This window comes from Ferruginibacter sp. (assembly GCF_014377975.1).
Lineage (GTDB): Bacteria > Bacteroidota > Bacteroidia > Chitinophagales > Chitinophagaceae > Ferruginibacter.
Window position 1 is genome coordinate 1 of the sequence record NZ_JACMOO010000149.1, and the last position, 41,564, is coordinate 41,564.

The window sequence follows — 41,564 nt, forward strand, 5'->3', positions numbered from 1 at the left end:
TGCATTTGCAATATCAATATTATATTTTTCCGCAAGGAGGTTAAGATTTTTTTGTAAAAATTGTTTTTCGGCTTCGGGTAGGGTTAAGCGTATTGTATCTTGGGCCTGCACAATTGTAATGGAAAAGAAAGGCAAAAGCAATAGGCAGTTTAGCCCATGGTTTTTTAAATTCATTTTATATGGATTATTAAGGGTTTTGAAACAGTTATCATGTAGTAACACTACAAATACTTTACGGATTATTCGGTGCGTATAAATAATGACTGTAAAATTATAGAAAAAGATGCAAATGTTAAGCGAAGCTGCCAATAACCATGGCGGAGGAGTAATGATATCAAGTGAAGCTATTTTAAATTCAGACGTATTGGTTTGATAAAAAGGAACCTGAGATATCGTAACAAATTTTTTCCTTATTATTTACAGTTGCCTTTTGGTAATTGTAAATAATATTTGCGAGCAATTAAAAAATTCAACTATTGTTATCATTAAAGCTACCCGGAAAATATTCTTTTAAGCTGTAAATATCATTTACTGGTTTTACATTAGATTCTTCAACATCTTCTGCTAATACCTTGTGCTAAAACATTGATCAGTCAATATTATAGACTCGTAATTTGAATTCAATTATTTTTTCCTTGCAAATATAAATCTATTGCAAATGTGCTGAGAAAATTGTTTTCCAAATGTTAATCAATCAAGAAATCAGCACTATAATAAATTTATTTTTTACTCTGAAATGGTAAAAGAAGGAAATAAGCTACGCATTGTAATACAATTACCTTAAAAACGATATGCAGCAAAATATTACCTGATAATAGGCATTGAAGTCGCATCTAAAAAATGCCTTCAACTTTTTGACTAAAATACTATAAAACACAATATTTATGGGATGGATGTGTACGAAATTTTAAAATCTAAAAGAGGTAATCTTTAATTATGATTATTACAACAACTTTCTCCAAATTTATTTTTATTTCGAGGCTGCTGGTTTTAACTGATCCAGTTAAATTCATATTCCAGCGGAGCCTTAATACCACGGCCAGCTACTTTTCTGAATCTTTCAGGAAGGGCCATTAGATAATCTCTTGCTTTTTCTCCTTTCTCGTTCAAATCGCTCATACTACCAATGTTCCATTCAACTAACAGTGAGTCCAGAATGTTGGTATAGTCCCAGCTGGTATAAACGCCCAGGCGTTGGGCAGCATCGCTGAAATGAGAAAAAGTAGAACCTATTTCCTCACCCGCCTGGCGAAGAAAATGCGCCGGCATTACAATTTTTTTGCGCATCATGTCTTCAAATGCAATCATCATTTCACTGGTATCAATTTCAAAAATTTTTGCTACAAAACTTTTATAGGCTTTGGCATGTCTTGCTTCGTCAGAGGCAATTACACCGCAAATTTTTGAAAGTTGAATACTGCCATGTTTTTTTGCCAGCGAAGCTGTACGGCGGTGAGATATATTGGTGGCCATTTCCTGGAAAGAAGTATACACAAAGTTTTTGTACGGATCGGTACCAGTGCCAATATCAAAACCATCGGCAATTAAATATTGTGTACTTATTTCCATTTGGCGCATATTGACACGGCCTGATAAGTAAAGGTATTTGTTCAACAGATCACCATGACGATTTTCTTCAGCAGTCCACATTCTAATCCATTTTGCCCAGCCCTGCGGATCACTTTTAGTAATGCCTTCCACATCCATCAGCCAGCTTTCGTATGTTGGTAATGCTTCTTCAGTAATTACATCTCCCACCAATACCGCCAGATAATCGTACGGTAATTCTTTACATTGTTCCTGCAAATCTTTTAATTGTGCTGTAAAATTTTCAGAAGAACTGTCTGGTAAAAAATCTGATGGCTGCCAGTTGGTATCTATTTTCTTTAAAAATTCATCAATAATACTATCAATTTTTTTCGCCAAAAAATTCATTACCTCAATTTTACTTTGCTTATTTTTAATCATGATGAGTTATAACAGTTCTTATACTAAATGGTTGTGGTTGTATTAGACAAAACTGGCACTAAAGGTACGTTTTTTTTGGCTGACAGATTTGATGTTATCAATTTTATAGTGTTATCGAAAAAAATATCCAGGCATATTATTGCTAAAAAGGATACCACTCCCGTTTGTTAGTAAACTAAATACCATATTTTCTTTTAATATTCCTGTCGGTTTCTCTTTCTTTAATCGTTTCTCTTTTATCGTATATCTTTTTGCCTTTACCGAGGCCAATCTCCATTTTAAAAAAACCTTTATCGGTTAAAAATATTTTCAATGGTATGATGGAATAGCCTTTTTCTTTTGTTTTGGCTTCCCATTTGCGAAGTTCTCGTTTGTTGAGCAGCAGTTTACGTTCCTGTAACGGGGGATGATTATTATAAGTGCCAAAACTATATTCTGAAATATGCAGACTTTTTACGTACAATTCTCCTTTATCGAAATAACAATAACTATCATTAAAACTGGCTTTGCCACTGCGCAGGCTTTTTATTTCTGTACCTGCAAGCACCAGCCCTGCAATATATTTATCTTCAAAAAAATATTCGTGATATGCCTTACGGTTACTGATTTCCAATCGTTTTTTTGTAAAAATACTGATTAAAGCAGATATCGGAACTGCTAACTTAACAGCAGTTTAAAAAAATAAATTAAATATTTATCGGTGAATAGAGTTACAAACACAATCCTGCAAAGGTTTACGTGCATCCTGGTAACCTATTTGAAAAATATTCAAACAACATGCTTTGGTAAACCTGCATTTCTGATTTACATTCCGTGTAACTTGCCTCTTTTCTAATTGTAAAATATTATCGTCATGATACCGAAGAGTTTTACTAAAATACTACTGCTGGTTTTATTCTTTTATTTGCCTCTCAATTCAATGGCCTGGGGTATGTTGGGGCATCGTATAGTTGGACAAATTGCGGATAGTTACCTCACCCCAAAAGCAAAAATGGCAATTAGCAAAATATTGGGTGATGAAACCATTGGTATGGCAAGTACCTGGGCTGATTTTATAAAAAGTGATTCAAATTTTGCTTATGTTTCTCCATGGCATTATATAAATATTGATAGCGGTTTATCAAGGCAGGCCGTGTTGAAATTTCTTGATAAGGATACAGCCGTTGACGCCTATACCAAGATTAATTTTTTAGTAAAACAGTTAAAAAATAAAAAGTTACCTCATGCGGATAAAGTTTTTTATTTAAGATTACTCATTCATATTGTTGGCGATGTTCATCAACCGCTTCATGTGGGAAGGCTGGAGGACCTGGGAGGTAATAAAATAAAAGTATCCTGGTTTTTTGCATCCTCCAACCTTCACCGGGTATGGGACGAACAGCTAATTAATTTTCAACAACTTAGTTATACTGAATATGCAACAGCTATTAATCACACAACTGCGCTTGAAAGACAGGAATTGCAAAAGCAAAATATTCAATTATGGATTTACGATTCGTACAAAACAGTGGAAAAAATATATGCGGATGCAAAGTCCGATGACAAATTTGATTACCGCTACAACTTTAAATTTATTGATACGGTAAATAAGCAGTTACTGAAAGGAGGTGTTCATTTAGCTGGATTGTTAAATCAAATATTTGGCTGATAATTCAATAAAATTTAGAACTGTCAATTCAAAAAATTGGCAGTTTTTTTATGCAAAAAAGATCCCCGTTGAATATGAGCAGGCCATATTTTCGGACATATAATTTTAAAACTACGCTATAGCCGCAGGTGCTTCCATGTGGTGTAATTATTATGATACAATATCAATACTGTATGGAAATCTTCGTTTAATCAGCTTTTTGTACAAATAAGTGACACATGTTAATTAATATTTGTTTGTATTTCTAAAACGCTCTTTTCGATCCTTTAATTTGTGTCGTTCATCCATCTATTTTACCACTTATAACAATTTATAAAAAGTAGATTTATGAAAAATATATATAAGTAATTGATTTTTAGTAATATAAATTAATACACACTATTAATCACAAACTATTACTATAAAATAAATGGTACTTTATATTGCATAGTACTAAAATAGTTTTTATCTTTGTTCTATCAAATCAAACTAAAAACAATTAAAAATTAAGTTATGAAAAAATTCATCTTTGCAATGTGCGCAACAGCATTAATTTTAATGATCCCTGCAATATTTATTGGCTATTTATATAGCGATAATATTACCACTGACAATACAAAAAATGCCGACGCTAACCAGGCCAAAATTCAGTCAGCCAGCGGTAACCAGGAAACTGGTTACAAACCAGAATTAATTTTTATTTTAAAAGGAGTTTAATCTTTAGCGGCAAACCTATATTGGTTTTTTCCGCTGGCTTAGAATATAAAAACGAGCGGCTTTTTTTAAAGTTAAATGCGTTTTTGAAACAAAGTAACCTGTTAAACATTTTATTAAAAGCTTTGTATTTCTTTTTTCTTTTAAAGTTAATCAAGGAGTTTCAAAATCATGTTTCCCAAACATACTTCTACCCAAAACAGTTTCATTATTAATAGTCAGGCAGGGTGTCATTTGCTTTCCATAAATATTCTATGTTACTTTTGTTTTAAATTCAATTTAAACAAAAGTAAAATTCATCAGCATTATGATTGTATTAGAATATTTTGGGCGCAATGATTTTGATCAATTGATGAAATGGATAGAAGATGATGAATTACTAATGAACTGGTCCGGTTCATTGTTCAGTTACCCTTTAACCTTAAAAAGTTTGGAATGGTATATTGATGATGTAAATGACATCAACAATTCCGATGCTTTTATTTATAAAGCTGTTGATGTAGTTTCCGGTAAAACAGTGGGGCATATTTCATTGGGTAGTATCAGCAAAAAAAATAAATCCGGAAGAATCAGCAGGGTACTTGTGGGTGGAAATGATAACAGGGGCAGGGGTTGTTGCCAGCAAATGGTAAAAGCGGTTTTGAAAATTGGTTTTGAAGAATTGCAATTGCATCGCATCAGTCTTGGTGTGTACGATTTTAATACCGCAGCAATTAATTGTTACAAAAAGTCAGGTTTAATTGTTGAAGGAATTACCAGGGATGTGTTAAATTTTAAAGGTAATTGGTGGAGCCTTGTCGAAATGAGCATTTTGGAGAAAGAATGGAATAACCGGGTTTAATAAACTTACTGAATTATGTATTTAAAGTTTCTTATTTTATATTCATGGCGTGCCTAAAAATAAAAAAGGGCCAGGATAAAAATCCAGCCCTGTTTAAATCCAATATCCTATGAAAAACCGTTACAAATATAAATACGAAATGGCATAAAAAAAATACCCGGAAGTGAGTATTTTTATCAATTGCCCGGTATATGAAATTATTATTCTGAACGCCATTTTTACTTTTATCAGCAATAATATTTTCACTTTTATCGATACTTAACAGTACAGACAAAATGTATCCCGTTTGTTGGAAAAGATTAATTTAAAAAGACTGCCTACTGTTCAATCTTTATAAAACATATAACAGGCATTTCTACTTTTTTAAAATCATTTGTAAGGACATCAAAATAACGAAGCAATACCACACCATCTGCTCCAATACCGGTAATTACTAATTGAATATTTTTATTAGCTTTAAATGCTACTACGTCACCAATTTCAAAAGGATTGTTCATGATAATTTTTTGGAACTAAGGTAACTAATTTTACGATAAATATTTATACCTGCTGTTAAGTTGGCTGATTTTGTGAAGATAGAAGGATGTATTTTTTCTTTACAAAAAAGTTATTAAATAAATTTTACTCAAAAAACTTGTCTGTATGACCTGGTTCAAGACCTGCTTTGGTATAGCTGCGAAAATATTCATCGGCAGATATGAATCCGCTACCCTTTACTGCAAATAACACTGCCAATAGTAAAACGACTAAAGATAATAACAACTCTGTATTGGAAAAACTCATACCCAGTCTGCTGTTCACAAAAAAAATCGCCCCTATTATAATTACTATTTGAATGATACACATCCACCTGGTGAAAAGGCCAATTATTATAAAAAAGCCACCCAGTAAATTGAAGTAGGTAATGATGAAAGCCAATACCTGGCTATTTTTACCAAAAATTTCCAGGCCGCCTGTTTTCAACATTGTTTCTAGCACAACGGTATCTTTAAAAAATAAAAAGCCTTTCCATAAAATAATTAAACCGAGCATAACCCTGAAAATTGTGAGCCATGTAGGCTGGGGAGCATTTTCTTTTTGAAATAGGATATCAGTTTGCATGCTTGATAATTTTAATGATAATAAAATAAATTCATTTACAAAAATTATAGATGGTTAGAACTCAGAAATTTTATTACAAATATAATTTTTTTTTACAGATAGTGCGTTATGAGTGCCAACCGAAAAAGGCAACCGTGGCACTGACTTATTTTTATTGCCCAACAAATGATATTTTGAAACAACCGTTGTTTTCGGTCTGCTTGCAAACAGGTAGTTTTTATCATGCACACAATTTGTTTTAACAAGATAGAGATAGATGAAAATTTCCGGGGGCAGATAATGCAATAATTATCTCAATTTTTATTTCGTCAAAATAATGTTTTATCACAACTTGCAATTACCTTTTGTCTAGTTCAATTTATTCTGTAAATCCGGATGTAGATACTACCCTTATTTCGTTAAAACAAGTTAGTTCGGTAATACAAAGGTTGTTCACGATTTTATCAATATATTTATAGCCGCATATTAACAATGCCTTTTAATATTTATTTACTTCTTCCATAAAAAATCTAGAAAAAATGACACTTACCAGAAGAAAATTTTTAGTAAAAAGTTCACTCTCACTTGCAGGAACTATGTTTTTATCCAACCAGATTTTTGCTACCCGAACTGCAGGATCAACAACGCTGGGCATTCAGTTATATTCAGTTCGGGATGATATGAAAACAGACCCGTTGGGAACTTTGAAGCAACTATCTGCAATGGGATACAAAAACCTAGAACATGCCAACTATGGGGACCGGAAATTTTATGGCTATTCTGCTGCTGAATTTAAAAAAGTGTTGAACGATCTTGGATTAAAAATGCCGAGTGGTCATACTGTAATGACTGGTAAACATTGGGATAAAAACGCCAATGACTTTACGGATGGCTGGAAACAAACGGTGGAAGATGCTGCTATTGCCGGACAGCGCTATGTTATAAGCCCCTGGCTGGATGACAGCCTTCGCAAAAATTATGATGATTTGCTGGGCATGCTGGATATTTTTAATAAATCTGGTGAACTTTGCCAGAAATCAGGAATGAAATTCGGCTATCATAATCATGATTTTGAATTTAAAGAATCTTTAAATGGTAAGAAGGTGTATGATATCATACTGGAACATACTGATCCAAAATTAGTAATACAACAAATTGACATTGGCAATATGTATGGCGCAGGCGGAAGAGCACTGGAAATTTTGAAAAAATATCCGGGCCGTTTCGAAAGTATGCATGTAAAAGATGAAATAAAATCAACAGCAAAAGGAGAGATGGATGATGAATATGACAGCACCGTTTTAGGAAAGGGAATTTTACCCGTTAAAAAAATAGTTGATCTTTTCAAAAAGTCCGGCGGTACTACAGAGTTTATAATTGAACAGGAGAGTTACCAGGGTAAAACACCCCTGGAATGTTCAGAAGAAGACTTAAAAGTTATGAAGAGTTGGGGCTATTAATTTGATAATCTTCTAAAATATTATATTATTTTTTTTACACCCCGGCAATTGCCGGGGCTATTTTTTTAAAAGCCTTTTAAGTAATTATTATTTTCGCTGCATTTTTATTAACGTGGTTTTACCTTTTTTTAAAACTAAAGTATTACCGGTAACCAGGTATTTATCTACCTCATTTAAGGCATTTAAAAAAGTGGTTTCAAAAGGCATATCCGGGCAGGCTGCTAACTGGTAAACCTGTGCGGTAAATTTAATTTTGCCATTGTTAATAGTATAGGTTCCATTTATGGGATTGCAGCCACCAAAACCGCGGTAATTTTTTGCAGCAGTTTCAAAAACCAGGTGTGCATCTTTATTCGTGTTTCCGCTTTGCTTTACCGGTACTTCCTTTAACTCAATGAGTGTCCATTTGCCGATGGACCAGTTATTATCGGGGGGTAATTTAGAGCTGCAGGACAATAGTAAAAATATAACTGATACCAGAATGCGGCTAATTTTCATAACAATTATTTTTTGAGTAAGTTAACAAATTACCTTCTTATTATACAGGTTATAAAGCATTTGGACAAGTTTAAAAAACAGGATAATTCTTATTTTTAATTGGTGAAAGAACAAAGTAATTATCTCAAAGGGAGGGCAGCACTTAATTTTACAAAACTTACATATACGCATTTAACAATCCTTGCTAATATTCTTTATCACAAGTAAGCTAATGTTATGGAAATAAAATGAAACCAACATTCAACAATTTACATACTGATTTTATTTTTTCAATGTTACGCGGCACGGCTGCTATCAATGAAAAAAAAGGAAGTTGATATAACTGTCAGGGAAAAATACCTTACTGCTGTATTTCAAACACACTATCAATTTGCGCAATTAAACCGAACCTAAGCCTATATAAGGCTTTAAAAGATCTTAACAGTTATGATGTGCATTATCCAGAAGTTGATGCAAAACAGAATAACAGAAATGACAGGTTCGGTGTGCTATTAAAAATATAATTTTTGTTGTAATGCGTTATTGAGCCACCAGACTCAACAGAGCGGTTAACCAGATATACAAGCTGGTAGAGAGTTTCAGCGAAATTGAAGAACAGAAAATTGATAATAAAACGGATTTGTTTCCGCTGGTTGCCCAATCAGTAATTGAAACAAGACAGACAAAATAAGAATCTGTAATACTTCCGTTATACCATTGGGCAATATGTGTGGAGTACTTAAAGAAAAAATAAAACAATCATCCTTTAAAAATCTTTCAAAACAAAAATAAAGGAATAAATTAATTGGCATGTAACTGAATCGTTGTTGCATGCTGTTATTAAATTGGCTGTTTTTTAGTCAGAAAATATTTTTTATTTTTCAGCAAATTTAGAAACTGGCTGTTAATGTTTTAAAATTTTAGATATTATATCAAAGAGGTGTTTATTTTTGCACCGTGAATAATGTTACAAGTTATACCTATGATAAAAGCTACGGTTGGAGTAAGGCCTGTCAAAACAAGCTATTTCGTACAAAACTAATTAGCGGATTGCTGATGTTTTTAAGCCTGTTAATTTTTCTGCCTTATTTTTTTTCCTATATAGAAAAAAGGGATGGAGCTGTGTTGACCGACTGGCTATTACAATATATACCTGCCATTGATTTTTCTGTACTTATTTTTATCATAATCTGGTCGGTGTTTTTACTGGCCATTGTTCGAAGTGTGCAGGAACCGGCTATTTTTTTACGCATGCTGATTTGTTCCGTAGCGTTGCTGCTGCTAAGAATGATAACCATTTACCTGTTTGCACTTAACCCTCCTGAAGGACTGATTGTTTTACGGGATCCAATCACCAGCCTTACTTATGGTGGTAGAGGAATATTTATTACCAAAGACCTTTTTTTCTCTGGCCATACCAGTAATTTATTTATGGTGTATTTATGTCTTCCGAAAAGGAAAGATAAAATCTTTGTGTTACTCGGTTCAATTTCAGTAGGGTTACTCGTTTTGGTGCAGCATGTTCATTATTCCATGGATGTTATCAGCGCATTTATCATTACATTTTTTTTAGTAAAGGGAACAAGAAAACTTTTTTCAGTTTAACTAAAATTTCTGTTTTTTTATTTTCTGCTTACATAAAACTCCAATGCTGCTCGGCGTTGTAATAATGAATATTTGTTTCAGGCCAATGCTCTTTATCAAACCCAGGCGCTTTTGAAAGCTCTTCTTTTGTTTGATCAATAATAAATAACTGGTTAACAGGATCAACGGTAAGAAGCCTGAAAGGAATAGCAAAGAACTTTTCTCCTATACCTAAAAACCCACCAAATTCTATTATAAAATATTCAATCTGTCCGGTGTTTACATTCACCATAATATCTTTTATGCTGCCCAAATGTTCAGCTAGTTTATTATGCACTTTATCTCCGATTATAGAAGTAGCGGTGAGACATTTTAAAGGAAGGTTAGGGTAAAGACCTTCTTCATTTTTACCTGTAATATTATCATTTAATATTTCTTCCATGTTTATTTGTTTTAATGAGTAATCGTAAAATAACTTCAAAAGTAAATTTCATGCCACAAACGCGTAATTAAGCGATTGTTCTGTCAAAGGCATTACAACACTACTTTATTCAGATTGTCCATCTAACGCAGTCAGGATTGTAGAATTAAATACCCGTTTCAAATAAAAAAATAAAGTGATTAAAAAGACAAAAGATGATATCAGTGCGATAGTTAGCTGCTTTTAAATATAATTGTATTAAAAGTAGATTGATGATTTAAATAATTGCTCTCTAAATTTGTTTTTAAATGATTATTTTCAAAGGCTTCCATAATTTTATTAAACTATTTATATGCAAATGATTAAAAAAAATATTTTGTTTATGTTGGCAGGATCTTTAGTAATGATGAAAACACTGAACGCACAAATACAATATCCCGAAACAAAAAAAGTGAACCAGACAGATGATTACTTTGGTATCAAAGTATCCGACCCATACCGCTGGCTCGAAGATGATAAAAGCGACTCAACCAAACAATGGGTAAAGGTACAAAATGCGGTTACGCAACAGTACCTCGATGCAATTCCTTACCGCAAAAACTTTAGGGAAGCTATTGAAAAAGTATACAATTATCCTAAATTTTCGGCTCCTTTCAAAAAGGGCGGCTGGTTTTATTTTTATAAAAATGAGGGCCTGCAAAATCAAAGCGTATTGTACCGCCAGCAAGGCTTGAATGGTAAACCGGAACTGGTAATTGATCCAAATAAACTAAGTTTAGATGGCACTACCCGGTTACAATTATTTTCATTAAGTAAAGATGGGCATTACGCTGCTATTGGACTTAGCAAGGGGGGCAGCGACTGGCAAACATACTATGTGAGGGATATGAAAACCGGAAAGGATCTGAGCGATGAATTGAGCTGGGTAAAATTTAGTTCTGCTGCCTGGAAAGGGAATGGCTTTTACTACAGCCGTTACCCGGCACCACAAAAAGGCAGCAGCGATCTAACTGCTAAAAACGAAAACCACCAGGTATATTTTCATAAAGCAGGTACCCCGCAAATAGAAGATAAACTCGTTTACGAAAATAAAGAAAATCCGCAACGCTTTATCACTGCATCCACGAGCGAAGATGAACACTATTTATTTTTAAACATCAGCGACAGAGGAAAAGGCCTGGATGGAAATGCCCTTTATTTTAAAAACTTAAATCAAACATCTGACACCAGTTTTATACCTATTGTTAAAGAAATTACTAATAATGATTATCATTTGATAGATAATACAAAAGACCGGTTTATTTTAAAAACCAATGAAGGCGCACCCAACAGCAAAGTGATTGCTGTAAGCATTGCTCATCCCGATATTTTAGGTGCTGAAATTATTGTATCCGAAAAAAAAGAACCATTGCTAAGTGCCAACACAGGAGGCGGTAAATTATTTCTTGATTATTTAAAAGATGTAAGCACGCGTACTTATGTGTACAATTTTACAGGTAAGTTTTTAAACGAAATTAAATACCCCGGACTAGGCAATAGTGGCGGATTAGGCGGTAACAAAGATGACAAGTTTCTGTTTTATGTGTACACTTCTTTCACCGTGCCCCCAACTATTTATAAATATGATATTGCCACCACTGCCAGTACTATATTCCGTCAGCCGGAAGTGAGCTTTAACCCTGCCGATTATGAAACCAAACAGGTTTTTTACCCGTCTAAGGACGGAACAAAAATCCCTATGTTTATTGTTAGCAAAAAAGGGATACAGTTAGATGGTAACAACGTTACCTTGTTATATGGATATGGTGGTTTTAATATAAACCTAGAGCCAGGGTTTAGCGCAACCCTACTGCCTTTTTTAAATGCAGGCGGCATTTATGCACAAGCCAATTTGCGGGGTGGCGGAGAGTATGGTGAAAAATGGCACCAGGCAGGAATGTTATTAAACAAGCAAAATGTATTTGACGATTTTATTGCCGCAGGGGAATATTTAATTGCCCAAAAATATACCAGCAGTCAAAAGCTGGCCATCAGGGGTGGCAGTAATGGCGGTCTGTTAGTGGGTGCTGTCATCAACCAGCGGCCCGATCTTTTTAAAGTGGCGATTGCCCAGGTAGGCGTTATGGATATGCTGCGCTTTCATAAATTTACTATTGGGTGGAACTGGATTGCTGACTATGGCAGCAGTGAAAAAGATGTAGTGAATTTTAAGAACCTTTATTCTTTTTCGCCATTGCATAATATTAAATCCAACCTGAATTATCCTGCTGTACTGGTAACAACAGCCGATCATGACGACAGGGTAGTACCGGCACATTCTTTTAAATATATTGCTACACTGCAGGAAAAATACAAAGGCAGTAACCCTGTACTGATTCGCATTGATACCAATAGCGGGCATGGTGCAAGCAATACCAAAAAAAATATTGAAACAATTGCAGATATATATTCTTTCATTTTTTACAATATGGGTGTAACGCCACAACTACAATGAAAATTTTAATTACAGGAGCCAACGGCTTATTGGGACAACATCTTGTAAAATTAATACTGAACAGCACTGATCATGAAGTGCTGGCTACCAGCAAAACAGAACCAAGCCAGGTGATACCCAATAGCCACATTCATTATTATTCGCTCGATATTACCGATGGCATGGCGGTTAATTCGATGATGGAGAAATTAGCGCCCGATATTATTATTCATTGCGCCGCATTAACGCAGGTAGATGAATGTGAGCAGCAACCTATTAAAGCGTGGGAGATAAACGTAACAGCTACCCGTTTTTTAGTGGATGCAGCAAAAATGATAAATGCCTTTGTGATTTTTATAAGTACCGATTTTGTATTTGATGGCATACACGGGCCATATAAAGAAACAGATGAACTGAACCCGGTAAGTTATTATGGCAGTACAAAAGTTGCCGCCGAAAAGGCCGTGGCAGAAAGCGGTTTGCCCTATGCCATTGTAAGAACTTGCTTGCTGTATGGTAATATTTTATTTGGTACACGCAGCAATATTGTAAGCTGGGTAAAAGAAAACCTGGAGGCAGGCAAAAAAATAAAAGTAGTAAGCGATCAGTGGCGCACGCCCACCTACATTGAAGACCTGGCTAAAGGGATTTTATTGATAGCAGAAAAGAAAGTAACCGGCCTCTTTCATATTTCAGGAAAAGATTTTTTAAGCCCTTACGATATGGCGATGGCAACAGCGGACTACCTGCACCTCGATAAATTGCTGATTGAAAAAGTAGATGCCTCCGTTTTTACACAACCAGCCAAAAGGCCTGCCACCACGGGGTTTATCATTGATAAGGCGAAAGAACAATTGGGGTATGAACCTATAAGTTTTAAAGAAGGATTGCAAAAAATGTTAGGGTGACAGACACGCTGACGACGATGATTGGAACTGATTTTTACGAATTGCCGAGGTTAAAAAAATGGGTTTATCCGTATTAATCCGTCCAATCCGTGTATCTGTCATCAGCCATGTTCTACATTCGTTCAGGCACACGTATTCCTAACAATTCCATTCCGCTTTTCAACGCATTGGCAGTCATAACAGCCAACTGTAAACGAAGCTGTTTTTTGTCCGCATTTTCCGCGTTAGAAATAGAATGCTCAACATAAAATGAGTTGAATGTTTTTGCCAGGTTAAAAACATACATGGCTATCACAGATGGATTGTGTTCAAAGCAGGCTTGCTCAATGGCACCAGGATATTGTTCCAGCAGTACAATTACTTCTTTCTCTAATTTTAAAAAATTGATTTCGCCTAAAAGCTCCTGCCTAACTAACGGTTCTTTGCGTAAAATGCTTTTTATTCTTGCATGCGTGTATTGCACAAAAGGACCGGTAAATCCATGAAAGTCGATGCTTTCTTCCGGGTTAAACACCATCGTTTTTTTAGGATCAACCCGTAGCAAATAAAATTTCATGGCACCCAGGCCAATGGTATCATACAGGTCTGTCAATTCTACTTCTGTAAAGTCTTTCACCTTGCCCAGCTCTTCGGTATGCCTTTGTGATGTGGCAATCATTTCGTCTATTAAATCATCTGCATCTACTACCGTTCCTTCCCGGCTTTTCATTTTTCCGGTTGTTAATTCCACCATGCCGTAACTTAAATGAACAATATTATCTGCATTGGGCATACCCAGTTTTTTACAGATCAACTGTAACACTTTCATGTGATAGTTTTGCTCGTTGCCAATTACATAAATGCTAGTGTCAATTTTAAATTCTTCGTATTTCTGTAAGGCAAGGCCAATATCCTGCGTAATATAAACAGATGTTCCATCCTTGCGTTGTACCAGTTTTTCATCCAGTCCGTCAGCAGTTAAATCTATCCAGATGCTGCCATCATCTTTTTTAAAAAATACTTTTTTATCAAGCCCTTGTTGTACAATGTATTTGCCCAACAGGTAAGTATTGCTTTCATAATAAATTTTATCAAAGTCGCTGCCAATGCGCTTGTAAGTAATATCAAAGCCTTCGTATACCCAGCCATTCATTTTTTTCCACAGTTCAATTACCTCTGGTTTTCCTTGTTCCCATTCCAGCAACATTTGTTTGGCTTCGGCAATTACCTGGGTATTGTTACGGGCTACTTCTTTTATTTCATCATGCAGTTTTGCAATTTTCTCTTCATCTTTTATTTCGTCGAGTTTGGTTAATGCAACCAGTAATTTATCTAATTTCTCCAGTGCTGGACCGCTAAAATCTGTTAGGTCGGCAAGGTTAATTTTATTGATTAAAAGCTGGCTTTCAGCTTTAAGATCGTTTTCAAAACGTACATAGTAATCACCCACCAGATGATCGCCTTTTATGCCGGTAGATTGAGGCGTAGCACCATTGGCATATTTTTGCCAGGCAATCATGCTCTTGCAGATGTGAATACCCCGGTCGTTTACAATGCAGCTTTTTATAACTTCATATCCACTGGCTTTATAAATTTTAGCCACACTCCACCCCAAAAAATTATTTCTTAAATGGCCCAGGTGTAAAGGTTTGTTGGTGTTGGGAGAAGAATATTCAACCATCACCTTTTTACCATTTTTTTCTATTTTACCATAGTCTGCATCCGCATAATTTTTTTGCAGCAGCCTGCTCCAAAAAGTATCAGGTATGGAGAGATTTAGAAAGCCTTTGATGATATTAAAATCAGCAAACAATGCTGGATGATTTTGAACGAGATAACCTCCCAGCGCATCGCCAATCACCTCCGGCGATGTCTTCAGGGATTTTACAAGCGAAAACATTACGATGGTATAATCTCCCTCAAACTCCGGTTTAGTCTGGTTGATCTGGAAATCTTTTTCTGTATAAGGATGATTGTACAATGCAGATAACGCTGCTGTTACGGTTAGTTTTATGGTATTTACAATTGACATGCTGCAAAAATAATGAAATGAGGTTAGATCGTTTTGATAGATCCAATGAAGATTGAAAAATGAAATCTATTTTGATAGAAACGCTGATGACGCTGCTGGGAACTGATTTTACGGATTTTAAAAAGTAATATCCGTTTTATCCGTATTAATCCGCTTAATCAGCTTGATCAGCGTTTCTATCAATGGCTGTTGTTTATTAAAACAGATTTAGCGGAATAAAAAACAAAATCCGTTTAATCCGTATCAATCCGCACAATCCGCGTCTCTATCAATAATTATTCATTATCCACTATCTTTGCGCCCATTTTAAAATTATGATAAGTGTAAATAATGTAACCCTCGCCTATGGCAAAAGGGTTTTGTTTGATGAAGTAAATATCTCTTTTGTAAAAGGGAATTGCTATGGGGTTATCGGTGCCAATGGCGCAGGAAAATCTACTTTTATTAAAATATTGAGTGGCGAAATTGAGCCCAATAAAGGAACCGTAAGTATTACGCCCGGTGAACGCATGGCCGTGCTAAGGCAGGATCATTTTGGTTTTGACGACACCTCTGTACTGCATACCGTTATGATGGGCCATAAAAAGATGTGGAATCTAATGATAGAAAAAGATGCCATTTATTTAAAGGAAGATTTTACGGAAGCCGATGGTATGAAGGCAGGCGAACTGGAGCATGAATTTGGCGAAATGGGTGGCTATACCGCAGAAAGTGATGCGGCACAATTTTTAAATGAACTGGGCGTAAAAGAAGAAATGCACCAGATGCTGATGAAGGATATTGGCGGTAATATTAAAGTAAGGGTATTGCTTGCCCAGGCGCTTTTTGGTAACCCCGACATATTATTACTGGATGAACCTACCAACAACCTGGATGTGGAAACCATCAGTTGGCTGGAAAACTTTTTGGCTGATTACCAGAACATAGTTTTAGTCGTAAGCCATGACCGTCACTTTTTAGATGCCGTTTGTACCCATGTGGCGGATGTGGATAAACAGAAAATTAAAATTTATACAGGCAACTATACGTTTTGGTACGAAAGCTCTCAGTTGGCTGCAAGACAGGCAAGTGATAAAAATAAAAAACAGGAAGAAAAGAAAAAAGACCTGCTGGAATTTATTGCCCGTTTTAGTGCCAATGCTTCCAAAAGTAAACAGGCCACCAGCCGCAAAAAGGCATTGGATAAGCTGGTGTTTGAAGATATTACGCCCAGCAACAGAAAGTATCCTGGTATTATTTTTAAACCGGAAAGAGAGGTAGGTAATCAGATTTTAAATGTAGAGAAATTGTCTAAAGCTGTTGATGGAAGGGCACTGTTCAGCAACATAACATTTGATATTACTAAGGGTCAAAAAATTGCCTTTTTAAGTCGCAACCATGTGGCCCTTACATCTTTTTTTGAAATCATCAATGGTAAAATGAAGGCCGATCATGGTAAGTACGAGTGGGGAACCACGATTACGTCGGCTTATTTGCCTAATGATAATACAGAATTTTTTACGGGTAATCTAAACCTGATGGATTGGTTGCGCCAGTTTGTGCCACCCAATACAAAAGATGTGGATGAAGATTTTATCCGTGGCTTTTTGGGTAAAATGTTATTTAGCGGCGATGAGATTTTAAAGAAAACAAATGTTTTGAGCGGAGGAGAAAAGGTTCGTTGTATGACCAGTAAAATGATGTTGCAAAATCCCAATGTGGTTGTTTTAGATGAACCAACCAACCATCTTGACCTGGAAAGTATAACAGCTTTTAACGATGGTATGCTAACGTTTCCGGGCGTAGTATTGCTAACAACGCATGATCATCAGTTTATGGATACAGTAGCTAACAGGATCATTGAAATTACCCCCAAAGGAATGATTGACCGCCTGATGACGTACGATGAATATTTGGCAGATGACAGGGTGAAAGCTTTGAAAGAAGAATTTTATAGTTAAGCTTTTACAGATATAAACAAGTTTATTTACAAGGCTTTGGCATGATTTTTTACCGGGGGTGAATTAAATATCAAAAAATATATGAAAAAAATTATTTTATTAAGCGTAATTGTTTTGTTGTTAGCAGGTACAAATGTTACAGCGCAAAAAAGCAGCTCTTTTAATTCTTCCAGTTACACAACAGCACTAGGTATTAAGCTTTATCCCGGATCTGGAGGCGCTGCTGTTACCTTAAAATATTTCGTGAAAAAAAATACAGCACTGGAAGCGTTGGGTTTTGCATGGGAAAGAGGTGGAAGAATAACGGGACTTTATGAATTTCATTGGGATATTCCCAATGCTCCTGGTTTAAAGTGGTATGCAGGTCCCGGAGCTCATATCGGATTTTACAATGACAAGTACTATAATGATATCAGAGATGGCAAAGGAAGTTATGCATCTATAGGTTTAGATGGGGTAATAGGTTTGGATTATAAATTTAAAAACATTCCCCTTAACCTTTCTGCAGACTGGCAACCATCTTTTGATTTTGGGAATGAAAGGTATCGTGGGTTTGGTGGGAATTTTGGGGGAATTGCTGCCCGATATACATTTTAATTAACGGCACGTTGAAAATATTATTAAACCCAGATTTAGCAGTAGATTATTTTATGCCAGTCTGTCGTAAATTTGAGTATGAGTATGGGACACGAATACAGCGATAATTTGGTAACGCCCTGGGGAGGTATGAAGGAAATGAAAATGTTGATAGACAAGACGGGGATTAGTAAAAAATTAATTGAGTTGGGTTTGCCACAGGGCAAGAGCAACAACAGTATAGATTCTATAAGTATTATTGAAAGTTTTTGGGTGAGTATCTGGATCGGATGTTTTAGATTCAGCCACACAGCAGTTGTACGTTTAGACGAGGTTTTACGGCAGATTTTTGGTTGGAAACGAGTCGCATTTGGTACTACTTTTGGAATTCTTTAAAAAATTCACTCCTTCACTTAATCATTCTGTATTCATAGAATTAAACAGTTGGTTCTTTGATCAGTTACAGTTTGATAATTATACATTGGATGTAGATAGCAGTGTAATCACCCGTTACGGCCAACAACAAGGAAGTAAAAGGGGGTATAATTCCACCAAACGGGGGCGCAACAGCCATCATCCATTATTGCTTTTATAAACGATATTAGAATGGTAGCCAATTGTTGGAACCGAAGTGGCAACAACGGCAGCAGTAGCAATTATATTCATTTTTTAGAAGAAACATTTGGCATTCTTAAAAATAAAAAAGTAGGCTTATTTAGAGCGGATAGTGGTTTTTGCAGCGAAACAATTATAAAATTTATAGAAGATAAACAAATAGCTTGTGTGATGTCTTGTAAACTTTATGCCAGGCTTCAAAAGACTATTTATGGTATTAAAAATTGGCAGGCCATCGGCATGGGAATTTGGATTACCGAAATAGAATTTAAACAAGGCAATTGGAGTAAACCCAGAAGAGTAGTTATTATCAAACAACAGGAGGAGATCTGTAAAAAGACAATAGGTAAAAGACTAACCAGCCTTTTTAAGTTAGAAGATATTGATATAGATAAAGTTTTTTAAACCCGTTATCATGCTTTTGTTTGCAATCAAACATTACCTGCAACCGAAATTTCGGAACAATATAAACGTAGAGGGGATGCAGAAAACAGGATAAAGGAACTAAAAGAAGATTTTGGAGTTCAGGGATTTTGTATGGATGATTTTTGTGCCACAGAAACAGCCATGGCTTTGTAATGGTCGCCTATAATTTGATGAGTTTATTCCGCCAGGTAACATTGCAAAAGTAGCCCAGTCCTACACTTGCCACATTAAGATTCAACTGCTTTGCAGTTGGTTCCTGGATAAAGGGGAATGTGCTAAAAATGTCTGTACCCCTCAAAAGAAGGCAATGGTATAACAGTCTCTTCTCTTTTATTGTAAACTCAAACCTGCCATTAAATCTTACAGGATAACTCTACTGCAAAATATGGGTTAAAAAAATATCCTGCTTATTTGCGGGATATTTTTTTGACTTTTTTAAAACAGAAAATAATTTATCTTCACGGCCATTTTTTATGTGTATGATTAAAAAGGGTATTTTATCACTCATCAGTTTTTTTTATCCTCCCTTTAGTAAAATAATGCCTTTGCAAACTTTTCGGTATGCAGCCTGTGGTGGCAGCAATGCAGTGATGGGATTTTTTATTTTTGTAACCTGCCATAAATATGTATTTAACGAAGAGCAGTTCGACATCGGGTTGTATGCATTTAAATCCTACAACGCTGCGTTATTTGTTTCAACCTGTTTTAGCTTTGTAATGGGCTTCACCCTTAATAAATATATTGTTTTTACTACTTCAAATTTAAAGGGTCATATACAGCTATTCAGATACTCTCTGTCTTTGCTGCTTAACCTTGCCATCAATTATTTTTTGCTCAATTTTTTTGTTCAGTACCTTAACCTGGATGCAGTTTTGGCACAGATAATTACCACCATCCTCATTATTGGCATAAGTTATATCAGCCAGAGTTACTTTACTTTTAAAGTAAAAAAAACACCGGATCACCATGTTCTTTGATGGCGCCATTTAGTAAAATAATCTAGATCCTCATTTTTGTTTAACCCCATAAATTATTCATCTGCCATTTTTTCACCCAAAACCATGTGGCACAATCATTGAATACCAATACTGAACAAAAAAATAATCAATCATGGGTAAGATAATAGGAATAGATTTAGGAACTACCAACAGTTGCGTTTCTGTGATGGAAGGCAACGAACCGGTAGTTATTGCGAACGATGAAGGTCGCCGCACCACACCTTCTATTGTGGCTTTTCTTAAAAATGGCGAGCGTAAAGTAGGTGATCCCGCAAAGCGTCAGGCCATTACTAATCCGCACAACACTATTATGAGTGTAAAGCGTTTTATGGGACATAAGTGGAATGAAGTTACCAGTGATATCAGCCACAATAGTTATAAAGTAGTAAAAGGTGACAATGATACCGTTCGTATAGATATAGATGGCAGAATGTATACGCCGCAGGAAATTAGCGCCATGATTTTGCAGAAGATGAAAAAAACTGCTGAAGATTACCTGGGTACAGAAGTTACGGAAGCGGTTATTACCGTACCTGCTTACTTTAACGATGCTCAGCGCCAGGCAACAAAGGAAGCTGGTGAAATTGCCGGCCTTACTGTTAGAAGAATCATCAACGAACCTACTGCTGCAGCACTTGCTTATGGCCTTGATAAAAAGCACCAGGATCAGAAGATTGCGGTGTTCGATTTAGGGGGAGGTACATTTGATATATCAATTCTTGAATTGGGCGAAGGTGTTTTTGAAGTAAAAAGTACCAATGGTGATACACATTTAGGTGGTGATGATTTTGATAAAGTGATTATGGATTGGCTGGCTGAAGAATTTAAAAAAGATGAAGCCATCGACCTGCGTAAAGATCCAATGGCATGGCAGCGTTTAAAAGAGGCTGCTGAAAAAGCCAAGGTAGAACTATCTTCTTCTTCAGAAACAGAAATCAACCTGCCTTATGTTACAGCAGTTGATGGAGTGCCGAAGCATTTGGTGAAAAAATTCACGCGTGCACAGTTTGAAAAATTATCGGATGAATTGTTTTCGAGGTGTTTAAAACCATGTGAACTTGCATTGAAAGATGCCAATTTATCCATCACCGATATTGATGAAGTTATTTTAGTTGGTGGCAGTACCCGTATACCCAAAGTACAGGAAATTGTAGAAAAATTCTTTGGCAAAAAAGCCAACCGCAGCGTTAATCCTGATGAGGTAGTTGCTATCGGAGCTTCTATTCAGGGTGGTGTTTTATCTGGTGATGTAAAAGATGTTTTGTTGCTGGATGTTACTCCGTTAAGTTTGGGTATTGAAACCATGGGTGGTGTTATGACAAGGTTGATTGAAAGCAATACAACTATCCCAACAAAAAAATCAGAAACCTTTAGTACCGCCAGCGACAATCAGCCTGGTGTTGAAATTCATGTATTGCAGGGTGAGAGGCCATTAGCCAGCCAGAATAAAAGCTTGGGTAAATTTAATTTAGTGGATATACCTCCGGCACAACGCGGCGTTCCTCAGATTGAAGTAACTTTTGACATAGATGCCAACGGTATTTTACATGTTACTGCAAAAGATAAGGGAACAGGAAAAAGTCATAATATTCGGATTGAAGCAGGTAGCGGTTTAAGCAAGGAAGACATTGAAAAAATGAAGAATGAAGCTAAAGCGAATGAAGCAACTGACAAAGCGGAAAAAGAAAAGATAGAAAAAATTAACCAGGCAGATAGCTTAATATTTCAGACAGAAAAACAATTGAAGGAATATGGCGATAAGATTAGTGCGGATAAAAAAGCACCCATCGAAACTGCTTTGGCTAAGTTAAAAGAAGCGCATAAAGTACAGGATTTGGCAACCATTGATACAGCTATTGCTGAAATGAATGCAGCGTGGACAGCCGCAAGTGAAGAAATGTACAAGGCTACACAGGATGGTGCAGGTGCTCAGCAACCGCAAGGCAACGCAGGCGCACAGCAGGGGCAGGCAGATGGAAACGCAAATGCTGAAAACGTTACAGACGCAGAGTTTGAAGAAGTGAAGTAATTATTTTTTTATAAATAAATTTTAAAAACCGTAACAGTGATGTTGCGGTTTTTTTGTTTCAAAAATTTACTAAAAACCATTGTGTTTTTAACCGCAACAATTCTAAGTATGTCTTAAAACTGCCATTTGCGTAAATTTTTGTTTTTGCGGAACAACGAAGATTAGTATCAAGATATAAATATTTAATGTATGTTATTGAGCGAATACATCTAAACGAGCAACACAGGTGGACGCTTACGTCCAAGAGGGAATACGAGTTGCACAGTAGTGTAAGTTATACAAATAATTACCTTTTTACCGGACGGTTACTCAGGCTTTAATTAAAACAATTTTTTAAAATAAAAAAGTATCGGCATAGTCTGGTAAAATATCATTTTTCCAGCCGATAGCAAGCTGTTTAAAATTTAACTGCTTCTATTAAATTCCGTTGCACCTGTAATCTAAATCATCATAAAAGTGTTCATCAAACGTGCGACTGGAAGGATGGCCGTCTTTTAATATTTTATAAACCATCCATAAAAATAAAACCTGCAAAAGGATATACAAGGCTATGATGATATTAACCGAAAAGCAGGGTAAAACTGTTGATGGTTTAAAGACCAATTAAGCAGAAACAATGGGGAGGAACTACTTAATTTTTTGTATAAAAAATTCTTTTTCAATGGGTTTAAAAATAGAGTGAGTTTAATACTTTACAAACATCCTGGATGTATATTTTTTTAAAAAAGACTAAAATTCGGTTACAGAAATCTTTTATTTAATAAAGTGCAGTAGTGTATTGCCTATTTTTTAAATTAATAAACAATTTATATATCAATATATATGCCGCTGTTAACCCTTTCCTAAAAATGGTTCATTGTGTATTGAAAAATATCACTTTGTGGTTATCTTGCCCCAAATAAACCCAGGCGCATGAAGCAATTTTCCCTTGTAATAAATATTTTATTATTTGTAGCAGTAGCAGTATTATTTTACCTGCATTTTAGCGAAAATAATAAATCAGTTTCAGCGGAAAAACATACCAGCAACTACTGGTTAAAAGATAGCTGCGGAGATAATATTCCCGTTGTGGCTTATGTGGAGCTTGATTCTTTAAACAATAATGTATCTTTTATAAAAGTTCGCAAAAAAGAACTGGAGGCAGAACAAAAAAACATTACTCAGGAATATGAACATGCTTATCGTTCATTAACCGCCGAAAAAGATGAGTTTCTTAAAAGAGGAAATGCCATTACACAGCAGGAGGCCGAAATTTTTCAGAATAAATTAGGCCAAAAACAACAGGAAATTGAGAGCAGCCGCCAGGCAAAGGCACAACGTCTGGCAGAAAAAGGAGCTAAAATAATGGAAGATATGCAAACCAGGGTAAGGGCTTTTATGAAGGAATATAATAAAACTAAAAACTACAGTTACATTTTAGCCACCGGAACCGGGCTCGATTATTTATTTTTTAAAGACTCTACTTTAAACATTACCGCTGATGTTATTAAAGGATTGAACGAACAAATGAAAGAACCGGGTAAACGATAATTTCAATCAATTTATATATCTTCATTCCCGTTACCAAATAACGGGATTTTTTATAAGTAAATTTTTCAATTCTTTACCGGGTAAATGCTTATTATGACTGAGACGACAACCACTTTTAAACCTTCGCTGAGTTTGTTTGATGCTACCATGATTGTGGCAGGGTCAATGATAGGGTCGGGAATTTTTATTGTAAGTGCAGATATGCTGAAAGAAATGGGCAGCGCCGGCTGGCTGCTGGCTGCATGGGTAATTACCGGTTTTATGACGTTGACAGCAGCACTTAGTTATGGCGAATTAAGTGCCATGTTTCCAAAAGCAGGAGGTCAATATGTTTACCTGAAAGAATCCTATAATCCGCTAATAGGTTTTTTATACGGATGGAGTTTTTTTGCTGTAATACAAACAGGTACCATTGCGGCGGTAGCAGTAGGCTTTGCAAAATTTGCAGGCTATTTTATTCCGGCACTGGCGTGGGACGATGTAAATACTTTTAGTCTGTTGAGTTTAAAAGTTCATTACGCACAATTAGTTGCGATAGCACTTATCGTTCTTTTAACGCTTATAAATACTAGAGGGATAGAAACCGGTAAAATCATTCAGAGCATTTTTACTTCTACCAAACTGCTTTCCTTATTTGGATTAATTATAGCAGGTTTTATTGCCTTTAACTGGAACGTGTGGCACGCTAACTGGCAAAACGCATGGGTAATGCAAAAACTTACTAAAACAACTAATGGTATTGATTTTACACCACTAATGATGGGAGCAGCCTTAGGTGCAATGGCGAGTGCAATGGTGGGTAGTATTTTCAGCAGTGACGCCTGGAATAACGTAACTTTTATTGCAGGTGAAATAAAAAATCCCCGACGAAATATTGGTCTTAGTTTGATGCTTGGCACGTTGGTAGTAACCATTATTTATATTTTACTGAATGTAGTTTACCTGGCAACGGTTCCTTTAAATGAGCTTGCATTTGCAAGAGATAACCGGGTAGCCTTGAGTGCATCAGATGCTATTTTTGGCAGCAGTGGTACTATTATCATTGCAATCATGATCATGATTTCCACCTTTGGCTGCAATAACGGTTTAATACTCGCTGGTGCAAGGGTATATAATACGATGGCAAAAGACGGGTTATTTTTTAAACAGGCAGGAGCGCTCAACAAAAATGCCGTGCCTGAATTTGCATTATGGATACAATGCCTGGTGGCGGCGCTGTTGTGTTTAAGCGGCAAATATGGCGACCTACTGGATATGATCTCTTTTGTGGTAGTGATGTTTTATGCATTTACAATTGCCGGTATCTTTATTTTAAGAAAGAAAATGCCGGATGCAGACCGGCCTTATAAAGCTTTTGGTTACCCGGTACTACCAGCTATTTATATTTTAATGGCCCCTTCTTTTTGTATTTTGCTGATAGCATTTAAACCCGCATTTACCTGGCCAGGATTGATAGTTGTATTGATTGGCATACCAATTTATTATATTGCAGTGCGAAATAAAAAAGTAACGGAATAAATTTTTTTTGAATGATGATAAGTGCATTGTGCAATAATATTTTTGATAGTAGTATCCGCAATTATCACCAAATTGATAGCGTGCATGCGCCTGCCAGCAATCCTTTTTCTGTTGATACTTTAGAGCATCTGTTGTATAATAAAAACTGGATTGATACCGTTCAGTGGCACTTGGAAGATATTGTACGCAATCCCCATATTGATCCGATGGAGGGGTTATCTCTAAAAAGAAAGATTGATGTTTCCAATCAATTGAGAACGGATATGGTGGAATATATTGACAGCTATTTTTTAGCGCAATACAAAAAAACCGAGCACAAAAATACAGCTACAATTAATACAGAAAGCCCGGCATGGGCCATTGATCGTTTGTCCATTCTGGCACTCAAAATTTATCACATGAATGTAGAAGCGCACCGCAAAAATGCAAGCGCCCGGCACATCATTGACTGTACTGATAAACTGGCTGTTTTGATGGAGCAGCGCAAAGATCTTTCAACCGCTATTGATGAATTGCTTGCTGATATTGAAAGTGGCGATAAGTACATGAAAGTGTACAAACAGATGAAAATGTACAACGATCCGGGATTGAATCCTGTTTTGTACCAACAGCAAATCAAATAAGTGCAACTACCGCAACATATACTGGTAATCAGGTTTTCTGCCATGGGCGATGTTGCCATGACCGTACCGGTAATAAAAAAAATACTGGAACAAAATCCACAGCTAATGGTCACGGTGGTATCGAACGCATTTTTTCAACCACTTTTCCAGGGAATAGAACGTTGCCATTTTCATCCTGCCTATTTAAAAAAACAACACAAGGGGCCCGCAGGTATTTTCCGGCTGTATAAAGAGTTAAAGTCAGCAACAACATTTACTGCCATTGCAGATCTGCACAGTGTTTTACGTTCTTCTTTATTAAAAACATTTTTTAGTTTAAGTGGGTTTAAAACGGCTACTATTGATAAGGGAAGAAAAGAAAAAAAAGCACTAACAAGAAAAGAAAATAAAATTTTTAAACCACTTACTACTACGCATGAGCGTTATGCACAGGTATTAAGACAACTCGGATATGTTGCAGAACTTAAAAATCAGTCACCGGTTTTTCCTGCGCAAACTATTCCACTTCCGGCAGTAAAAATTTTTGAATCTGGTAAAAAAATAATTGGTGTTGCTCCCTTTGCACAGTACACAGAAAAAATGTATCCCATCGAAAAAATGAAAGCAGTGGTGCAGCAACTGACTTATGGAAATAATGTGGTATTGCTTTTTGGTGGTGGTGAAAATGAATCGGCTATTTTGCAGCAATGGGAAGATGATATGGTAGGTGTAAATAATATGGCTGGAAAATTTTCATTTGAAGAAGAACTTGCCATCATCAGCAATCTGACTGTAATGGTTAGTATGGATTCTGCCAATATGCACCTGGCTGCTTTATTTGGTACACCGGTAGTTAGCATTTGGGGAGCAACGCATCCGTATGCCGGCTTTACAAGCTGGGCACAACTTCCGCAGAATATTGTTCAGGCCACATTGTATTGCCGCCCCTGTTCTGTATTTGGCAACAAGCCCTGCTACCGTGGCGACCATGCCTGTATGAACATGATAACACAACAAATGATTGTTGAAAAAATAACAAATAGTTGATTTTTATTTTTTAAGCCCCACCATTGATTCTTTTCTAACAATCATTCATTACCGTTGCTTTAAGAGGAACAAAATAAATCACAAGCTTTAATTTTTTTTATTGAATGGGTAAAAGCTGTTTCGCCGAATGGATGATAACGGTTGCTCAAATAATGATTGTCTTATAAATCAGCTAATTTCGCTCTTAATAAAACATTCAATCAATGCAAAAAATTTCATTGGCAATACATGGAGGGGCTGGTACTATTTTAAAGGAAGACATGACGCCTGAATTAGAAAGAGCATACCTTCAGGGGCTGGAAGATGCACTGGCAGCAGGTTATGTGATATTGGAAGCAGGAGGTTCTTCTACCAGCGCCGTAAAAGCTGTGGTGGTAAGTTTAGAAGATAATGTGTTATTCAATGCTGGTCGTGGTTCTGTATTTACCAAAGAAGGGGTACAGGAAATGGATGCGGCTATTATGGCTGGGAAAGATCTTACGGCAGGTGCAGTGGCAGGTGTACGCAATGTGCGCAACCCGGTAGAACTCGCAATGGAAGTGATGTGCAACAGCAACCACGTTTTTTTAAGTGGAAAAGGTGCCAATGATTTTGCCCTTAAGCAAGGTATTAAATTAGAACCGGATGAATTTTTCTTTTCACAATTCAGGTTCGATCAGTGGAAGCAAATGCAGGGCAGTGACGACTATTCGCTGGACCATACCCAACAGCAAACGGAAGAATTGATAAAAGATAAAAAGTTTGGAACTGTTGGAGCGGTTGCCTGCGATTGTAATGGCAATATTGCAGCTGCAACAAGCACCGGAGGAATGACCAATAAAAAATATGGCCGGATTGGGGATAGTCCGTTAATTGGCGCCGGTACTTATGCCAATAATAAAACCTGTGCCATTAGTTGCACCGGCCATGGCGAACCATTTATACGCAGTGTGGCAGCGTATGACGTAAGTTGCCTGATGGAATACAAGGGCATGACTTTGATAGAAGCCATGAATGAAGTGGTGAATATTAAGTTGCCAAAAATGGATGGTGAAGGAGGAATGATTGGTGTGGATGCAGCCGGCAATGTGGCTTTGTTATTTAACAGCACAGGTATGTACCGCGGTGCAAGAAGTAGTGATGGAACAAATTTTACAAGGATTTATAAAGACCAGATTTAATTAATAATTGATAATTATTAAATTGAAAATACAATTCATGCGTAATCAATATTAAAATTAATGATAAAAACTCTATACTGTTTTGTACAAGAGGAACTGCATCGATAATATCCGTTACCTCATTAACAGCTTAATCCATACTTTTTTATTTTCATTACTACTGTGTAAAAGTTATAGTAACTTTCTTAAATCCGACACTGGTTAAAAAATTTTCTATTAATAATTTTGCTTTATCAGATGCCTTTGGTAAAATATTTTGTCTCAGTACAGTGATGATCAGCTTATCTTTTAGCTTCATTTTAAGTGCTCTTACTTCTGCATCTGTCCAGGTACCGGTTTCTTCAAATGTTTCAAAATCAGATGGATTTAGAATAACCTGCAGCAGTAAGGCTTTTGGCAGCTTGACGGATACAGAATCGCGCTGTACAAAAACGTCTTTGTCAGTTAATTTAGCCAGGTCTACTCCGGCCAGTACTTTTCCTTTACCAATCAAAACCATTTTTTTATCGGCATATCTAAGATCGGGTACATTCAATAAAGTGGGTACGAGGGGATTGTTAAAAATAGAATTGCCTTTTATCGTCTCTTCAATTACCACTTCATTGTAAGCAGTAATGGTAATTAATTGAGCAAGAGAATTGATCTCTTTTATTACAATGGCCGTATTTTCAATTTCAAGTGGTTTGCTCTTAAAAATATCAGTAAAAGAAGGCAACCATTTTATTTTCTGAAATAATAAAATTACTGCCAGCAACAGTAATACAAGCCACAAATATTTGGTGATAGTGTTGCGCATTAATTTTTTGTGGGTGTTATAGTATCAAAATGAATAATGATTTTTTCGAATCCCAGCCTGTGCAAAAAATTATTTACAAACAATGCGGCATTGGTTTCTGCAGTTTGTAAAATACCCAGTTCTGCAATGCTTGCGTTAATCTGGTTTTCTGCCTGTATGGCCAAGGCATTTCGTTCTTCACCGGTAAATGTTTGCCTTAATACATCCACCTGTTCGTACTCTTCCACAATGTCTTCGGGCTTTATATTTACGGCAATCATTTTTGAATGTGGTAGTGTAAGCGTAATATTTTTTCCTTCAATATTTACCTGGTTACTTGTAATTTTACTAAGGTCAATACCCGCTGTGAGTGTAGCTTTACAGCTCATTAATATTTTTCGGTCGCCAATTTTGTACCAGGTTTTATTGTCGTTGGCTTTAATAATTTTGGTAACAACATATTCCACCGTTGCCAGATCATTCATTTGTTGCAATGCCATTACCTGCTGCAGTTGGTTTTCTTTTTTATTACAAGCTGTACAAAAAATTACCAGTAGCAAAACCGGGCGGTATTTTTTAAAAAACATGGATGCAAAATAATTACTAATATTTATTATACCCGAAAAATTATAATTTTGCGCCAATGAAAAAAGTAGCAGTAGTAGTAGCAGGCGGAACCGGCAGCAGGATGAATAGTATAATTCCGAAACAGTTTTTACTGATTAAAGGTAAGCCGGTATTGTATTATACCCTTTATACATTTTTACAATCTTACAACGACCTTACAGTAATATTGGTACTGCCCGAAGAGCATATAGCTGCCGGGCAGGAAATTATTGATGCGTTTTTTGATTATAAAAGAATCCAGATTACCGCAGGCGGCCGTACAAGATTTCACTCGGTACAAAATGGATTAGAATTGATAACGGAAGAGTGTATGGTATTTGTGCACGATGGAGTTAGATGCCTCCTTACAAAAAATTTGATAAAACGCTGTTATGAAGCAGCACTTGAATTTGGCTCTGCAATACCGGTAACAGAATGTAAAGACAGTGTTCGTTTAATAAGAGGGGATGACAATGAAGCATTTGACCGGGGAAAGGTTAAGCTGGTACAAACTCCGCAAACTTTTCACAGTAAAATTTTACTACCTGCCTTTAAGATAGATTACAAAGATAAATTTACCGACGAAGCCACTGTGGTAGAGGCTTTTGGCTTAAAAGTACACTTGGTAGAAGGAGAGGAAGGCAATATTAAAATTACCAAACCAATGGATATATTTATTGCAGAACAGTTGTTATTAGCATCGGCTGATTAATGGATAATAAAATAGATTTATTTCTGAAACCATTTCATCCACAAAGGCAACCTGTTTAATTTTAATCCTGCGTATTTTTCTTCTATTGCGCCAAAGCTGCCGTAAAAAAATGCCAGTCCTGGTACATCACTTCCTTCAAGATCTAACAATAAATTTTGCTCCGCATTATCCTTAATAAACGCATTGATAAGCAAATGTGATGCACCGTAATTTTTACTATTGGGATGGTTACCTACTAAAATATAATAAGCCCTGCCATGCGAAAATAGAAAGGCTGCCGATGCCAGCAACTGTCCTTTAATTGAGTAAATACCATACGTAACAGCTTTTTTTTGTTGATGAAAATAGCAGTACACTTTTTTAAAATTATCATGATCCTGACTGGTGACAGGGGAGAATTTTTTTGACTTTTCCTGCGCCAATATTATTACGTCAGCTATATCAATATTTTTTTTTACAATACAGTTTAAATTTATTGATTTTTTGATGTTGCGTTTAATGTTGTTACGGAAATTAGCGTATAATTTTTCATAATTATCGTTTAGTGGCAATATGTAATTCATTCTTTCGTACAAACTATAATTGGGTAATTTAAAACGATTGGCATTGTTAAGATAAATATCCCAGTACTTAAATTTTGCTGGTATGGAATTTAAAAAATCGGTCACTACACTCTCTGAAATATTTCTGCCAAATACACCAAGTACTGCAGTAAAAAACGGCTGGTACAAATAATTGATTCCATATTTTTTATTCCATGTCAATGGCATCACTGCTTCATAATCATTTAATATCAAAGCATCCCAATGTTTTGCCATGGTATCCAGATAAAAGGAATATGCGTACACCAATCCATTGCCCGCAGTATCAATGCAGGTATCCCACTTTAATTTGTCTATTTGCTGATATTCTATGTAGCGTATGGGCACGGTTAAAATGCAATTTGAGGAAGAATTTTCTTCAGCCTGAAGTTCTGTATATCTATGCTGAATGAAATATTTTTAAGAAATCTTTTTTCAGTGATGGTTGATTTAAAATAATCCCGGTACACTTTGCTGTACAATAGCGGAATGTACACCTGTACTACATCTTTAAAGAAAGACAGCTGTAAACCTGCATCATAAATAAACCGGCCTGTGGCTGCATTTTTTTGCCAGGATTCAGCATAAGTACCTACATCTAAAAAAGCTTTCAATGGAATTTTGACAGGTAAAACCTGTAAAATATTTATTGATTTTGGAATATCTGTTGTAAAATTTGCCGCTATCAGCCAGTTGTCTGTTTTGCCTGTTTTACTGCTTAATAAATCGGTTCTTACTTTAAAAAAACCGTCCCTGTTCATAATCTGTTGTGATGCAAAACCTTCAAATTCATTTCTGCCCGCAAAATAATTACTGTAGGTATAGTCTTCATATCCTTTTGGTCCGCTCATGTTTAGGTGATAAGCATCTGTTTCAAATTGTTTCAAAAAAGTTTTATCGCCAAGATAGAAAAATTTTCCGGCAAACAAGCGAACATTCATACCACCACTTTTGATATAATTAAAATAGTAATTTCCTGTAAAAGCAAGTCTCGCAAAGCCTTCTCCCTGCTCGGCCAGTAGTTCAGTTTTATAGGGATACAAGATCCTGCTATTCGTTAATACAAAACGTAACTGATTTAAATACCTGCCTGCAGTTGGATAGGTAATATTATCCTGTTGAAGGATGGTATCCCTTGAAAAAAGTAAACCCTGCTCCTTAATAAAAAATGTTTTCCATTGTATAAATTTATTGATAGTACTGAGGGCATTTTTTTTACCAAAAGTATATTTTATCGACGGAACCATTTTGCTGAAACGCAAAGCTTTTTTATTAAGGGCAGAATCTGTGAAAGCATTGCCACTAAAGGTTTCGCCGGATAAGGATAGTTCTGTATTTTGCCCGTTGGTGCCATTGTAAAACTGATAACTTAGCCTGCCCAAACCATTCAATTGTTTGCTGCCTGTTGCATACAGCGGCGAAAAAACAAACTGAAATTTTTCTGCAGGCAGTGTATAATTATGTATCAATATTCCCAACATCAGTTTATCATAAAAGTTTGCGCCAATAGCGGGTGCTGCAAAAATATAGTGATGTTGATCTGTGTTTTTAAAACTAAAAAAAGAAGCAAATTTTATATCTTTTTTTATCGGCTTTTCCGGCAATGCCCCTTTTTTATTCAGCAGGTTAAATGCAACATCCATATTTTTTCCACTCACTTCCTCTATTACTTTTTTCAGATCTTCGGGATAAGGATGTTTAAATTGCCAGCGACGATAATATTCATGCATACAACTATCAAACATTGCTTTGCCTACATTGTCTTCCAGTAGTTTCATCCATTGGCCCGTTTTATAATAGGCAATGGTATTATAATTAATTTCATTAAAATCCTGCGAGGCTGTTTCAATTGGCTGATCTTTTTGAGTTGCGTACAAATTTGCTGCAATAAATTTTTCATCGTCATCCGGCATTCTGCTTTCAATAAAACTGTACTTCTTTTTTTCATCACCAGCTTTAACGATATTGCTTCCGGAACTGTAATACCGGTTATCATAGTAGGTGTTGATGCCTTCGTCCATCCATGGATGTGTTCTTTCATTCGTTGCAAGAATGCCGTAATTCCAGTTATGGCCTACTTCATGTTCTATCACGCTTTCCAGTACAGCACTGCTTTTAACCGGCGAAATGGAAGTGATGGTTGGATATTCCATACCACCGTTGAAGCCCATTTCAGCTTCGATAGCCGTTACTGTTTTGTAGGGATATTCGCCCAGGTAATTGCTTCTGGTAACTACAGCTTTTTTAATATACTGCAGGCTGTTTTTCCAGTAGGCTGACTGTTGAGGTTGAAAGTAAGCAGACACTTTTATAATGTTGCCGGAGGGTAGTTGCAGGGTATCTGTTTTAACTATAAAAGATTTATCGGCAAACCAGGCAAAGTCATGTACATTAATTTGTTTGTAAACAATGGTTTTGGTGTTTACAGCAGATTGTATGGTATTGTTTTTTACAATCTTTGTTTTAAAAAACGGGGGATGTTTTCGAGGTGTTGCCAGGTCACGTTTTACAACCAGTTTTGTATTTATAACCGGCGCTGTTGTTTCGTTTACCATTTCGCCCGTAGCTGCTACCACATAATTGGACGGGAGTGTTATCTGTACTTCATAATCTCCAAACTCACTGTAAAATTCGCCCTGGTCTAAGTAGGGCATGGGGTGCCATCCCTTTTGATCGTACACCGCCGGTTTTGGATACCATTGTGTTATTTGATACGCTTGTTCAACATGACCTCCCCTGGAAAAATTATGCGGTAGTTTAACATGAAAAGGTGTTTCAATTTTTATTTTACTGTGCGGTAGTAACGGTTGCGGTAATACAAGTTTAAAAATATCCTGGTGTTCGGGATGATCCTGCAGTTGCGCCACCATTCCGTTCACTTTAAAATCAAGCCGGTTGATGTAGCCTCTTTTATCTTCTGAACTGAAATAAAAATCAGTGCGCCCATTCTGCAGTAACTGGTCGCTAAAAGCGGTACGGTCATTTTTATAAGCATTGGGCCAGGCATGTATCCAGATGATCAATAGTGTATCAGGTGAGTTGTTGTAATAATCCATTTTTACATAGCCATCCAATGTGTTCGCTGTATCATTTAAAGTAACATCAATATTATAATTTACCTGTTGCTGCCAGTAGCTGGTTTGACAAAACACAGGGGATAACCGAAAAATAAAAAGAACCGTTACAAGGATTGTTTTTTTCAAGACAGTTGGGTTTGGCCAAAAATAATAAAAATGTTTTGTACTGCTGGTGTACAGTTTATTTGGTGCTTTTAAAATTGTCGCATTTGCTTTACTTCTGCCTGATGTTATAAAAATAGTTGTGGGCTTTGGAACCCTTTTCAGCATCGGGTTTTTATATTTTTAACTATGTGTATTAAAAATACCATACGGAACACATTTTCCAGGACTCAAATGATCAGTATGTATTTTATTTTCCTTTACCGGATAGTATCAGCCGGATAGTATGCAGCATAATTTTAAGGTCCAGTACGATGGATATATTTTCAATGTACATAATATCGTAAGGCATACGTTCTATCATCTCCTCTGCAGTAGAAGCATAGCCAAATTTCACCATTCCCCAACTTGTTATTCCGGGTTTTACTTTAAACAGATATTTAAATTCGGGATATTGTTGTATAATCTGATCAATGTAAAATTTCCTTTCCGGCCTGGGTCCCACCAGGCTCATTTCGCCTTTAATTACATTTACTAATTGTGGCAGTTCATCCAGCCGCCACTTACGCATTGTTTTCCCCCATCTGGTTATGCGGGGGTCATCTTGTCTGCTAAGCATGGGGCCATTTGGTTCTGCATTTTCTACCATACTTCTAAACTTATAAATAACAAATATTTTTCCTTTAAAGCCAATTCTCTTTTGTAAAAAAATGATAGAACCTGCAGAAGAAAATAGGGTGCGTAGTGCAGTATACAGCAACAATGGCGATAATATAATTAAACCAATGAGGGCAATTGAAATATCCATCAGGCGCTTAATATTTTTTTGCCAGGATGGTAAAATACCACTGTGTACATCAATTAAGGGCGTTCCCAAAACATTGGTAGCCTGTACTGCACCGGTAATGATGTCAACATCATCTGGTGTAATTTTAATGTTTACATCTTTATCACTCAGTTGTCGTAAAATAGCGGTCAGCAATTCCCGCTCATTTTTTTCAACTGCGATAATTACTTCATCAATCTGATCATTATCTATAATTTTGTCAATGGCAGTAAGGTCGTTGTATTTTTTTACAGAAGAAGGTAATTCAATATTTGTATTGTTACCGGTGTTTAAAAAGGCAGCAATTATGTAACCGGAATTTGTGCTGTTAAAAGAATTTAAAAACCGGGAAGCATTTTTATCAGAGCCCACCACCAGCACTTTAAAGAAAACTCTATTTTTTTTGAGCTGACTGTTTTTATGGGATAAAAATAAAAGCCTTGAAATAAGTGTAAAAAAAAATACCGGTAAAAGCAGGTTGAAAAATTCATTGTAGTACCGAATATTATTAATTTGCCGATTTTTTAAAATAAAGATAAACAGCAGGGCTGTGCATCCTGTAAGGCTAACGATCAGCGTTCTTAAAAATTCGGATACTACAGATTTGTGGTAAATATCTTCATAAGCACCACTTAAAAAATGAAGGCTTAACCAGCCGGTAGTATACAAGAATGCGCCTAGGTAAAAGCCTGGTGGTATTGTAAAGGGATAATGATAAATAACAGTGCGTAAAAAGTAAAAACACCACCAGGTTATTGCGGCAATGCATACATCGTTTACAATGTACCAGGTGCTATTTATACGGTGTTGCTTCAAAATGTAGCGTAAAGTTATTCTTAAAAAAGAGGAGTGTTTATAACCCGGCACCTATTTTATCCAGTATCTGGTGTGCCACATCCATGGCTCTAAAACCATCCACAACATTTACAGGGGTATCAGTATTTTGTACAATGGCATTATAAAAAGCCTGTAGTTCCATCTGGATGGCATTGCCATCTTCAATAATAGGGTTGGCAATTGCAATTGTTTTTTTGCCAATGTTGGTTTCAATGTCAAAAGTAAAAACATGTGTATCACCGGGTGCGCTCAGCTTTATGATTTCCGTTTTCTTTTCTAAAAAATCAATACCGATGTAAGCATCTTTTTGAAACAGGCGCATTTTACGCATTTTTTTCATAGAGATGCGGCTGCTGGTAAGGTTGGCCACACAGCCATTATCGAATTCTATGCGAACGTTGGCAATATCAGGTGTGTCGCTCATTACAGCCACACCATTGGCGCTGATAGATTTTACGTTGCTTTTTACCAGGCTTAAAATAATGTCGATGTCATGAATCATTAAATCCAGAATTACACTTACATCGGTACCCCGTGGATTAAATTGAGCCAGCCGGTGTACTTCAATAAACATCGGTTCAAGCAAACGGTTTTTCAGGGCTAAAAAAGCAGGGTTAAATCTTTCTACATGCCCTACCTGAAATTTTATATTGGCTTCTTTGGCAAGCTTTACCAACTGCCTTGCTTCATCCATGGTATTGGCCAGTGGCTTCTCTACAAACACATGCCTGCCTTTTGTGATGGCCGCTTTGCACAATTTAAAATGTTCCGTAGTCGGCGCTACAATGTCAACGGCATCGCAGGCATCCATTAATTTTTCCGCATCATCAAATCTTATGAGTTTATATTTTTCAACAATGGCAGTCGCTATCTCATCATTGGGATCAAAAAAACCAACCAGTTCCGCACCTTCAATTGTCAGCCAGTTATTTAAATGAAATTTCCCCAGATGGCCTACTCCAAAAACACCCACTTTAAGCATAAAAATATTCTTTGTTCAAAGATAACATCCTGCTGAGTATCATTGAACAATATGTTTTGTTAAGAATAATTTGTTTGTACCTATACCGATGAAGATGATGTGTTAGCGGGGTTCCCCGTATTACCCAAAATAAATTCCAAACCTGCCACTTATAACCCACAACTTATAACGCATGCCTGTTTAAAGGTTTCCTTTCTTCAATTCTTCCATCGCGTAACTGGCTGCCCTTGCTGTTAAAGCCATAAATGTTAACGAAGGATTTTGGGTGCCGGTTGAAACCATACTTGCCCCATCGGTAACAAACACATTTTTACAATGGTGTAATGCATTGTGTTTATCTAATAAGGATGTAGCAGGATCTTTACCCATTCTTACGCCGCCCATCTCATGTATATCCAGTCCCGGAGCCTGTTTGCTGTCGTTAATTCGAATATTTTTACAGCCTGCTTTGGTAAGCATTTCCTGGCCTTGTTGTAAAAAATCTTTTAATAATTTTTCATCGTTGTCATCATATACCACAGAAGTTACCAGTTGCGGAATACCCCATTCGTCTTTTTCATCCTTGCTAAGCCGGAGATGATTGGATTCCTTTGGAATGGTTTCACCCTGCATCATCATGAACACGCCCCAACCTCCTGGTTCTGACATAGCATCTTTAAACCCAGCGCCAATATCATCTTTGTTACTTCCATCACCGGTTCTTCTGCCTGCGCTGAAATGCACCATATAACCCCGCAAAAAATCCATTTCCTGTTTGTGCACATTTCTAAAATTGGGCATCATCGCACCCGTTGGTTTACGGCCGTAATAATATTGGTCTAGGTGTCCGTCCACGTCGGCCATCATGGTGCCACGGTAATTGTGAAACGCAACATATTTACCCAGCAAACCGCTGTCGTTACCCAAACCATTTGGAAAACGGGAGGATGTGGAGTTTAATAAAATTAAATTAGAATTAAGCGTAGCGGCATTTACAAAAATAATCTTTGCAAAATATTCTGTAGCAACCTTGGTATGCGCATCAATTACTCTTACACCTGTTGCTTTTTGTTTTTGTTCGTCGTATATGATAGAGTGTACCACAGAATCTGGGCGCAATGTAAGGTTGCCTGTTTTTGCGGCCCAGGGAAGGGTAGAAGCATTGGAGCTAAAATATCCGCCAAACGGACAGCCCCTGTCGCACATGGTTCGTCCCTGGCATTGTTGCCTGCCCTGGTCAAGATGAATTTGATTGGGTTTGGTTAAATGTGCACAACGGCCGATGATCACATTGCGGTCTTTATAATTGCTGTTTATTTTTTGTTGCAATTCCTTCTCTACACTGTTCAGTTCCCAGGGTGGTAAAAATTCTCCGTCGGGCAGAGTGTCCAGTCCATCCATATTTCCACTGATGCCGGCAAACCTTTCTACATGGCTGTACCAGGGCGCCAGCTCATCATAAGTAATGGGCCATTCAACCGCAAACCCATCCCTGCCCGGACCTTCAAAATCGTATTTGCTCCAGCGTTGTGTAGCCCTCGCCCAAAGCAATGATTTGCCACCCACCTGGTAGCCACGTATCCAGTCAAACGGTTTTTCCTGTACGTAGGGATGCTGTTTATCTTTCACAAAAAAATGCTCCGTAGCTTCACTAAACGCATAACACTTTGCAACAACCGGATTTTCTTTTTCTATTTTCAAAGGCATTTTTAACCGGTGTGTAAAATCCCATGGATCTTTGGTAGCGGTAGGATAATCTCTAAGATGCATTACATCTTTACCTCTTTCCAGTACCAGCGTTTTTAAGCCTTTTTCACAAAGTTCCTTTGCAGCCCAGCCGCCGCTGATTCCTGATCCGATTACAATGGCATCGAACGTATTTTTTGCAGCACCACCTGCATGGATGTTTACTTTTGTTGAATCGCCTGGCATATAAATTAATTAAAAATTAATAATTAAAAATTAAAAATTCTTTCAAACCGGTTGTGCTTAAGTTGTTACTTTTTATTTTTCTATTTTTCTATTTTTGAAACTTATCATCACTCATCACTCATAATTCATAACTATCTAAAGGTTCCCTTTCTTTAATTCTTCTACGGCATGGTTCACCGCTCTTGCCGTTAAAGTCATGTATAAGATAGATGGACTTTGATTGCCGGTACTGGTCATGCAGGCACCATCTGTTACAAAAACATTTTTGCAATGGTGCAAAGCATTCCATTTATCCAGCATAGATGTTGCAGCGTCATTGCCCATTCTGCAGCCACCCATTTCATGAATGTCCAGTCCTGGTGCCTGTTTGCTGTCGCTGTGTGTAATATTTTTTACACCCGCTTTGGCCAGCATTTCTTCTGTTTGGATAAAAAAATCTTTTAGCAATCTTTCATCATTGTCATCATACCCAACCGAGGTAACCAGCAAAGGTATTCCCCACTGGTCTTTTTTATCTTTACTCAATCTTACATGATTGATTTCTTTCGGAATGGTTTCACCTTGGAGATAGGCGTACACATGCCATGGGCCTGCTTCAGTCATGGCTTCTTTGTAAGCCGCACCAATTTGTTCGGGGCATCGGTTACCATCGCCTCTTTCCCGATAGGCACCCGCAAAAGTGGTAAAGCCACCAACAAAGTCGGTGTCAATTTTATGCAGGTTTCGGTAATTGGCAATAATTGCATCGGTGGGGTTACGGCCATACACGTACCTGTCTTCAAAGCCATCAATAGTACCATTCATCCACCCACGGTAATTGTGAAAACAAACATACTTGCCCAGGATGCCACTGTCATTACCCAGGCCATTTGGAAACCTTGAAGAAGTTGAATTAAGCAAGACCAAATTGCTGTTTAAAGCAGATCCGTTTACAAAAATTATTTTCGCAAAGTACTCGGTTGTTTCGTTGGTAACAGCATCTATAACTCTTACGCCGCTTGCCTTTTGTAGTTTGTCATCATAAATAACAGAGTGTACTACCGCAAATGGCCTGATAGTAAGATTGCCCGTTTTAGACGCCCAGGGAAGGGTAGAAGAATTACTGCTAAAGTAACCACCAAAGGGACAGCCCCGCATGCATAAATTTCTTGCCTGGCACTGTGCACGGCCCTGATCAAGATGTATTTGATTCGGCTTGGTTAAATGTGCCCATCTTGCATGTACCAGGTAACGGTTGCCATAAGTTGTTAGAAAGCTATCTTTCAAATGTTGCTCTACTACGTTCAAATCAAAGGGGGTTAAAAATTCGCCATCGGGCATTGCTTCCAGGCCATCTTTATTGCCGCAGATGCCAATAAATTTTTCGACATGGCTGTACCATGGGGCAACATCTGCGTAACGGATCGGCCAGTCCCAGCCATAGCCAAAGCGCTGCGGGCCGGTAAATTCAAAATCGCTCCAGCGTTGCGTAGCCCTGCCCCAGGTTAATGATTTACCACCTACCTGGTAACCGCGAATCCAGTCAAAAGGTTTTTCCTGAACATAAGGGTGGTCTTTATCTTTTACAAAAAAATGCTGGTCATCTTCTCCATAACCAGCGGCCTTGGATATCAATGGATTTTGCTCCAAAGTTTCTTTGGTAATTCTTCCGCGGTGTTTTAGTTCCCACGGATCTTTGGTGGCCGTTGGATAATCTTTATTGTGTTCCACATTGCGCCCTCTTTCCAGCACAAGCGTTTTCAATCCTTTTTCACACAATTCTTTGGCAGCCCAGCCACCACTGATACCACTGCCAATAACAATCGCATCGAAAGTATTTTTGGTAATACCGCCGCTGTTGATATTTACTGTTGAAGAATCACGTGGCATCGTTCCTGTTTTTTGTACTTAACTTTTGTAATTCTATTCAGCATCGTTGTATCACTCACTTGTACCGAATACCTGGTGCAACTTTTATCGAAGCGCAGGGGTGTTCCACATTTTAAAACGGATATAAATTTTTCTATTTTATACATTAAAATTATACGGCGTGTTCTTCCTGAGGCAACTCATTCCAGAAGCCCATTTTGCCAAACTTTTCAATGCGGCCTGTGCAACGTTTCTCTGCAGGTATTTGCTTTAATTCTTTTATAACGGGTATTAAATATTCTTTTAAAATACGGCCAGCGTCGTCGTAATCCCAATGACTGCCACCGGCAGGTTCAGGAATAACGCCATCCACCAAACCGAATCTCATCATATCGGCACCGGTTAAACGAAGTTGTTCTGCAGCAGTTTCTTTTTTATCCCAGCTACGCCATAAAATAGAGCTGCAGTTTTCAGGCGATATTACTGTATACCAGCTATTCTCTAACATAAATACCCTGTCGCCAACACCAATGCCCAATGCTCCGCCACTGGCGCCTTCGCCAATGATAACGCATATCACAGGCACTTTCAACCGCATCATTTCAAAAATATTCCTGGCAATTGCTTCTCCCTGACCACGTTCTTCAGCTTCCATGCCAGGGTAAGCGCCGGGCGTGTCTATTAAGGTAACAATTGGTTTATTAAATTTTTCTGCAAGCCGCATTAACCGCAAAGCTTTCCTGTAGCCTTCCGGATTGGCCATACCAAAATTTCGGAGCTGACGCATTTTGGTATTGATACCTTTTTGCTGACCGATGAACATCACTGTTTCCCCATCCAGTTGGGCAAAACCCCCTACCATGGCTTTGTCATCTTTTACATTTCTATCGCCATGCAGTTCAATAAAATTCGTTGTCATTTTATCGATGTATTTCAATGTATAGGGCCTGTCGGGGTGCCTGCTCAACTGCACTTTTTGCCAGGGGGTAAGATTAGCAGTAAGATGCCGCTTGGCATCAATAATTTTTTGTTCCAACGTTTGTATATATCCGCTAACATCCGTTTTATTTTTTTCAGCAGATGCTTTTATTTGTTCCAACTGGTCGTATAAGTCTTTAATGGGCTTTTCAAAATCCAGGAACTGTCGTTTTTTAAATTCAGGCATAGGAGCAAATTACAGCTTTGTATGTAAGCGATGAAAAATAAATAAATGTGCAGGCAAAAATAAGTCTTCAAATTTTTTAATAAAAGTTTTGGCTCAGGAAATTGAAAAACATATCTTTGCCATCCCGAAAAAAGAAA

35 protein-coding genes are annotated in these 41,564 nt (G+C 36.9%); 19 read left to right on the top strand and 16 right to left on the bottom strand.

Features of this window, described 5'->3' with window-relative positions; translation table 11 throughout:
• Positions 1-990: 990 nt before the first annotated feature.
• Complete coding sequence (locus H7254_RS08765) at positions 991-1,935, bottom strand: acyl-ACP desaturase (protein WP_301932612.1); 945 nt, start codon at positions 1,933-1,935, stop codon at positions 991-993.
• A gap of 208 nt (positions 1,936-2,143) precedes the next feature.
• The gene (gene smpB, locus H7254_RS08770) at positions 2,144-2,581 is read right to left on the bottom strand and encodes an SsrA-binding protein (RefSeq protein ID WP_301932613.1); all 438 of its coding nucleotides are present in this window, start codon (positions 2,579-2,581) and stop codon (positions 2,144-2,146) included.
• Between the two features lie 240 nt (positions 2,582-2,821).
• Between smpB and H7254_RS08775 the strand changes: the two genes are divergently transcribed.
• The 3 genes from H7254_RS08775 (at position 2,822) to H7254_RS08785 (ending at position 5,150) form a co-directional block, all read left to right on the top strand.
• Complete coding sequence (locus H7254_RS08775) at positions 2,822-3,616, top strand: S1/P1 nuclease (protein ID WP_301932614.1); 795 nt, start codon at positions 2,822-2,824, stop codon at positions 3,614-3,616.
• Positions 3,617-4,108: 492 nt separating this feature from the next.
• Entirely contained in the window at positions 4,109-4,312 is a 204-nt protein-coding gene (locus H7254_RS08780) for a hypothetical protein (protein WP_301932615.1), read from the top strand.
• A gap of 304 nt (positions 4,313-4,616) precedes the next feature.
• On the top strand, positions 4,617-5,150 hold the full coding sequence (locus H7254_RS08785) for a GNAT family N-acetyltransferase (RefSeq protein ID WP_301924450.1): 534 nt from the start codon (positions 4,617-4,619) through the stop codon (positions 5,148-5,150).
• Positions 5,151-5,467: 317 nt separating this feature from the next.
• Here the strand turns inward: H7254_RS08785 and H7254_RS08790 are convergent, their stop codons facing one another.
• Both H7254_RS08790 and H7254_RS08795 read right to left on the bottom strand, forming a co-directional pair.
• Positions 5,468-5,647 carry a hypothetical protein gene (locus H7254_RS08790; RefSeq protein WP_301924449.1) on the bottom strand — a complete coding sequence of 60 codons (180 nt, stop codon included), beginning with the start codon at positions 5,645-5,647 and terminating at the stop codon, positions 5,468-5,470.
• A 124-nt stretch (positions 5,648-5,771) separates the two neighbouring features.
• Positions 5,772-6,251 carry a DoxX family protein gene (locus tag H7254_RS08795; protein WP_301924448.1) on the bottom strand — a complete coding sequence of 160 codons (480 nt, stop codon included), beginning with the start codon at positions 6,249-6,251 and terminating at the stop codon, positions 5,772-5,774.
• Between the two features lie 518 nt (positions 6,252-6,769).
• Here H7254_RS08795 and H7254_RS08800 point away from each other — a divergent pair.
• Positions 6,770-7,690, top strand: a complete 921-nt coding sequence (locus H7254_RS08800) for a sugar phosphate isomerase/epimerase (protein WP_301932616.1) — start codon at positions 6,770-6,772, stop codon at positions 7,688-7,690.
• Between the two features lie 87 nt (positions 7,691-7,777).
• Here the strand turns inward: H7254_RS08800 and H7254_RS08805 are convergent, their stop codons facing one another.
• A complete protein-coding gene (locus tag H7254_RS08805; RefSeq protein ID WP_301932617.1) occupies positions 7,778-8,188 on the bottom strand; it encodes an META domain-containing protein in 411 nt (136 codons plus the stop codon).
• A gap of 936 nt (positions 8,189-9,124) precedes the next feature.
• On the opposite strand from H7254_RS08805, the gene H7254_RS08810 reads away from it, so the two are divergent.
• Positions 9,125-9,772, top strand: a complete 648-nt coding sequence (locus H7254_RS08810) for a phosphatase PAP2-related protein (RefSeq protein WP_301924445.1) — start codon at positions 9,125-9,127, stop codon at positions 9,770-9,772.
• 28 nt (positions 9,773-9,800) lie between these two features.
• On the opposite strand, the gene H7254_RS08815 is transcribed toward H7254_RS08810, so the two are convergent.
• The gene (locus tag H7254_RS08815; RefSeq protein WP_301932618.1) at positions 9,801-10,193 is read right to left on the bottom strand and encodes a PRC-barrel domain-containing protein; all 393 of its coding nucleotides are present in this window, start codon (positions 10,191-10,193) and stop codon (positions 9,801-9,803) included.
• Between the two features lie 361 nt (positions 10,194-10,554).
• Here H7254_RS08815 and H7254_RS08820 point away from each other — a divergent pair, with 361 nt between their 5' ends.
• Together H7254_RS08820 and rfbD are read left to right on the top strand one after the other, a co-directional pair.
• On the top strand, positions 10,555-12,666 hold the full coding sequence (locus H7254_RS08820; protein ID WP_301932619.1) for a prolyl oligopeptidase family protein: 2,112 nt from the start codon (positions 10,555-10,557) through the stop codon (positions 12,664-12,666).
• The gene (rfbD, locus tag H7254_RS08825) at positions 12,663-13,553 is read left to right on the top strand and encodes a dTDP-4-dehydrorhamnose reductase (protein ID WP_301932620.1); all 891 of its coding nucleotides are present in this window, start codon (positions 12,663-12,665) and stop codon (positions 13,551-13,553) included. Before H7254_RS08820 ends, rfbD begins: the two co-directional genes overlap by 4 nt.
• Positions 13,554-13,665: 112 nt before the next feature.
• Here rfbD and argS read toward each other — a convergent pair whose 3' ends face one another.
• A complete protein-coding gene (gene argS / locus H7254_RS08830; protein WP_301932621.1) occupies positions 13,666-15,564 on the bottom strand; it encodes an arginine--tRNA ligase in 1,899 nt (632 codons plus the stop codon).
• A 314-nt stretch (positions 15,565-15,878) separates the two neighbouring features.
• On the opposite strand from argS, the gene H7254_RS08835 reads away from it, so the two are divergent.
• The 11 genes from H7254_RS08835 (at position 15,879) to H7254_RS08885 (ending at position 28,005) form a co-directional block, all read left to right on the top strand.
• Positions 15,879-17,504: an ABC-F family ATP-binding cassette domain-containing protein gene (locus H7254_RS08835; RefSeq protein ID WP_301932622.1), complete on the top strand. Its 1,626-nt coding sequence runs from the start codon at positions 15,879-15,881 to the stop codon at positions 17,502-17,504.
• Positions 17,505-17,585: 81 nt separating this feature from the next.
• A complete protein-coding gene (locus tag H7254_RS08840; RefSeq protein ID WP_301932623.1) occupies positions 17,586-18,101 on the top strand; it encodes a hypothetical protein in 516 nt (171 codons plus the stop codon).
• 84 nt (positions 18,102-18,185) lie between these two features.
• On the top strand, positions 18,186-18,476 hold the full coding sequence (locus tag H7254_RS08845) for a hypothetical protein (protein ID WP_301932624.1): 291 nt from the start codon (positions 18,186-18,188) through the stop codon (positions 18,474-18,476).
• Between the two features lie 210 nt (positions 18,477-18,686).
• Positions 18,687-19,100: a hypothetical protein gene (locus tag H7254_RS08850; RefSeq protein WP_301932625.1), complete on the top strand. Its 414-nt coding sequence runs from the start codon at positions 18,687-18,689 to the stop codon at positions 19,098-19,100.
• Between the two features lie 500 nt (positions 19,101-19,600).
• Positions 19,601-20,098 carry a GtrA family protein gene (locus H7254_RS08855; RefSeq protein WP_301932626.1) on the top strand — a complete coding sequence of 166 codons (498 nt, stop codon included), beginning with the start codon at positions 19,601-19,603 and terminating at the stop codon, positions 20,096-20,098.
• A 133-nt stretch (positions 20,099-20,231) separates the two neighbouring features.
• The gene (dnaK, locus tag H7254_RS08860; protein WP_301932627.1) at positions 20,232-22,148 is read left to right on the top strand and encodes a molecular chaperone DnaK; all 1,917 of its coding nucleotides are present in this window, start codon (positions 20,232-20,234) and stop codon (positions 22,146-22,148) included.
• Between the two features lie 912 nt (positions 22,149-23,060).
• Complete coding sequence (locus H7254_RS08865) at positions 23,061-23,678, top strand: OmpH family outer membrane protein (protein WP_301932628.1); 618 nt, start codon at positions 23,061-23,063, stop codon at positions 23,676-23,678.
• 93 nt (positions 23,679-23,771) lie between these two features.
• A complete protein-coding gene (locus H7254_RS08870) occupies positions 23,772-25,196 on the top strand; it encodes an APC family permease (RefSeq protein WP_301932629.1) in 1,425 nt (474 codons plus the stop codon).
• A gap of 11 nt (positions 25,197-25,207) precedes the next feature.
• Positions 25,208-25,819, top strand: coding sequence for a DUF4254 domain-containing protein (locus tag H7254_RS08875; RefSeq protein WP_301932630.1), 612 nt, complete (start codon positions 25,208-25,210; stop codon positions 25,817-25,819).
• Entirely contained in the window at positions 25,820-26,845 is a 1,026-nt protein-coding gene (locus H7254_RS08880; protein WP_301932631.1) for a glycosyltransferase family 9 protein, read from the top strand.
• Positions 26,846-27,048: 203 nt separating this feature from the next.
• On the top strand, positions 27,049-28,005 hold the full coding sequence (locus H7254_RS08885; protein ID WP_301932632.1) for an isoaspartyl peptidase/L-asparaginase family protein: 957 nt from the start codon (positions 27,049-27,051) through the stop codon (positions 28,003-28,005).
• A gap of 157 nt (positions 28,006-28,162) precedes the next feature.
• On the opposite strand, the gene H7254_RS08890 is transcribed toward H7254_RS08885, so the two are convergent.
• Both H7254_RS08890 and H7254_RS08895 read right to left on the bottom strand, forming a co-directional pair.
• On the bottom strand, positions 28,163-28,801 hold the full coding sequence (locus H7254_RS08890; protein ID WP_301932633.1) for a DUF4230 domain-containing protein: 639 nt from the start codon (positions 28,799-28,801) through the stop codon (positions 28,163-28,165).
• On the bottom strand, positions 28,801-29,367 hold the full coding sequence (locus H7254_RS08895; protein WP_301932634.1) for a DUF4230 domain-containing protein: 567 nt from the start codon (positions 29,365-29,367) through the stop codon (positions 28,801-28,803). Before H7254_RS08895 ends, H7254_RS08890 begins: the two co-directional genes overlap by 1 nt.
• 56 nt (positions 29,368-29,423) lie before the next feature.
• Here H7254_RS08895 and H7254_RS08900 point away from each other — a divergent pair, with 56 nt between their 5' ends.
• On the top strand, positions 29,424-30,098 hold the full coding sequence (locus tag H7254_RS08900; protein WP_301932635.1) for a 2-C-methyl-D-erythritol 4-phosphate cytidylyltransferase: 675 nt from the start codon (positions 29,424-29,426) through the stop codon (positions 30,096-30,098).
• Between the two features lie 17 nt (positions 30,099-30,115).
• On the opposite strand, the gene H7254_RS08905 is transcribed toward H7254_RS08900, so the two are convergent.
• The 7 genes from H7254_RS08905 to H7254_RS08935 form a co-directional block, all read right to left on the bottom strand.
• Positions 30,116-31,027: a hypothetical protein gene (locus H7254_RS08905; protein ID WP_301932636.1), complete on the bottom strand. Its 912-nt coding sequence runs from the start codon at positions 31,025-31,027 to the stop codon at positions 30,116-30,118.
• Between the two features lie 2 nt (positions 31,028-31,029).
• On the bottom strand, positions 31,030-33,882 hold the full coding sequence (locus H7254_RS08910) for a M1 family metallopeptidase (protein WP_301932637.1): 2,853 nt from the start codon (positions 33,880-33,882) through the stop codon (positions 31,030-31,032).
• A 226-nt stretch (positions 33,883-34,108) separates the two neighbouring features.
• Complete coding sequence (locus tag H7254_RS08915; RefSeq protein ID WP_301932638.1) at positions 34,109-35,500, bottom strand: sugar transferase; 1,392 nt, start codon at positions 35,498-35,500, stop codon at positions 34,109-34,111.
• Positions 35,501-35,537: 37 nt separating this feature from the next.
• Complete coding sequence (locus H7254_RS08920) at positions 35,538-36,503, bottom strand: Gfo/Idh/MocA family protein (RefSeq protein ID WP_301932639.1); 966 nt, start codon at positions 36,501-36,503, stop codon at positions 35,538-35,540.
• A 180-nt stretch (positions 36,504-36,683) separates the two neighbouring features.
• Positions 36,684-38,414: a GMC oxidoreductase gene (locus tag H7254_RS08925; protein WP_301932640.1), complete on the bottom strand. Its 1,731-nt coding sequence runs from the start codon at positions 38,412-38,414 to the stop codon at positions 36,684-36,686.
• 135 nt (positions 38,415-38,549) lie between these two features.
• The gene (locus H7254_RS08930; RefSeq protein ID WP_301932641.1) at positions 38,550-40,283 is read right to left on the bottom strand and encodes a GMC oxidoreductase; all 1,734 of its coding nucleotides are present in this window, start codon (positions 40,281-40,283) and stop codon (positions 38,550-38,552) included.
• Positions 40,284-40,434: 151 nt separating this feature from the next.
• The gene (locus H7254_RS08935; RefSeq protein ID WP_301932642.1) at positions 40,435-41,427 is read right to left on the bottom strand and encodes an acetyl-CoA carboxylase carboxyltransferase subunit alpha; all 993 of its coding nucleotides are present in this window, start codon (positions 41,425-41,427) and stop codon (positions 40,435-40,437) included.
• Between the last annotated feature and the right edge of the window lie 137 nt (positions 41,428-41,564).

Bases quoted from the DNA above. Each gene is read 5' to 3' on its own strand.
- H7254_RS08935 (WP_301932642.1), bottom strand. From the start codon at position 41,427: ATGCCTGAATTTAAAAAACGACAGTTCCTGGATTTTGAAAAGCCCATT.
- H7254_RS08920 (WP_301932639.1), bottom strand. From the start codon at position 36,503: ATGCTTAAAGTGGGTGTTTTTGGAGTAGGCCATCTGGGGAAATTTCAT.
- H7254_RS08890 (WP_301932633.1), bottom strand. From the start codon at position 28,801: ATGCGCAACACTATCACCAAATATTTGTGGCTTGTATTACTGTTGCTG.
- H7254_RS08900 (WP_301932635.1), top strand. From the start codon at position 29,424: ATGAAAAAAGTAGCAGTAGTAGTAGCAGGCGGAACCGGCAGCAGGATG.
- H7254_RS08930 (WP_301932641.1), bottom strand. From the start codon at position 40,283: ATGCCACGTGATTCTTCAACAGTAAATATCAACAGCGGCGGTATTACC.
- H7254_RS08870 (WP_301932629.1), top strand. From the start codon at position 23,772: ATGACTGAGACGACAACCACTTTTAAACCTTCGCTGAGTTTGTTTGAT.
- H7254_RS08775 (WP_301932614.1), top strand. From the start codon at position 2,822: ATGATACCGAAGAGTTTTACTAAAATACTACTGCTGGTTTTATTCTTT.
- H7254_RS08895 (WP_301932634.1), bottom strand. From the start codon at position 29,367: ATGTTTTTTAAAAAATACCGCCCGGTTTTGCTACTGGTAATTTTTTGT.
- dnaK (WP_301932627.1), top strand. From the start codon at position 20,232: ATGGGTAAGATAATAGGAATAGATTTAGGAACTACCAACAGTTGCGTT.
- H7254_RS08795 (WP_301924448.1), bottom strand. From the start codon at position 6,251: ATGCAAACTGATATCCTATTTCAAAAAGAAAATGCTCCCCAGCCTACA.
- H7254_RS08800 (WP_301932616.1), top strand. From the start codon at position 6,770: ATGACACTTACCAGAAGAAAATTTTTAGTAAAAAGTTCACTCTCACTT.
- H7254_RS08805 (WP_301932617.1), bottom strand. From the start codon at position 8,188: ATGAAAATTAGCCGCATTCTGGTATCAGTTATATTTTTACTATTGTCC.
- rfbD (WP_301932620.1), top strand. From the start codon at position 12,663: ATGAAAATTTTAATTACAGGAGCCAACGGCTTATTGGGACAACATCTT.
- H7254_RS08855 (WP_301932626.1), top strand. From the start codon at position 19,601: ATGATTAAAAAGGGTATTTTATCACTCATCAGTTTTTTTTATCCTCCC.
- H7254_RS08815 (WP_301932618.1), bottom strand. From the start codon at position 10,193: ATGGAAGAAATATTAAATGATAATATTACAGGTAAAAATGAAGAAGGT.
- H7254_RS08845 (WP_301932624.1), top strand. From the start codon at position 18,186: ATGGGACACGAATACAGCGATAATTTGGTAACGCCCTGGGGAGGTATG.
- H7254_RS08850 (WP_301932625.1), top strand. From the start codon at position 18,687: ATGGTAGCCAATTGTTGGAACCGAAGTGGCAACAACGGCAGCAGTAGC.
- H7254_RS08925 (WP_301932640.1), bottom strand. From the start codon at position 38,414: ATGCCAGGCGATTCAACAAAAGTAAACATCCATGCAGGTGGTGCTGCA.
- H7254_RS08875 (WP_301932630.1), top strand. From the start codon at position 25,208: ATGATGATAAGTGCATTGTGCAATAATATTTTTGATAGTAGTATCCGC.
- argS (WP_301932621.1), bottom strand. From the start codon at position 15,564: ATGTCAATTGTAAATACCATAAAACTAACCGTAACAGCAGCGTTATCT.
- H7254_RS08790 (WP_301924449.1), bottom strand. From the start codon at position 5,647: ATGAACAATCCTTTTGAAATTGGTGACGTAGTAGCATTTAAAGCTAAT.
- H7254_RS08785 (WP_301924450.1), top strand. From the start codon at position 4,617: ATGATTGTATTAGAATATTTTGGGCGCAATGATTTTGATCAATTGATG.
- H7254_RS08885 (WP_301932632.1), top strand. From the start codon at position 27,049: ATGCAAAAAATTTCATTGGCAATACATGGAGGGGCTGGTACTATTTTA.
- H7254_RS08780 (WP_301932615.1), top strand. From the start codon at position 4,109: ATGAAAAAATTCATCTTTGCAATGTGCGCAACAGCATTAATTTTAATG.
- H7254_RS08835 (WP_301932622.1), top strand. From the start codon at position 15,879: ATGATAAGTGTAAATAATGTAACCCTCGCCTATGGCAAAAGGGTTTTG.
- H7254_RS08765 (WP_301932612.1), bottom strand. From the start codon at position 1,935: ATGAATTTTTTGGCGAAAAAAATTGATAGTATTATTGATGAATTTTTA.
- H7254_RS08840 (WP_301932623.1), top strand. From the start codon at position 17,586: ATGAAAAAAATTATTTTATTAAGCGTAATTGTTTTGTTGTTAGCAGGT.
- H7254_RS08865 (WP_301932628.1), top strand. From the start codon at position 23,061: ATGAAGCAATTTTCCCTTGTAATAAATATTTTATTATTTGTAGCAGTA.
- H7254_RS08820 (WP_301932619.1), top strand. From the start codon at position 10,555: ATGTTGGCAGGATCTTTAGTAATGATGAAAACACTGAACGCACAAATA.